The sequence below is a fragment of the Streptosporangium lutulentum genome, assembly GCF_030811455.1.
Classification (GTDB): Bacteria; Actinomycetota; Actinomycetes; order Streptosporangiales; family Streptosporangiaceae; genus Streptosporangium; species Streptosporangium lutulentum.
Window position 1 is genome coordinate 115,343 of sequence record NZ_JAUSQU010000001.1, and the last position, 57,671, is coordinate 173,013.

The 57,671-nt window shown below is 69.8% G+C and carries 47 protein-coding genes and 1 pseudogene (2 of these 48 running past the window's edge); 23 read left to right on the forward strand and 25 right to left on the reverse strand.

Annotation, left to right across the window (positions count from 1 at the left end; genetic code table 11):
* A protein-coding gene (sthA, locus tag J2853_RS00455; RefSeq protein ID WP_307553736.1) for a Si-specific NAD(P)(+) transhydrogenase crosses the window boundary here: on the forward strand, window positions 1–414 show its 3' portion. The gene continues 990 nt to the left of window position 1, outside the view; only the last 414 of its 1,404 coding nucleotides appear in the window; its start codon lies beyond the left edge, outside the window; it ends in the stop codon at window positions 412–414.
* Window positions 415–616: 202 nt separating this feature from the next.
* Window positions 617–1,108, forward strand: a complete 492-nt coding sequence (locus tag J2853_RS00460; RefSeq protein ID WP_307553737.1) for a hypothetical protein — start codon at window positions 617–619, stop codon at window positions 1,106–1,108.
* Between the two features lie 120 nt (window positions 1,109–1,228).
* Here J2853_RS00460 and J2853_RS00465 read toward each other — a convergent pair whose 3' ends face one another.
* The 6 genes from J2853_RS00465 to J2853_RS00490 form a co-directional block, all read right to left on the reverse strand.
* Complete coding sequence (locus tag J2853_RS00465; protein WP_307553739.1) at window positions 1,229–1,378, reverse strand: hypothetical protein; 150 nt, start codon at window positions 1,376–1,378, stop codon at window positions 1,229–1,231.
* Window positions 1,379–1,704: 326 nt separating this feature from the next.
* Window positions 1,705–3,735, reverse strand: coding sequence for a tetratricopeptide repeat protein (locus J2853_RS00470; RefSeq protein WP_307568541.1), 2,031 nt, complete (start codon window positions 3,733–3,735; stop codon window positions 1,705–1,707).
* 771 nt (window positions 3,736–4,506) lie between these two features.
* Window positions 4,507–4,677, reverse strand: a complete 171-nt coding sequence (locus tag J2853_RS00475) for a hypothetical protein (RefSeq protein ID WP_307553741.1) — start codon at window positions 4,675–4,677, stop codon at window positions 4,507–4,509.
* A gap of 106 nt (window positions 4,678–4,783) precedes the next feature.
* A complete protein-coding gene (locus J2853_RS00480) occupies window positions 4,784–6,016 on the reverse strand; it encodes an FxsB family cyclophane-forming radical SAM/SPASM peptide maturase (protein WP_307553743.1) in 1,233 nt (410 codons plus the stop codon).
* Window positions 6,017–6,191: 175 nt separating this feature from the next.
* Complete coding sequence (locus tag J2853_RS00485) at window positions 6,192–7,340, reverse strand: low temperature requirement protein A (RefSeq protein ID WP_307553745.1); 1,149 nt, start codon at window positions 7,338–7,340, stop codon at window positions 6,192–6,194.
* Between the two features lie 143 nt (window positions 7,341–7,483).
* Window positions 7,484–8,257 (reverse strand): DoxX family protein, encoded by a 774-nt coding sequence (locus J2853_RS00490; RefSeq protein ID WP_307553747.1) that lies wholly within the window; start codon window positions 8,255–8,257, stop codon window positions 7,484–7,486.
* 389 nt (window positions 8,258–8,646) lie between these two features.
* Here J2853_RS00490 and J2853_RS00495 point away from each other — a divergent pair, with 389 nt between their 5' ends.
* From J2853_RS00495 to J2853_RS47730, 7 genes and pseudogenes are all read left to right on the forward strand, one after another.
* Window positions 8,647–10,503, forward strand: coding sequence for a hypothetical protein (locus J2853_RS00495; protein WP_307553749.1), 1,857 nt, complete (start codon window positions 8,647–8,649; stop codon window positions 10,501–10,503).
* Window positions 10,504–10,975: 472 nt separating this feature from the next.
* Window positions 10,976–13,342: an AAA family ATPase gene (locus J2853_RS00500; protein WP_307553751.1), complete on the forward strand. Its 2,367-nt coding sequence runs from the start codon at window positions 10,976–10,978 to the stop codon at window positions 13,340–13,342.
* A 186-nt stretch (window positions 13,343–13,528) separates the two neighbouring features.
* Window positions 13,529–14,512, forward strand: a complete 984-nt coding sequence (locus J2853_RS00505; RefSeq protein ID WP_307553753.1) for an ABC transporter permease — start codon at window positions 13,529–13,531, stop codon at window positions 14,510–14,512.
* Between the two features lie 7 nt (window positions 14,513–14,519).
* Window positions 14,520–15,437, forward strand: coding sequence for an ABC transporter permease (locus J2853_RS00510; RefSeq protein WP_307553755.1), 918 nt, complete (start codon window positions 14,520–14,522; stop codon window positions 15,435–15,437).
* A complete protein-coding gene (locus J2853_RS00515; RefSeq protein WP_307553758.1) occupies window positions 15,434–17,770 on the forward strand; it encodes a dipeptide ABC transporter ATP-binding protein in 2,337 nt (778 codons plus the stop codon). The genes J2853_RS00510 and J2853_RS00515 overlap by 4 nt, the downstream gene beginning before the upstream one ends.
* Before the next feature lie 13 nt (window positions 17,771–17,783).
* A complete protein-coding gene (locus tag J2853_RS00520) occupies window positions 17,784–19,487 on the forward strand; it encodes an ABC transporter family substrate-binding protein (protein WP_307553760.1) in 1,704 nt (567 codons plus the stop codon).
* 99 nt (window positions 19,488–19,586) lie between these two features.
* Window positions 19,587–19,841: pseudogene (locus J2853_RS47730) on the forward strand (winged helix DNA-binding domain-containing protein); the annotation flags it as partial.
* 43 nt (window positions 19,842–19,884) lie between these two features.
* On the opposite strand, the gene J2853_RS00530 reads toward J2853_RS47730, so the two are convergent.
* From J2853_RS00530 to J2853_RS00560, 7 genes are all read right to left on the reverse strand, one after another.
* A complete protein-coding gene (locus tag J2853_RS00530; protein ID WP_307553764.1) occupies window positions 19,885–20,982 on the reverse strand; it encodes an AAA family ATPase in 1,098 nt (365 codons plus the stop codon).
* Window positions 20,979–21,620 carry a nicotinamide riboside transporter PnuC gene (gene pnuC, locus J2853_RS00535; protein WP_307553767.1) on the reverse strand — a complete coding sequence of 214 codons (642 nt, stop codon included), beginning with the start codon at window positions 21,618–21,620 and terminating at the stop codon, window positions 20,979–20,981. Before pnuC ends, J2853_RS00530 begins: the two co-directional genes overlap by 4 nt.
* A 38-nt stretch (window positions 21,621–21,658) precedes the next feature.
* Window positions 21,659–22,528: a 5-oxoprolinase subunit C family protein gene (locus tag J2853_RS00540; protein ID WP_307553769.1), complete on the reverse strand. Its 870-nt coding sequence runs from the start codon at window positions 22,526–22,528 to the stop codon at window positions 21,659–21,661.
* On the reverse strand, window positions 22,525–23,328 hold the full coding sequence (locus J2853_RS00545; RefSeq protein WP_307553771.1) for a 5-oxoprolinase subunit B family protein: 804 nt from the start codon (window positions 23,326–23,328) through the stop codon (window positions 22,525–22,527). The genes J2853_RS00540 and J2853_RS00545 overlap by 4 nt, the downstream gene beginning before the upstream one ends.
* Before the next feature lie 10 nt (window positions 23,329–23,338).
* Entirely contained in the window at window positions 23,339–24,094 is a 756-nt protein-coding gene (locus tag J2853_RS00550) for a LamB/YcsF family protein (RefSeq protein WP_307553773.1), read from the reverse strand.
* 7 nt (window positions 24,095–24,101) lie between these two features.
* Window positions 24,102–25,613, reverse strand: a complete 1,512-nt coding sequence (locus tag J2853_RS00555) for a hypothetical protein (protein ID WP_307568543.1) — start codon at window positions 25,611–25,613, stop codon at window positions 24,102–24,104.
* A 203-nt stretch (window positions 25,614–25,816) separates the two neighbouring features.
* Window positions 25,817–26,059 carry a hypothetical protein gene (locus tag J2853_RS00560; protein ID WP_307553774.1) on the reverse strand — a complete coding sequence of 81 codons (243 nt, stop codon included), beginning with the start codon at window positions 26,057–26,059 and terminating at the stop codon, window positions 25,817–25,819.
* A gap of 745 nt (window positions 26,060–26,804) precedes the next feature.
* On the opposite strand from J2853_RS00560, the gene J2853_RS00565 reads away from it, so the two are divergent.
* The 3 genes from J2853_RS00565 to J2853_RS00575 all read left to right on the forward strand — a co-directional run bounded on the left by J2853_RS00565 (window position 26,805) and on the right by J2853_RS00575 (window position 31,843).
* Window positions 26,805–28,898 (forward strand): SpoIIE family protein phosphatase, encoded by a 2,094-nt coding sequence (locus tag J2853_RS00565; protein WP_307553776.1) that lies wholly within the window; start codon window positions 26,805–26,807, stop codon window positions 28,896–28,898.
* 242 nt (window positions 28,899–29,140) lie between these two features.
* A complete protein-coding gene (locus tag J2853_RS00570; protein ID WP_307553778.1) occupies window positions 29,141–30,766 on the forward strand; it encodes an RNA polymerase sigma factor in 1,626 nt (541 codons plus the stop codon).
* Window positions 30,767–30,877: 111 nt separating this feature from the next.
* Window positions 30,878–31,843 carry a hypothetical protein gene (locus tag J2853_RS00575; protein WP_307553780.1) on the forward strand — a complete coding sequence of 322 codons (966 nt, stop codon included), beginning with the start codon at window positions 30,878–30,880 and terminating at the stop codon, window positions 31,841–31,843.
* 89 nt (window positions 31,844–31,932) lie between these two features.
* Here the strand turns inward: J2853_RS00575 and yaaA are convergent, their stop codons facing one another.
* Complete coding sequence (gene yaaA, locus J2853_RS00580; RefSeq protein ID WP_307553782.1) at window positions 31,933–32,673, reverse strand: peroxide stress protein YaaA; 741 nt, start codon at window positions 32,671–32,673, stop codon at window positions 31,933–31,935.
* Window positions 32,674–33,325: 652 nt separating this feature from the next.
* On the reverse strand, window positions 33,326–33,556 hold the full coding sequence (locus tag J2853_RS00585) for a DUF7455 domain-containing protein (protein WP_307553784.1): 231 nt from the start codon (window positions 33,554–33,556) through the stop codon (window positions 33,326–33,328).
* Window positions 33,557–33,795: 239 nt separating this feature from the next.
* Between J2853_RS00585 and J2853_RS00590 the strand changes: the two genes are divergently transcribed.
* Window positions 33,796–35,868 carry a DNA gyrase/topoisomerase IV subunit B gene (locus tag J2853_RS00590; RefSeq protein WP_307553786.1) on the forward strand — a complete coding sequence of 691 codons (2,073 nt, stop codon included), beginning with the start codon at window positions 33,796–33,798 and terminating at the stop codon, window positions 35,866–35,868.
* Window positions 35,869–35,872: 4 nt separating this feature from the next.
* Here the strand turns inward: J2853_RS00590 and J2853_RS00595 are convergent, their stop codons facing one another.
* Window positions 35,873–36,412, reverse strand: a complete 540-nt coding sequence (locus J2853_RS00595; protein ID WP_307553788.1) for a beta-class carbonic anhydrase — start codon at window positions 36,410–36,412, stop codon at window positions 35,873–35,875.
* A 168-nt stretch (window positions 36,413–36,580) separates the two neighbouring features.
* Here J2853_RS00595 and J2853_RS00600 point away from each other — a divergent pair, with 168 nt between their 5' ends.
* Both J2853_RS00600 and J2853_RS00605 read left to right on the forward strand, forming a co-directional pair.
* Window positions 36,581–36,898, forward strand: coding sequence for a hypothetical protein (locus J2853_RS00600; protein WP_307553790.1), 318 nt, complete (start codon window positions 36,581–36,583; stop codon window positions 36,896–36,898).
* 156 nt (window positions 36,899–37,054) lie between these two features.
* Window positions 37,055–37,420 (forward strand): VOC family protein, encoded by a 366-nt coding sequence (locus tag J2853_RS00605; RefSeq protein WP_307553792.1) that lies wholly within the window; start codon window positions 37,055–37,057, stop codon window positions 37,418–37,420.
* A gap of 5 nt (window positions 37,421–37,425) precedes the next feature.
* Here the strand turns inward: J2853_RS00605 and J2853_RS00610 are convergent, their stop codons facing one another.
* Window positions 37,426–39,927: a DNA gyrase/topoisomerase IV subunit A gene (locus J2853_RS00610; RefSeq protein WP_307553794.1), complete on the reverse strand. Its 2,502-nt coding sequence runs from the start codon at window positions 39,925–39,927 to the stop codon at window positions 37,426–37,428.
* Between the two features lie 196 nt (window positions 39,928–40,123).
* Window positions 40,124–40,741, reverse strand: a complete 618-nt coding sequence (locus J2853_RS00615; RefSeq protein ID WP_307553796.1) for a GNAT family N-acetyltransferase — start codon at window positions 40,739–40,741, stop codon at window positions 40,124–40,126.
* Window positions 40,742–41,030: 289 nt separating this feature from the next.
* Here J2853_RS00615 and J2853_RS00620 point away from each other — a divergent pair, with 289 nt between their 5' ends.
* Window positions 41,031–43,100 (forward strand): RecQ family ATP-dependent DNA helicase, encoded by a 2,070-nt coding sequence (locus tag J2853_RS00620; RefSeq protein WP_307568545.1) that lies wholly within the window; start codon window positions 41,031–41,033, stop codon window positions 43,098–43,100.
* Window positions 43,101–43,370: 270 nt separating this feature from the next.
* On the opposite strand, the gene J2853_RS00625 is transcribed toward J2853_RS00620, so the two are convergent.
* The gene (locus J2853_RS00625; protein WP_307553798.1) at window positions 43,371–43,748 is read right to left on the reverse strand and encodes a hypothetical protein; all 378 of its coding nucleotides are present in this window, start codon (window positions 43,746–43,748) and stop codon (window positions 43,371–43,373) included.
* A gap of 153 nt (window positions 43,749–43,901) precedes the next feature.
* On the opposite strand from J2853_RS00625, the gene J2853_RS00630 reads away from it, so the two are divergent.
* The 3 genes from J2853_RS00630 (at window position 43,902) to J2853_RS00640 (ending at window position 45,621) form a co-directional block, all read left to right on the forward strand.
* Window positions 43,902–44,150 carry a cupin domain-containing protein gene (locus J2853_RS00630; protein WP_307553800.1) on the forward strand — a complete coding sequence of 83 codons (249 nt, stop codon included), beginning with the start codon at window positions 43,902–43,904 and terminating at the stop codon, window positions 44,148–44,150.
* Between the two features lie 186 nt (window positions 44,151–44,336).
* Entirely contained in the window at window positions 44,337–44,972 is a 636-nt protein-coding gene (locus tag J2853_RS00635) for a TetR/AcrR family transcriptional regulator (protein ID WP_307553802.1), read from the forward strand.
* 64 nt (window positions 44,973–45,036) lie between these two features.
* The gene (locus J2853_RS00640; protein ID WP_307553803.1) at window positions 45,037–45,621 is read left to right on the forward strand and encodes a DUF1707 SHOCT-like domain-containing protein; all 585 of its coding nucleotides are present in this window, start codon (window positions 45,037–45,039) and stop codon (window positions 45,619–45,621) included.
* A gap of 149 nt (window positions 45,622–45,770) precedes the next feature.
* Here the strand turns inward: J2853_RS00640 and J2853_RS00645 are convergent, their stop codons facing one another.
* Entirely contained in the window at window positions 45,771–46,664 is an 894-nt protein-coding gene (locus J2853_RS00645) for a carbohydrate kinase family protein (RefSeq protein WP_307553805.1), read from the reverse strand.
* Between the two features lie 148 nt (window positions 46,665–46,812).
* Between J2853_RS00645 and J2853_RS00650 the strand changes: the two genes are divergently transcribed.
* Window positions 46,813–49,458 (forward strand): bifunctional acetate--CoA ligase family protein/GNAT family N-acetyltransferase, encoded by a 2,646-nt coding sequence (locus tag J2853_RS00650; protein WP_307553808.1) that lies wholly within the window; start codon window positions 46,813–46,815, stop codon window positions 49,456–49,458.
* Here J2853_RS00650 and J2853_RS00655 read toward each other — a convergent pair.
* Window positions 49,455–50,849, reverse strand: a complete 1,395-nt coding sequence (locus J2853_RS00655) for an L-type lectin family protein (protein WP_307553810.1) — start codon at window positions 50,847–50,849, stop codon at window positions 49,455–49,457. The two genes, J2853_RS00650 and J2853_RS00655, sit on opposite strands and share 4 nt — an antisense overlap.
* A gap of 430 nt (window positions 50,850–51,279) precedes the next feature.
* Between J2853_RS00655 and J2853_RS00660 the strand changes: the two genes are divergently transcribed.
* From J2853_RS00660 to J2853_RS00670, 3 genes are read left to right on the forward strand one after another with little or no spacing between them, the layout of a single operon-like run.
* On the forward strand, window positions 51,280–51,870 hold the full coding sequence (locus tag J2853_RS00660) for a DUF5998 family protein (RefSeq protein WP_089207763.1): 591 nt from the start codon (window positions 51,280–51,282) through the stop codon (window positions 51,868–51,870).
* Window positions 51,867–52,982, forward strand: a complete 1,116-nt coding sequence (locus J2853_RS00665; RefSeq protein WP_307553812.1) for an alkaline phosphatase family protein — start codon at window positions 51,867–51,869, stop codon at window positions 52,980–52,982. The genes J2853_RS00660 and J2853_RS00665 overlap by 4 nt, the downstream gene beginning before the upstream one ends.
* Window positions 52,979–53,791, forward strand: coding sequence for a sulfurtransferase (locus tag J2853_RS00670; RefSeq protein ID WP_307553815.1), 813 nt, complete (start codon window positions 52,979–52,981; stop codon window positions 53,789–53,791). The genes J2853_RS00665 and J2853_RS00670 overlap by 4 nt, the downstream gene beginning before the upstream one ends.
* Here the strand turns inward: J2853_RS00670 and J2853_RS00675 are convergent.
* The 4 genes from J2853_RS00675 to J2853_RS00690 all read right to left on the reverse strand — a co-directional run.
* Complete coding sequence (locus J2853_RS00675) at window positions 53,731–56,196, reverse strand: CHAT domain-containing protein (RefSeq protein ID WP_307553817.1); 2,466 nt, start codon at window positions 56,194–56,196, stop codon at window positions 53,731–53,733. The two genes, J2853_RS00670 and J2853_RS00675, sit on opposite strands and share 61 nt — an antisense overlap.
* Before the next feature lie 11 nt (window positions 56,197–56,207).
* Window positions 56,208–56,672, reverse strand: coding sequence for a hypothetical protein (locus J2853_RS00680; protein ID WP_307553820.1), 465 nt, complete (start codon window positions 56,670–56,672; stop codon window positions 56,208–56,210).
* Window positions 56,669–57,241: an RNA polymerase sigma factor gene (locus J2853_RS00685; protein ID WP_307553822.1), complete on the reverse strand. Its 573-nt coding sequence runs from the start codon at window positions 57,239–57,241 to the stop codon at window positions 56,669–56,671. Before J2853_RS00685 ends, J2853_RS00680 begins: the two co-directional genes overlap by 4 nt.
* A 61-nt stretch (window positions 57,242–57,302) precedes the next feature.
* A protein-coding gene (locus J2853_RS00690; RefSeq protein WP_307553824.1) for a S8 family peptidase crosses the window boundary here: on the reverse strand, window positions 57,303–57,671 show its end. 684 nt of this gene lie beyond the right edge of the window; 369 of the gene's 1,053 nt are visible here — the last part of the coding sequence; the start codon falls outside the window, past its right edge — the gene reads right to left on this strand; it ends in the stop codon at window positions 57,303–57,305.

A 57,671-nucleotide genomic window follows, 5' to 3' on the forward strand; every position in this document is an offset into this window, starting at 1 on the left:
GCCTGCGGCGAACCCCTGCGCGGCATTCACCACCTGCAGCCGATCGGCATCTACACCATCCCCGAGATCAGCTTCATCGGCCGCACCGAGGACGAGCTCACCCAGTCCCACGTCCCCTTCGAGGTGGGCATCTCCCGCTACCGCGAACTCGCCCGCGGCCAGATCATCGGCGACACCTACGGGATGCTGAAACTCCTGGTCTCCCCCGAGAGCCGGGCCCTGCTCGGTGTGCACGTCTTCGGGACCGGCGCCACCGAGCTGCTGCACATCGGCCAGGCCGTCATGGGCTGTGGCGGCACCATCGACTACCTGGTCGACGCCGTCTTCAACTACCCCACCCTGGCCGAGTCCTACAAGGTCGCCGCTCTGGACGCCATGAACAAACTCCGCCGCGTCGCGCGCTTCGAGCTGTGACCGTTCCCGGCGCCCGCTCGGCCTCCGGCGCGTCTAACACGCTCGTCCTTCGCCGGCCGCCGAAGGATCCGGAACCTACGGTGTGGGAACCGCCCCGGGGGCCGGCCGCCGGCTTCCTTCCGGCATTCCGATGCCCGGTGGCCTGACCGGGATGGCCGCGCGGTGTTCTGAAATGTTCTGAGACGCTCTGAGACAGAGGCCGATGATGACCGATGAGTCCCCGATCACCGATGACCGCGACCCCGCACAGGTCGTGACCGCGATGGTCGATCACTTCCTCCGCCTGGCAGCCACCTGGACCGCCTGGGACGGCCGCCCGCTGCAGTCCGGGGATCGGATCTACACCCCGCACAAGGCGGTCCGGCGGGTGAGCGACCATCTCCTCGACCACCTTTCCGAGCTGGAGGCACGGCTGGCCGGACACGAGGCCATTCCCGATCACTGGCATGCTTCGATGATCACCACCCCCGCCGACCTCGCCCCTTTCACCGAGCACGACCTGGACGAGGCCCGCAGCCGCATCACCCGGCTCGCCCAGCTCTGGGTGGACCGGCTGAACGCGCTCACGCCCGAGCAGCTTGACCGTTCACCGGGCCAGGGCTGGACTTTCCGCCAGCTCGCCTTCCACATGTCCGGATCGTCCTACTACGCCGACGCCGTGGGTGATCTTCGCCCGGCGGCGACCGTCCGCTGAGCGCCGTCGGCGGAGATTACCCGGGGCCGGGAGTCCACGGGAACGACGCGCCCGGGGGTGATCATCGGTCCGGGGCCGCCCGTCCCGTCGCCGTACGGCTGTGAACGCCGGTCCGGGGCGTCACGCCGACTCCCGAAGGAGGCCCTCCGCCTGCTGCCGCAGGTGCGGCGGGAGTTCGGGGGCGGTCGCGTCGAGTGCCTGGGAGGCGAAACTCGCCGACTTGCCCGGCCGGCCCAGCAGGGCGTTGATGCGGGCGGCGCGGTGGAGCACCGGGCCGTTCCGGCCTCTCCCTCGGAGGCCGCGACCTCCCTGAAGATCTCGGTGGTCTCGGCCTGCACCCAGGCCTCCTCGAAACGCGACGCGCGCACCGCCTCCTCGGACGGTGCGCAGGTCGTTGGCCAGGAGTCCGGCGGCACCGGGCGTGAAGAACCTGTCCGTGTGATCGAGCGGAAGGTTCGCGGCCTCCGGCGCCGTCTCACGGGTGAGCGGCGAGGAGGGGTTTCCATGCTCTCATGGGCGACGACGAAATAGAGCAGTCGTTTGCCTCGCCTCGAACGTGGTGTATCGACCCAGCTCACGGGCCGTATGGCGGCCGGCTATTCCCCTTCCAGAGAAACAAGGCCTTCATGGACTTTCGCCGCTAGCGGATGCCCAGGCGGGAGATTGGCCCGCACTGCGGACTGCACTGTTCGCAACTCCCTTCGGGCGTCGTCCGGATGCCCCATCGAACGGAGCGCTTGCGACAGTAGGTAACGGCTCTCCAATATCGCCGGATGCCCCTTGCGTAGAATCGCGCTTCTCGCCTCAAGCACGGACGTTAACTCCGCTCGCGCCGTCTCAAAGTCTTCCAAATTCATCAGGGCCTGGGCTCGCAGGCTTCGGATGGACAGGGTCAGGAGACTGCGGTTGTGATCATGCTCAGCGTCTCCCGCATTGAGCAGCGCCTCACATATCTGAAAACATTGCTCCGCTTCCCCCTGTTTTAAAATTATTTTTGCCACCAACGCTCCGGTTTTCAGTGTGTCTATATGATTAACGCCGAGAATCGACTGGCGACTTTCCCATATTCGCTGCCCGAGTTGGAGGGCTTCGGACAGCGACCCCTGTTCTCCTAGGACTCGCACCAGCTCATAGCTCGTGGTTAAGGTCTCTGGGTGATTAAATTCAAAGAGCCGTTCCCTGGCGGCGGCAACTGACCGATACTCCTGTTCGGCTTTCCTTAGCTCGCCGTGGAAGGAAAGTATGGCGGCACGCTCATGATAGATCCACAGCATGCCGGCCTCTACGATGTCTGATCTTCCGGTCGCGATGCCCCTGATGGCGACGTTGACAACTTGCAGTCCCGCATCATAGTGGCCGGAATAAACCAGTGACGATGCTACGAATGAGGACGCACGCGCGAGACGTGCCGCATCCTCATCCGTAAGATGTGCACCGAGGTTGGCAAGGCACGACGTGATATGCGGCAGGATCTCCAGCCACCTGGACAGGTGTTCCGGATTTTCCGGATCAAGGACCTGTGTAGCCCGCACAATCAGGTCCACCGTGACGGAAACCACCGTCGCGGACTCCTCACCGTCTCCGAGGTAAAGGCGGTTGGCCTCTGCGACAAGTGGATGGATCGTGAGGGATATATCATCCGCCATCCCTGAGTCGATGATCTCGACGAGACCCACCTTCGCGAGCACGTCGAACCCTTCTGGCACGGCCTGCTCGTTATCGCCACAGACCTTCGCCAGAATATTTCCCTGAAGAAACCATTTCGGAATTGGGATTGCACCTGCGAAGCAGGAAAGGATTCGCAGTATCGGGCGCGCCTGCTTGACTCCCTGATCGCCGAGGATGTCCAGCGAGGATTCCCAGGTCGTCGCCAAGCCTCTCACTCTATTGTTTACAAGTGCGGTGGGGTCTTCACGCACGGCATTCAGATATCCGGAAAACCTTCGATGGGTAGACCACGGGGAAGCTAAGAACGCACCCGCATGGTGGAGAGCCAGTGGGAGAAATCCCAGGGTGTCGGCCAGGGCCTTCGCCTCGTCGTACGAGCCGGCCTGTGGCGCGATATGCTGCAGCAGCAGAGCGGAATTATGTGGATCTAGCGGTTCTACATGGTGGAGCTTGGAGAGCGAACCCCATTGAGTCGCATCACCAAGGCGGCTGGTTATCAGGATGGCACCCGACCGCGACGGGCGCAGCCATCCACTCCCGCTTCCAGCCTCCCTTCCCTCCACGGTCAAGGTTCTGATGTCGTCGACGTTATCCAGGATCAGCAGCCACTTCTTCTCACGTTCAAGATAACTCCAGAGCAGGTCGGCAGGGTTCAGCCCGCCGGCTAAGGACTGCCGAACCTGCTCTTCCGGCGCGCCCAATGATTTGGCGAGCTCAAGCATTGAGACGGTGACCTCGGATGCGGAAGACGCGGAGATCCACCAGACGCGGTTCCCGCGGTCCAGAGACTCTCGGGCGAATTTGAGAGAGATGGCGGTTTTTCCCACGCCACCGAGCCCCCACAGCACGTGCGTGTTCCCGTCAGGGCGGTTGACGGCTTTCCGCAGTTTCCGAATCAGATTATCTCTGTCCGTAAAGGACAGTGGAAGGTATCCTAAAGGGGGGCGTAGTATGCTCATCGCCGCGAAATTCGACGCACCCTCCCGTTCTGGCGGCCGGTCGTCTTTGCTCTTGGTTCGGTTACTTGGCCGAGCGGTGAATTGCAGCACCGCGACTACGACCGCAAGCACGCCAGCGAGTGATCCAACTATCGTCCAGATGAGTCCTGAATCCACAACCCCAGAGTAGAGATCGTAGTCATCTCCTCACAAGAAGATGATTTAGAATGGTGCTATTTACTCACCCCGACCTGAGCGATGCGGACCGATCGTCGCATCAGGCGCTGAGTCGCTCAAAGATGCCGTCGCGCTGCCGGTGGGCGAAGTAGCTCATAGGCCGTGGCCTGAGGTGGGTAGTCGAGGGGAAGGCGGCGCCGGGGAATGCTGGTGCGATCGGCGTACGGGATGGTGCGCAGGTCGTGCTCAGGTTGGCGGCCGCTGTCCAGGTTTTTCCTCGGCGTTCGGCGCGCCAGGCTCTCAGCACGGGTTCGGTGAACTTCCAGCGCACGTCGGACAGGTCGCCGGGCACGGTCGCGGCTCGGTTATATCCCCGACATATCGCGCGGTGCGCCGCCGCTCGACACCGTGAAGGCATCCGTTGCCGGTGGGTAAGGGCAGAGAGCCAGATCATGAATGAGACAGGATTTTCCGTTATGAGACCGGTGCTTGCTGACCGGGTAACTGAACACGACGGCTCAGATATCTACCGAAAGTCCTACGAAAGCGGCAGTCGTTCGAAGAAGCGAACTAGGTGATACTTCGCAGATAGGGGAAAATTTCCTCTAGGTTGGATTATAGAGATAACTGAAATTCCGCTGTGGGGTCGGAGTCCGCTTCCTCGACAAATCGTTGCAGTACGAGCACCAGGTGGGAGGGCTCACCGAGCTCGCCAATCTGACTCAGACTGAGCCCGGTCACGTCGACCAGACCGGTGCCGAACTCTCCGGTGGTTTCCCCATGCATGCGGACTCCTTGGACGTCCGTGATTTTGTCGGCCCCATTCCTTCATGCCGTTCAAGCAGATGGGATGGATCAAAACATGGGCTCAGTGTAATCTTTTGAGAACTCCTCAATCGATATATGTTTTAAGTATTTTGAAGTAGCCGAGGCCGGGCGGCAAAAATCTTCCTCGCTTGTTCATCGTCCTTTGAACGGCGGCCCTGATGTGCCCGATGAGACACAGCAGGTCGGCGCAGTAGACGGAGGGGTTGGCGAAGCCGCTTCCGGCCCTGTACCGATGAGCGTAGAGTCCGCCGCCGCAGATCCGTCCGACCGGGCACGACACGCACTCCGGTGCCAGGGCGAGCTCGCCGATCTGGCGGACGGCGGTCGACGGGAGCAGGAAGAGATCGTCGAAGGAGTCTCGCCCGACGTGCAGCCCGGTCGCGGGGGCACCCTCGAAGGCGGATTTCAGGAGGTCGGACTGCTCGATCTCCCCGTCCGTCTCGATGACCACCATGGCGGCCGGGGACAGGCCGATCTGCTCACTCGCCGAGCGCCCGCCGAGCAGCAGATGGATGATCTCGCCGAACAGCCGGACCTTCACCGGTTCGGCGGGCGTGCCGTACCAGCGGTCGAACACCGCGATCAGCCAGTCGGCGTACGGGGTGACCGTCTCGTCGGTCGTGCGTCCGGGCGGGGGCTCCGACCAGTTGCCGTGCGGAAGCAGGAAATCGATCGTCGGAGGGGCGAAGCCGAGCAGCGCCTCGTACGCGCCGACGGGATCGTTGCGCAGGTCGACGGTGCAGAGCAGACCTCGGAACAGGTGCCGGAACCGCGGCGCGGTCAGCCTGTCCAGGGCTTCCACGACGGCGCTGTGGCTGCCCTTGCCCGCGGCGTCGCGGCGGCTCCGGTCGTGCATCCGCTCGTCGCCGTCCAGGCTCACCCCGACCCCGACCCCGACCCCGACCCCGACCCCGACCCTGAGCTCGTCGAACAGCGTCAGATATGCGGAGGTCAGCAGGGTGGCGTTCGTCTGAAGGCTGACATCCACCCGGACGCCGGAACCGACGGCAGACCGGACCGCGGTGACGATCCGCCTGATCGACTCCGGGCCGGCCAGAAGGGGCTCGCCGCCGTGCAGGATGAGCTCGACCGAAGTCAGATCGTGCGCGTGCGCGTGCTCCGCGATCCTTGCCGCCGTGGCGGTCACGGTCTCCGGCGACATGTGCCTGGGGCGGGAACGCCAGCTCTGGTCCGCCATCTCGTACATGTAGCAGTAGGAGCACGCCAGATCGCAACGACTGTGGATCTTCAGAATGAACTGCCGGAACGGGGTCGGCTGCCAGCCACTCGCGATCAACGCCCCGACATCGAGCGCCGACGGCCACTCGGGCGCTGCTGATCAGCCTCCACGTTGAGGCCAGGAGAGGCGCCATCAACCAGCCTGTTCGAGCATAGGGAGGTCTGTGATCATACGCAGCAGGTTATGCCGAACGGCCGGGGGTGGTCGTGCGCAGGGGCTTCGAACGCGAATGTCAATGAAGGTTCAGGCGAGAGGCCGTGCGTTGTTCCCGCGCGATCACCAGGCCTATCAGGGCGACCAGCGCGGTGAGCTGCGCGAGGGCCGACCAGAGCCCGAGCGCGACCGTCAGGAGCGAGATCAGGGCGCCCACGTTCCGCACCTGGTTGCCCGTCATGCCGAGGACCCGGCGGAACCAGGCGTTGCCTGCCATGAACAGGGCGACCCCCACGGCCAGGACGACGGCGGCGCTGAGCTTCAGCGGATCGGTCGGATGCCCGATCGCCTTCTTGACGCCCGCGGCGACGGCGACGACGCCCAGCAGGATCGGGATGTGCGCGTAGAAGTAGGCCCCGAGGATCAGGCGGGTGCGCCGCACCGGCTCGGCCGCCGCCAGAGCGTGTTCGGCGCTCACCTCGTCGTCCCCGCCGAAGTAGAGCCACCACAGGCAGGCGGCCAGCGCGAGACCGAGCACCGCCGCCAGGCCGAGGGCGAAGTCGACGTGCAATCCGGCGGCGCCGATGCCGATCGCCACGACCGACTCGCCGAGCGCCACGATCACCAGCAGGCCGTGGCGCTCGACGATGTGCCCGGTCCTGAGGTTGAAGCCCTTCTGCCCGATGAAGTACGGGCTGCCCCAGAGCAGCGCCACCGCGGCGCCCCAGAGCAGGTAGTTGTACGGCTCGCCGGCGAAGCTCGCCAGGCCGACCAGCGCCACCCCGCCGAGGTTGAACGGGATCACCCGGGCGAAGGCCGAGGTGGCCTGGATGTACAGCCCGGCGTGGACGGTGATCAGCAGCAGGTACCCGATGGTGAACGCCATGCCGTCGCCGTCGAAGACCGCGGGGATCGACAGCGCCACGATCATGAACCCGGCCATGCCCAGCAGGATCAGTATCCGGCGGGCGGGCCGGACCGGGGGAACCGCGTTGGTCAGCCAGGCGTAGCCCGCGTACATCCACCAGATGACGCCGAACACCAGGAGCACGCGCAGTGCCCCCTCGAAGGATCGGCCGTCCTGCAATCCCTGCACCAGAAGGTTGGTGAGCTGGGTGACGGTGAAGACGAAGACCAGGTCGAAGAAGAGTTCGAGAGTGGAGACGCGGAGCTCGGTCTCCGCCGGGGCGGATTCCACCCGCTCCGCGAACCAGTCGGGTAAACGCATCTGATCATTGTGTGGCCGGGGAGGCCCGGTATGGATACCTCTGGAGAAGGATGGCGTCGTTTCCGCGGGTGAGTGCTTGTCCAGGTCGTCCGTTTAGCTTTCGGCGGACTTGTCCCTCCTCCCCGCCACAGGGGTTTCGCCGTTCAGCTCCTGGGCGATTCGTCCTTCTTACCCGCCACGAGGGTGTCGCCGGCCTTCTCCGGGGCGGGCGTGACGACCGGCGCGGGCGCGGTCGCGGGGGACGCGGCGCCGGCGGGGGGCCGGCGGGTGCGCGCGCGAGGGCGGGCGGCGGCGGGGAACTCCGCGGTGTCGGCGGTGTCGGCGGTGTCGTGCGGACCGTCCGGGGCGGAGGCCTCCGGCTTGTCCGTCTTCCGCTCGGAGGCGCGGTCGCCGTGGTCGGAGCCGTCGGCGACGGGCGGGGCGGGCGCGGCGGAGGTCTCCGGCTCGCGCAGCGAGGCGAGGACGTCGTCGGCCTCGGCGTCGGCGGCGAAATCCTCGGCGGCCTCGGCGTCGCGCCGTTTGATCACCACCATGTGGTCGACCGACAGGCGGCCCGCGCCGCCGACCGCCAGAAGGATGGAGGCCGCTCCGAGTGCCACGATCAGGTTGATGTCGCCCCCGGTCAGGGGCAGTCCCTGGTCACCGCTGGCCACCACGAACACGGCGACGGCCTCGGCGAACAGCAGCAGCCCGCAGGCGGGTACGGCGAGCCCGGCCACGAGCAGGGCGCCGCCGATGAGCTCGGTCAGCATCGTGGTGGCGGCCCATACCTCGGGGACGGGGGCGCCCAGGCTGCCGAACTGGTCGCCCGTGGCGATCAGACCCGCTTGCAGCTTGTGCCAGCCGTTGGCGAAGAAGATCCCGCCCACGCCCAGTCTGGCGGCCAGGGAGGCAAGATCGTGGAGGGTTCGTCGCACGGTTCCTCCTTCGGGGCGGATTCCCCATTCTTGCCCATGTCTTGACCAATACCTGACCGAAAGGGGACTCTCCAAACTCTCGTGCGTGGTCGTGCCGGTCGGGGAACCGGCGCGCTCCCGAATCGCCTGCCGGACGCTCTCCACCCGGCCGGGACGCCGAGCGCTTCCCCCGGCCCTGGCGGGGATCCGGCCGTGGCTCGACGGGCCGCGGCCGGCGGCGAACGGATGATCGATTCGCACTGATCAGGTGCCTCGCGTGACACATTCGCGACCTCTCTAGAGAGATACAGGCATATAGCCGCTATCTAGGCAAACGGCGATCTCGCACGGACCATGGTGATCATGGGGAGTCAGATCGTGGTCGGCCGGCGCGAGGCCCGTGAACCACCGTGGTGAGAGGTCCTGACGAACAGGACATCGAGCGGATCCCGCTCTCGCCGTCTCCGGGCGGCCCCCGGGAATGGTGCGCCGAGGCCGTCGACCTGCTCGGCCAGGATCAGCCGGAGGCCGCACTGGACGCCGCCCGCCGGGCGGTGGACCTCGATCCCGGGACCGACTGGGGCTACCGCCTCGCCAGCCTGTCGTTCGAACGCCTCGGCCGCGACGCCGAGGCCGTGGCCGCCGCGGAGGAGGCCGTACGGCTGGCGCCCGGGTCCTGGACCGCGCGCCTGCGCCTGGGCGCGGCCCTGCGCCGGGTGCCGGGACGCTGGCGTGAATCGTGGGCCCAGGCGGCCAGGGCCGTACGCTACGCGCCCGAGGAGCCCGACACGCACGTCCTCGTCGGCGATCTCGCGCTGGTGCGCGGCGAGTACCGGCGCGCGGAGACCGCCTACCGCAACGCGTTGCGCCGCCTGGACGACCACCCCGCCGCCAGGATCAACCTCGGCCTGACGCTTCTGCGCTGGGAACGCCCTCGGGGCCACCACGATCCCGCCTGGCCGATCGACCCCCGCGAGACCGGGCGGGCCAGGCGCGCCCTGGAGGTGTGGTCCCGGCAGACCCGCATCCTGCTCGCCCTGGCGTTCGTCGTGGTCGGCGTGGCGGCCTTCGGGTTCGGTCTGGTCACCGAGGCGAGGATCGCCGGTGGGGCGATGCCCGTCGTCGTCCTGGCGATCACCCTCAGGCAGGCGCACCGGGTCAGGCTCTGGCCCTACGTGCCCGGCATGCTCGCCCGCGACCTCTGGCTCAGCATGTCCGTCTCGATCACCTTGGTCGGGGTCGCCGCCTATGTCGCGGCGGTGGCCACCCTTCCCGCGGAGGTTCCCGCGCTCACCCTCGGCTCCGCGCCGGACATGGTGAGCGGTGTCTGGGCGGGTCTCGCGGGACTGGTCCTCTTCAACGGCGTGGCCGTGCTGGTCCTGCGCGTGCTGGTGGAGGCATGGCGCGGGCGGCCGGTCAGGGCGCTGGCCGAGTTCACCGCGGTCCACCAGGACCGTACGGCCCGGCGGAACATCGACGTGACCCTCTGGCTGGTGGTGGGCCGGGCGTGGTCGGCGCTGGCCGCGGTCGCGGGGCTCGCCCTGATCCTGGGCGAGCCGCGAGGGGCCTTCGCCGCGCCGGCCGTCCCGCTCGCGCTCGCCTGGGTGCGCGCCCGGGGCGGACTGTCCTCCTGCCTCGGCCGGGTGCTGTTCGTGGATCGCTGGCTCGTGGCCGCGCTGGCCCTGCTGGCGGTGGCGTCGCTCGCGCTCGCCGGGGTGGCGGTCTCGCATGTGCTCGGCCTGCCCCCGGACGTGGGCGGCCTCGCCGGGTGGGCGGGGGCGGGGGCGCTGGCCGTACTGGTGGCGGTGTTCGCCACGAGGTCGGTACAGGCGTGGTGGAGGGGCGCGCAGGGACCGTGGCGGGCATCTCTGATCATGTGTGAGAGCTACGGCCGGCGCGTGCCCGGCGACGTGGGGCCACCGGTGGGGCTCAGCGGGGAGGTGCGCGACGCCTTCGCCTACGCCCGCGGGGTGGTGCTCGCCTACGCCGACCCCAGCGGGCCGCGCGTGCTGGCCGTCGGGGCGGTCAGCTCGGTCGGCCCGAGCGGCGAGCTTCGCCTCATCGCCGCCTCCGACGCCTGGGAGGCGGCCGAGCGTGACCCGAGGGTGGCGGTGTTCGTCGCCGATCCGCTGGACCGCCGGTTCTGGGCCGAGGTGCGCGGCATCGCGATCGGCGACGGCGAGGCCGACGTGCTGAGGGTCACTCCCAAACAGGTCGTGGTCGGCGAGTACCCCGGCCGCCATCAGGGCCGCTCCCGCCCGGGCTGAGCGGAGTTCGTCCGGGCCGTTCCCGTCCAGGTTGAGGGGAGCTCGTCCGGGCCGTTCCCGCCCGGGCCGGGGGGAGTCCGTCCGGGCCGTTCCCGCCCGGGCCGAGGGGATCGTTCCGACCGGGAAACCGCCTGGCGGGGGCCTCACCCGATCGCCGTCGTCCGCGCCGCCCCGCCCGGATTCCCCACGCCCGTCCCCCGAGGGCGTGCGGAAGATTCCGCTGTGGGAAACAGCCGGTTCTGTCCGGACGGAACGCGGGATCCCGGTCGCCCGTGAGACGCCGGAAAGGAGGGCGAAAAGAGATACTTGCCCGCCCAGGAGCAGGGGGCCGGAACTTGGTGCCTGGATCGTAGAGTTAATCCGATCTCATCCGTATATCTGATCGTGTCCGTACGACGGCGTGGCGTGGCGCTCAGGCACGAGCAAACGCATCCTCGTTGCGGTATAACCGGGGGCGGACCGGGGAGGCGTGATGCGGGAATCCGGCAGGGCCCAGCCGGCGGGGCGCGCGGCGGCACGAGATCTGTTCGAGCAGGTGAGACTGGGCTACTTCCGGATCCCTGCTCCTCGGCGCAGACTCATCTACGCCGCCGTGCTGGTCGGGTCGGTCGGGGTGGCCGGCCTGGTGGCCGGTGTGGGCCTGCACCTGTTCAACACGTTGATGATCACAATGACCCTGCTCGGTTTCGCCGCGCTGACCCTGCGCTTCCCCCGAGCCGCCGCCACCCTGGTGGTGGTGCTCGGCTGGCTGATGACGCTGTTCTTCCTCCAGGGCCTGTACGTCTGGCCGGCGGGGGTGTCGACGGCTCTGGTGCTCCTCGGCGTCTCCGCGGCGGGAGTCGCCCACCTCATCCGCTGGGTTCCCCCGTGGGTGACCACACTCCTGGCGCTGGTGCCCGCCGGCGCGGTGGCCGCCGTGCTGGCCCTCGTGTTCGCCGGCTCGCCCGGCGTCGCCGTGTGGGCCGCGTACGGCGTGGCCGCCGCGGCGCTGGCCTACCGCTTCACCCAGGCCCGCCGGGCCAGGATCGCACTGACCGCCGGGGAAGAGCAGGTCAGGGCCCGAGGCCGCGACGGCGGACACGGCGGTCCCGTCTCCGCGTCCGGCGAGCCGTCCGCGCCGCCGCCGATATCGGTGGAGGAGGCGCTCGGTGAGCTGGAGAGCATGATCGGCCTGGCGCCGGTGAAGGAGCAGGTGCGCTCGATCGCCGCCTCGATCGAGGCGGCGAGGTTACGCAAGGAGGCCGGATACTCCACCGAGCCGCCGATGCGTCACTTCGTGTTCGTCGGACCGCCCGGCACCGGCAAGACCAGTGTGGCCAGGACCGTCGCGAAGATCTTCTATGCCTTCGGCCTGCTGGAGACGCCCTACGTCGTGGAGGCGCAGCGAGCCGACCTCGTGGGGGAGTTCCTCGGGGCCACCGCGATCAAGACGAACGAGCTGGTGGACCGGGCGCTCGGCGGGGTGCTGTTCATCGACGAGGCCTACAGCCTGGTCAACTCCGGTGAGGGCCAGCCCGACAGGTTCGGCGCGGAGGCCGTGCAGACGCTGCTCAAACGGGCCGAGGACGACCGCGACCGGCTGATCATCATTCTGGCCGGATACGAGAAGGAGACGACCGCCTTCCTGTCCTCCAACCCGGGTCTGTCCAGCCGGTTCTCCAGCCGGGTCCGCTTCCCCAGCTACGGCCCCGAGGAGCTGCTGCGGATCACCGAGCTGCTGCAGCTGCGGCGGGGCGACCGGATGGCCGAGGACGCCAAACCCGTACTGTTCGCCCGGTTCGAAGACGTTCACCGGCGGGCCTTGGTCGACGAGCTGGGCAACGCCCGGTTCGTCCGCAGCCTGGTGGAGGCCGCCGCCCAGGCCAGGGACGTGCGCGTGGTGGGCGGGGGCGGCTCACCCACCACCGAGGACCTGGTGACCACCGTCGAGCGCGATGTCACGAAGGCGTTCGACGAGCTCACCGCCCGCTACCGCGGCTACCAGGCCACGCCCACCCTGGAGGAGGCGCTCGCCGACCTGGACCGGATGGCCGGCCTGGAGCCCGTCAAACGGCAGGTGCACGCGATCACCGCGCAGCTCAGGGTGGCCAAGATGCGCCAGGAGCGGGGGCTGCCCACCCCGCCGCAGATGAGGCACTTCGTCTTCGCCGGACCGCCGGGCACGGGCAAGACCACCGTGGCCCGCATCCTGGGCCGCATCTTCGCCGCGCTGGGCCTGCTCGCCCAGCCCGACGTGGTCGAGGCCCAGCGGGCCGACCTGGTCGGCCAGCACCTCGGGGCCACCGCGATCAAGACGAATGAGCTGGTGGACCGGGCGCTCGGCGGGGTGCTGTTCATCGACGAGGCGTACGGCCTGGTCAACTCCGGCTACTCCGGGGGCGACGCCTTCGGCAACGAGGCCGTGCAGACGCTGCTCAAGCGGGCCGAGGACGACCGCGACCGGCTGGTGATCATCCTGGCCGGGTACGGCCGGGAGATGGACGCCTTCCTGTCCTCCAACCCGGGTCTGGCCAGCAGGTTCAACCAGCGCATCCGGTTCCCCTCCTACTCTCCGGACGAGCTCGCCGAGATCGCCGGCCTGCTCGCCGAGAAGTCGGGCGACAGGTTCGACGACGCCGCCCGCCAGGACCTGGCGGAGGTCTTCACCTGGGTCTGCGACGAGGGACTGATCGACGGCCTGGGCAACGGCCGGTTCGCGCGCTCGCTGTTCGAACGCGCCGCGATGCGCAGGGACGTCCGCCTGGCCGCCGTGGGCGGCGGGACCGCCAGCGCCGCCGACCTGACCACGATCACCAGCGCCGACCTGCGCGCCGCCGTGGACGAACTCGCCGGGCGCTGAACACCCGCGCCCGGACCCTCGCCGATCTCGCGCGGAGCCCGCCTCGGGCCCGCCCTCGCGAGACGGAGCGGCCAAACACCGCCGTTTGCTGAGATCGCGCCCCCGAATCAGTACTCTATGCATTCGGCCGGTCGCCCGATGTAGCAGGATGGCCGGCGGCGGCAAGAGGGCTCCGGAGGGGGGACGATGACGGGATTCCTCGTCCGCAGGCTGCTCAACTACCTGGTGCTGATCATCGTGGCCACGAGCCTGGCGTACATGCTGGCGGCCAGCGCGCTCAATCCCCGCTCGAACTACGAGGGACGCAACCCCCCGATCCCACCGGCGGTCATCGACGCCCGCCTCACCGAGCTGAACCTGAACGACGAGACCCCGCTGTTCCAGCGCTACCTGACCTGGGCGGGCGATCTCGTCCAGGGCGACTTCGGCAAGACGGTGACGGGCGACTCGGTCAACGAGGACCTGGCGAGACGGATCGGCGTCACCCTGCGCCTGATCACGACCGGGATGATCCTCGGCAGCATCACCGGCGTGCTCGTCGGCGCCTACGCGGCGGTCAAGCAGTACGGCGCGTTCGACCGGCTGGCGACCGGGATCTCCTTCGTCGTCCTCGCGGTCCCCACGGTCGTGCTGGCCAACATTCTGATCATCGCCGTGATCTGGCTCAACGACGCGGTCGGCACCCAGGTCTTCCTCGTCAGCGGCGAGGCGACCCCCGGGCTCCCGGGCGGGTTACTCACCCGGCTCCTCGACCGGCTCCAGCACCTGATCCTGCCCACGCTCTCGCTCTCGCTCGGTCTGATCGCCGTCTACAGCCGTTACCAGCGCAACATGATGCTCGACGTGCTCGGCGCCGACTTCATCCGCACGGCCATGGCCAAAGGGCTGCGCCGCCGCACCGCGCTGACCCGGCACGCACTGCGCACCGCGCTGATCCCGGCGGTCACCTACTTCGCCTTCACCTTCGGCTCGCTGCTGGTCGGCACCACGTTCACCGAGAAGATCTTCGGCTGGCACGGCATGGGCGAGCAGCTGGTCAACTCCATCTCCACCAACGACGTCAACACCGTCGCGGCCATCAGCTGTTTCGCCGCCCTGGCGGTGCTGCTGGCCGCGCTGGCCTCCGACGTGTTCCACGCCGTCCTCGACCCGCGGGTCAGGGTGGGGTGAGCGGGCGATGACCATCTCCGAGGAGGAGCTCGCCGAGCAGCGGTCGGCGATCGGCCGGATCCAGGCGCCCTCGCGGCTGCGGGTGGTCGCGGGCCGCTTCTTCGGCTCGCTCCAGGGCCGGATCGGATTCGCGCTGCTGGGGCTGATCTTCCTGCTGGCCTTCGCCGGGCCGTACGTCGGCAGGTGGACCTACACCGACCAGGACTTCTCGGCGTTCCTCCAGCCGCCCTCCGCCGAGCACTGGTGGGGAACCCTGCAGACGGGGGCCGACGTGTACGCGGTCACGTTGCGCGGCATGCAGAAGTCGCTGATCGTCGGCCTGCTCGCCGCGGTGCTCGGCACCACGCTGGCGGCCGTGGTGGGGGCCTTCGCCGGATACTTCACGGGCTGGACCGACCGATCACTGACCTGGGTGACCGATTTGATGCTGGTGCTCCCGGCCTTCCTGATCCTGGCGATCATGTCCCCGCTCTTCGAGGGCAGCGACTGGCTGCTGTTCGTGCTGGTACTGGCCGTTTTCCTCTGGATGGTCACCTCGAAGATCGTCCGAAGCATGACCATCTCGCTCAAGGAGCGGGAGTTCATCCAGGCGGCCAGATTCATGGGCGTGCCGCCGATAAAGATCATCTTTCGTCACATCATCCCGAACATGTCCTCGCTGCTGGTCGTGGACGCCACGCTGAACGTCAGCGCCGCGATCCTCACCGAGACCTCCCTGTCCTACTTCGGCTTCGGTATCCAGCCGCCCGACGTCTCGCTGGGCAGCCTCATCGCGGACGGGGCCAGGACCGCCATCTACGCCCCCTGGACGTTCTGGTTCTGCTCCGGACTGCTGATCGTCACCGTGCTCGCGGTGAACCTGGTGGGCGACTCCCTCCGTGACGCCTTCGACCCCACCGCACAGAGGGGTAGGCGGAACACATGAGCGAGTACGACGGGCGGCCGGGAGACGCGAGGTTCCAGGACGCGGGAAACGGAGGGCCCAGATGGGCCGGAGCGGGAGGCCCCGGAGCCGATCCGGTCCTTGAGGTGGCCGATCTCAACGTCACCTTCGGTTCCGGCCCCGGCGCGGTGCGCGCGGTCAGAGGCGTCGGCTACGCGGTCCGTCCCGGAGAGGTGCTCGGCATCGTCGGCGAGTCGGGCTCCGGCAAGTCGGTCACCTCGCTGGCCGTGATGGGCCTGCTGCCGTCGCACGCCCGTGTCACCGGATCGGTGCGGCTGCTGGGCAAGGAGATCCTGGGGGCGACGGAGAAGACGCTCACCGCGTTCCGCGGCAAGACGATCTCGATGGTCTTCCAGGACCCGCTCTCCGCGCTCACCCCGGTCTACCGGGTGGGCGCCCAGATCGCCGAGGCCGTACGGATCCATCAGAAGGTCACCGCGGAGCAGGCCGCCAAGCGCGCCGTGGAGCTGCTCGACCTGGTCGGCATCCCCAACGCCGCGCAGCGTGCCAGGGCGTTCCCGCACGAGTTCTCCGGCGGCATGCGCCAGCGCGCGATGATCGCGATGGCGATCGCCAACGATCCCGACGTGATCGTCTGCGACGAGCCGACCACCGCGCTCGACGTCACCATCCAGGCGCAGGTGCTGGAGGTGCTCAAGAAGGCGCAGCGGGAGACGGGCGCGGCGATCGTCATCATCACCCATGACCTGGGGGTGGTGGCCGGGTTCGTCGACCGGGTCCTCGTCATGTATGCCGGACGGGCCGTCGAGGTCGGGTCCGTGGACGACGTCTACTACCGCACGCGCATGCCGTACACCATGGGACTGCTCGGCTCGATCCCCCGCCTGGACCACGGCGGGGAGCAGCCGCTGGTCCCGATCGAGGGGAATCCGCCCTCACCGGCGGCGCTGCCGCCCGGCTGCCCGTTCGAGCCGCGCTGCCCGCTGGCCGTTCCCGAGTGCGCCGAGGCGGAGCCCGCGCTGGAGCCGGTGGGCTCGCCCGGTCACCTGGTCGCGTGCATCCGCTCGGAGGAGATCGAGGCGGCGGGCTGGTCGCCCGCGCAGGTCTACGGCGTGCGGGGCGAGGGCGGGCCCGCCACCGGCTTCGCCGCCGAGGGCGTCACCGGACCCGCCGACAGGCCCGCCGTCGAGGGCGTCACCGGACCCACCGGCAGGCCCACCCCCGAGGGCGTCACCGGACCCACCGGCAGGCCCACCCCCGAGGGTGTCACGGAGTCCGCCGGGAAGCCCGCCACCCAGCCCGTCACCCGGCCGGTCGCTCCGGGGCGGACGGTGCGACCGCCGCGCGAGGAGCGCGACGTGGTCCTGTCCGTGGACGACCTGATCAAGCATTACCCCCTGATGAAGGGCTCGCTCTTCAAACGGCGGGTCGGCACGGTCTACGCGGTGGACGGCATCAGCTTCGACATCCGCGAGGGGGAGACGCTCGGCCTGGTCGGCGAGTCCGGTTGCGGCAAGACGACCACGCTGATGGAGATCCTGGAGCTGGTCAAGCCGCAGCGGGGCAGGGTCGTGGTGCTGGGCCGTGACACCTCAGCCCTGGGCGCCCGCGATCGGATGGCGATCCGCAGGGACATGCAGGTCGTCTTCCAGGACCCGCTGGCCTCGCTGGACCCCAGGATGACCGTCTACGACATCCTCGCCGAGCCGTTGCGCACGCACGGGATCAGGGACCCCGGGCCGAGGATCCGGGAGTTGCTCGGCCTGGTCGGCCTGGAAGCCGCCCACGCGGCCCGCTACCCGCAGGACTTCTCCGGGGGCCAGCGCCAGCGCGTCGGCATCGCCCGCGCGCTGGCCCTTGAACCCAGGCTGATCGTGCTGGACGAGCCGGTCTCGGCGCTCGACGTGTCCATCCAGGCGGGTGTGATCAACCTGCTGGAGGAGCTGAAGGACCGTCTGAGGCTGTCGTACCTGTTCGTGGCGCACGACCTGGCCGTGGTCCGGCACATCGCCGACCGGGTCGCGGTCATGTATCTCGGGAAGATCTCCGAGATCGGACAGGTCGGCGAGGTCTACGACGCCCCGATGCACCCCTACACGCAGGCCCTGCTGTCGGCGGTGCCGCTGCCCGACCCCGAGAAGGAACGCTCCAGGAAACGGATCCTTCTCGAAGGCGACCTGCCCAGCCCGGCCGACCCGCCCTCCGGTTGCCGCTTCCGCACCCGCTGCCCCAAGTTCAAGACCCTCGGCGAGACCGACAGGGAGCGGTGTGTGAACGAGGAGCCACAGGTCCGGCCCCTCGGCGAGGACCACGGCGCCTCGTGCCATTTCGCCGAGAAGCTTGAAGTCGTGTAATCCGGGAGGAATCGTGACACCAATCCGGCGCGTGAGCGCGCTGGCCGCCGCGCTGGCCGTGGCCGGCTCGCTGGCGCTGGCCGGTTGCGGCGGCGGACGAAGCGGTCCGCGGCCCGGATCCCCCTCGGAGATCAAGGCCTACGACATCAACCCGGTCGCCAGGGAGCGGATCAGGGACGGAGGTGTTCTCCGCTGGGGGATCAACGAGTATCCCGCCAACTGGAACCTCAACCACGTCGACGGCAACCTCGCGACGGTCAAGAGGATCACGGACGGGCTCATGCCCTCGCCCTTCCGCTCAGACGAGAAGGGCAAGATCTCCGCGAACACCGACTACCTGCTGGCGGGCAGGCTCACGGAGAGCCGGCCCAGACAGGTCGTCACGCTGGCCCTCAACCCAGAGGCCAGGTGGTCCGACGGCACGCCGATCACCTGGGAGGACTACCGAGCCCAGTGGCAGGCGCTGAGCGGCAAGAACGGCGACTACCGCGTCGCCGGCACCACCGGCTACCAGGATATCGCGAGAGTGGAGAGGGGCAGGGACGACCACCAGGTCGTCATCACCTTCGCCAAGCCCTTCGGCGACTGGCAGTCGCTGTTCGCCCCGCTCTATCCGAAGGTCACCAACGCCACTCCCGAGGGGTTCAACGACGGCTGGCTGAACCGGATCCCGTTGACCGCCGGTCCGTTCAGGTTCGTCGCGTTCGACCCGACGGCCAAGACGATCACCATCGGCAGGGACGACCGCTGGTGGGGAGACCGGGCCAAGCTCGACCAGATCATCTACCGCTCGCTGGAGAGCGACGCGCTGATCGGCGCCTTCAGCAACGGCGAGCTGGACACCTTCGACATCGGCCCCTCCGCGCCCGACTACGCGCGGGCCAGGCTCACCCCGGACGCGACCGTACGGCAGGCCGCCGGGCCCGACTTCCGGCACATCACGATGAACGGCGAGAGCGCGATGCTCTCCGACGTCAAGGTCCGCCAGGCCATCACGATGGGCATCAACCGCCAGGCCATCGCCCAGTCGGACCTGCAGGGCCTGGACTGGCCGATCGTCCTGCTGAACAACCACTTCTTCATGAACACCCAGAAGGGATACCGCGACAACGCCGGCGAACTCGGCGTCTACAACCCCGGCAGGGCCGGGCAGATGCTGGACGCCGCAGGCTGGAAGCTGGAGGGCCGGACCCGCAGGAAGGACGGAAGGGAGCTCAACCTGCGGTTCGTCATGCCCTCCGGCTTGCAACTCGCCAAGGCCGAGGCCGAACTGACCCAGAACATGCTCGCCCGGATCGGGGTCAAGGTCACCCTCCAGACGGTACCCGGCGACGATTACTTCACCGCGTACGTCATTCCCGGCAACTACGACATCACCGCGTTCTCCTACGTGGGCACGCCTTTTCCCGTCTCCAGCGGGTACGGCCAGTACGCCAACGCCACGAAGGACGCCCAGGGCGTCAAGCGATGGAACGCCAACCTCGGCCGCATCGGCTCCCCCCAGATCGACGCCGCCATGAACAAGGCGACCGGCGACCTTGACAGCGCCCGGGCCATCGTCGGCACGAACGCCGCCGACAGGCTGATCTGGCAGGCGGTGAACGTGGTGACGCTCTACCAGCGTCCCCAGAACGTCGCCGTCAAGGAAACCATCGCCAACTTCGGCGCCCGTGGCTTCTACGACCTGAGATACCAGGACATCGGGTTCGTCGAATAGACCTGCCCGGCAGGCTGGTCCAGTCGCTGGGGTGGGGGCGCGACGCGGACGGCGGCGGTCTGATGCCGGTAAGTCAGTGGCACGGGTGACGACGCGACCACTGGGGCCCATCTGCTCCCTGTCTTCGACCAGGACATTCTTGCCGCCCTACGTGACCTCGAACCCCTTCTGCCCGGGGAGGCCAGGCCGAAGGTCAGCCGGGCCGCCGGATGGATCTCCCAGGTCGTGATCCATCCGGGCCGGGTGGTCGGGACCTGGGAGGCGAAGAACGGCGAGTCCGTCTTCGACCTGTTCGGGACCGTGCCCGCCGCCCCCGCCGGGGAAACCGGGCGAATGAGGAAACTCCAGGTCTGACGGCGGCCCGGCACGCGAGCCTCCACGTCGGGCCGCAGGCCGTTCAGAGTGGCGCGGCGAATGCCCAGCCTCGGGCGATCACGGTGTCGATCGCTTCCACGGCCTGCTCCAACCGCGCACGCGGTGGTCCGGACACCACGAGGTGCGGCAGCTTCCGCAGGGCCAGTTCCTCGCGGAAGCGGGCGTCCATCCGATGCCGGATCGCTTCGCCGTCCCGCCAGCCGTCCTGCTCGAACGGCACGCCCTCCACCGAGGTGTGGATCCACAGGTCATGCCGGGCGCGCGGATACACGGGGTAGGCCACTCCCAAGTAGCGCTCGTGCCAGAGCGAGGTGGCGAACGCGTCGGTGTCGCAGACCAGTAGTGGCGAGCCGGTGCGGGCGGCGGCGTCTTCCCAGAGGAGCTGGCGTTCGGCGATCGTCTCGAACTCTGAGGACTCCCATTCCAGATCGTCCAGCCATGGTTCGGGCAGACCGGAGGATTTGGCGCGGCGGCGGGCCAAGGCGAGCTTCTCTTCGCAGTACGTCCTGCCGTACTCGGGCACCCACCTGGTTGCCGCCCACGGACCACCTCGGGCGGAGTAATGGGCGGACAGATCCCTGGCCAGAGTGGTGGTCCCGCTGGACTCCGCGCCGACGACCACTACGCGACGGGCCAGATGGCCTCGGACCGGGGGAGAGAGCCACTGCCAGCACGAGGCTGGGTCGCGCCTGGCCATCGTGCCGCTTACCGGGAAGCGCTCGCGGCCGGGGTCGACGCCGATGTGGGCGGCGCCGAACCGGTGGGCCAGTTCCGGACCGTACTCCTCCGAGGAGAACACCGCGTCGATCTCCTGAGCTTCGCCGTGCGCGAGGGCGAGTGCGTGCCGGAACACCGTGACGTGCGCCGACCAGATTTCTGGATCGTCGTAGTCGATCTCAACGTCGTCGACCACCGGGGCGATCGTCACCTCGGCCTGCGGATGCGCCTCACGCAGCCAAGCCGCTCGCAGTGCCAACGGGATGCTCTCCGAGGTCGAGGCGGTGACCACCACGCTCACCCTGGCGCACCGCGCCGCCGCGGTGTTGATCAAGTGGTGATGACCCGCGTGTGGAGGGTAGAACTTGCCGACCACCAGGCCGTGGGCGAAAACCAGGCTCATGCCGTCACCGAGATTGGCCGAACCGTGAGATCCCTGCGCCAGGCCAGCAGGCCCGAGACGCAGAGCGCGAGGAAGATCACGTAGAGGGCGCCGGTGAGGTAGAGGCCTTTGTGGACGTAGAGCGGAATGTAGATCAGATCGGCCACGATCCACAGCCACCACGACTCCACCAGTTTGCGGGTTTGCCCGTAGGTGGCCATCAGCGAGAGCGCGGTGGTCAGGGCATCCCAGAAGGGCACGGTCGAGTTGGTCCAGGTGATGAGGGTGATGGTGAGCGCGATGGTGGCGGCGACACCGCCACCGATCAGCGCGGCCCATTCGGCGCGATCCGTCCTTCGGACCGTCAGCCTGGTCCGGCCTGCCCCGCCGTACAGCCACTGCCACCACCCGTACAGCCCGAGCGCCACGTAGAGGATTTGCAGGGCCGCGTCGGCGTAGAGCCCGACGGTCAGGAAGACCAGCCCGAGCAGGATCACGTTGGCGACGCTGATCGGCCAGTTCCAGAGGTGCTGGCGGGCTACCAGCCAGACCGTGAGGATCCCGGTGGCGAAGCCGAGGAGCTCGGCCCAGTTGGTCGGCGCCCCGGCGATGACGAAGACGGGTCGGAGGAGGGGGTCCAGGAGCTCCGCGAGCGTCATGCGATCTCCTTAATCGTCGTTATGGCGATAAACGATGATCACATGCGGAAGCGGATCCGGTCGCCGGGGCGGAGCTGGGCCGCTCTGGCGAGGGAGGCCGAGGTCAGAACGGCGATGACGGGATAGCCGCCCGTGGGCGGGTGGTCGGCCAGAAACACGATCGGCTGGCCGTTGGGCGGCACCTGGACGGCTCCGGCCACCATACCCTCACTGGGCAGCTCTCCCTCGCGGACCCGTTTCAGGCGGGTGCCGCGCAGCCGGATGCCCACCCGGTTGCCGTCCTGGCTGACCTCGTACGGCTCCGCGCACAGGTCGGCCGGCGCACCGGGGACGAACCAGTCGTCGCGGGGACCCGGCAGGACCCGCAGGACATCCGTCATGGCTCCGGGCGGCGCCGCCGCGTCCACGGTGAGCGGGGGCAGAGCGCCGGTCGGACCCACGGGCAGGACAGTCCCCGGGCCGAGCGGGGGAGGGCCCAGGCCGGAGAGCGAGTCGGTCGACCGGCTCCCCATGACGACGGGTGTGTCGAGGCCGCCTCTGATCGCGACGTAGGTGCGCAGACCCACCGGGGGGATCCCGACCCGGAGCTCGTCGCCCGGGGCGGCCCAGAACGGCGCGTACATCCCCAGGGGGACCCTCACGGGGGTCGTTCCCCGGGGTCGCGAGAGCTCCACGGGGCAGGGAGCCCCGGCGAGGGCGACCCAGGATCCGGTGGTGAAGCGCAATCGGGCGCCGCCGAAGGTCAGCTCCACGCCCGCCGCGCTCTCGGGGTTGCCGACCAGGCGGTTGGCCAGCCGCAGGCTCGGCGCGTCGGCGGCTCCGGAGTGAGGCACGCCGAAATGTCCGTATCCGGGCCGGCCAAGGTCCTGCACGGTGGCGTACGGCCCCGGCGCGATCACTTCGATCATGGGTTGGTGATCGCCTGGAAGCGCACCCGCGTGCCCGGGGTGAGGACGGCGGGCGGGTCGGCGTTCACGTCCCACACGGTCATGGGGGAGCGGCCGAGCAGCCGCCAGCCGCCCGGGGAGGCCGACGGATAGACCGCGGAGTAGGGTCCGGCGATCGCCACCGCCCCGGCGGGCACCGAGGTCCGCGGGGTGGACAGCCGAGCCACGTGCAGCGCCGGGTCCAGTCCGGTGAGATACGCGAATCCGGGGGCGAAGCCCAGCCAGCCCACCACCAGCTCCCGCCGGGAGTGCCGCTCGACCACCTCCTCCACGGAGAGCCCGCTCAGGGCGGCCACGTCGTCCAGGTCGGCGCCGTCGTAGACCACGGGGACCGTCACGGTCCTGGTGGGAAGGGAGGCGCCGGCGCCGGCGGCGCACGCCGTACCCAGCAGGCCGGAGAGCCGGTCCCGCAGCCGCGGCAGGTCGGCGCCCGGTGCGGCGACGAGGAGGGTGGTGGGGCCGGGCACGATCTCGGCCACCCCAGCGGGGCGGTCGGCCCGCAGGAGGGCGTCCAGCCGGTGGGAGACCTCCAGCGAGCCGGTCTCCACCAGCAGGGCGTACTCCCCGGCCCGCCGGATCGTCATGGTCTCCTCCGCCGCCCCGCCTCCACGAACCGCCTTCCGGTCCTTGGACGTTCCGCCTGCGCGGGTCGCCTCCCGGACCGGGGAGGTCCCGCTTCCGCGAACCGCCTGCCGGCTCTCCGCCGTCCCGTCTCCGCGGGTCGCCTCCCGGTCCGCCGACGGGGCGTCCTCGCGGGTCATCGGACCGGCCTCACGCGAACGCCCTCAACGTCACCCCGGCCTTGACCAGTTCGTCGCGGACGGTCTGCGCCAGGAGCACGGCGTCGGGGGTGTCGCCGTGCACGCAGATCGAGCGCGCGTTCACCGGGACCTGGGAGCCGTCCACCGCGGTGACCGTCCGGGCGGTCGCCATGCGCACGGCCCGGGCGGCGACCTCGGTGGGATCGTGGAGCACCGCGCCGGGGGAGCGGCGGGAGACCAGGGCGCCCTCGGGGGTGTAGGCGCGGTCGGCGAAGGCCTCGACGACGGTGGTGAGCCCCTCGCGGGCGGCGATCTCGTGGACGACGGAGCCGGGCAGGGTCAGCACCGGCAGGCCCTGGTCGTAGTCGGCGACCGCGGTCACGACCGCCTCGGCCTGCTCGGGATCGCGGCAGATCCGGTTGTAGAGCGCACCGTGCGGCTTGACGTAGGAGACCCGGCCGCCCATCGCCCTGGCGATCCCGTCGACCGCCGCCAGCTGGTACAGGACCTCGGAGCAGAGTTCCTCCGGATCCACCTCCATCTCGCGGCGCCCGAACCCGGCCAGATCCCGGTAGGACACCTGCGCCCCGATCATCACGCCCCGGTCCACCGCGGCCGCGCAGGTGCGGCGGATGGTCAGCGGATCACCCGCGTGGAACCCGCAGGCGATGTTCGCGCTGGTCACCACGTCGAGCAGGGCCATGTCGTCGCCCAGCCGCCAGATGCCGAAGCCCTCACCCAGGTCGGCGTTGAGATCGATCATCATGGCTCACCTAAATCGGAGGTTCGTCGGGTATATCCGCGATGTCGTCGAGGGCGATGGCGAGTTCCTCCGGGTCGTCTCCGATCCGTTCGGCGATCTCGATCAGGACGTGCAGCACGTCGTGCCGGTCGTGGCCGAGGTCCAGCAGCCGCTGGGCCGCCTCCCAGAGCTGCGGGGGGTCGCCCTCCCAGAGCCGGCCGGCGATCTCCTCGTGCCAGGCGAGATGCTCGTCGTAGTCGGGCCGGTTGAGCTCGCCGCCGTGGTCGATTCCCAGCAGGACCCGCCGGTCGGTCTCGTCGGCGGGGTTCAGCAGGCTGAGTTTGATCTCGCCGTGCGTGCCCTGGAGGAACGGGAACGCGAACACCCGCCTGGCCAGTGCGGACAGGTCGCCGTCCGGCAGCAGCCGCTCCAGGAGATTGTCGTCGAGCCCGAAGGTCGTCGGGTCGCGGTAGGCCTCGGCGAACTTGGCCGTCGCCTCCCAGATCCCGTCGAGCGTGGCGCGCAGGCCCTCGTCGGGCAGTCCGGTCCTGCGCGCGGCGAAGCGCGCCCAGGCCCCCAGCACGTGCGGCACCGCCTCCTGCTCGGCGGGGGTGAGCAGCACCTTGCGCGGCAGCCAGTCGAGGAGAAACGTCTCGCACTTGGTCGGGCTTACCCGCAGCGGGCGGCCGAAATCCTGGTCGCAGCCGTAGTCGATGATGTGGTCGGCGCACCGGGAGGCCGCGGAGGGGTCCGACAGGTGCTCGGCCGCGTTCGAGGACAGGAACTCCGCCGCCAGCATCGCCCGGCGGTCGCGGCTGTAGGGGGCCTCGCTGTGCAGCGGGGCCGGACGCTTTCGGCCGGGCGGCAGCGCCTTGATCCGGGACCGGGCGAAGGCGTGGTAGGCGCTGTAGCTGTCGCTGATCGGCGCGGCCGTCCTGCGGTCGCCGTACTCCACGGTGGCCTTCATGGCCGATTCGAGCAGCGCCCTGGCCTGCTGCGGCTCGATCTCCTGGAACCTGAGCATCGGGTTGCCCTCGGCCTCGGCCCGGGCCTGCTCCAGCAGCTTGTCCACGTGCGAGGAGACCCAGGCGTCGCGGGCGATGCCCCGCATGTTGTAGTCCACGATCACAACCAGCGCGTGGCGGTCCTCGCCGCTGTCGGCACCCCGGTAGCCGAAGGTGCAGATGACCGTGTCCTGGTCGCCGTAGGCGTCGCGGGAGACGAAGCAACCGGTCGGCTTGACCGCGCCCAGCCGGTTGGCCCAGCGCGGCCTGGCCACGTCGCGCTCCATGAGCGCCAGCGCCGCGCCCTCCGCCTTGGCGGCCTGACGGGCGGTGCCGAGGTAGGCGAGCGCGATCAGCAGGGTGAGCGCGGCGGGAGATCCGGCCTTGGCCGCGTAGTCGACCAGCCCCTCACCGAGGACCTGCTCGGCGTCTCCCCTTTTCAGCCGGCGCCCCCACCACGCTCCGATCATGTCCGAGACCATGAGCTCGGCGTCCAGCGGGCTGCGTACGGCGAGCAGCTCGCGAGCCGCCAGCAACATCTCGGAGAAAACCGCATCCGGAGACTGGCTCTCCCTGGGGTCTCGACGATGTCGCCGACTCAAGCAGCCTCCTCCGTCGGCCGCATGAGCCCATCGCCGCTGCCGCCGCGCTGATTGGCCCGTTCGCTTCGCTCGCTCACGCCCCAACCTTCTCGCATTCCCGGGCCAAACGGTGCGTAGAAGACGGCCGGGTGACCCCGATGTTACCGGGGACTTCGGGGCGGCGGCGCGGAGTTGACGAGGGCGAGCAAATGCTCGCGAGCCACACGTTCGATCACTTCGGGCGTCGCCCTGACTCCGAGGTGCTCGGCGCAGGCCCGGACCTCGGCCACGCACCGAGCCACGGTGGCGGGGGGAACGGTGAGAAACTCAGCGGCCAGATGGGCGCTCACCGGCTCGTGGAACGTCGTCGTGCCGCCGGTGTAGCGGATGGCGAGAGCAGGCATGAGTGTCGCATTCCTCCGGTTCTCCGGGGGGGTGTCCCCTCTGACGAACGGCCAGGACGTGCGTTCTCATTCCACAACTTATCCCGCAAGTGTCAACCCTCCGGGGGAGCGATATGGGAAGCTGACACCATGGCTTGACTCAATGTGTCGGCGGAAGGCAGGCCGGTCTCCTCAAAGGGGGAGCCAAACGGACAGGGAGTCAGTAGCCTGATCTTGCCGGGGATGCCGACGGAGACGAGGTCTGCAGTTGCCGGGACGGTCCGGCTCGATCCTGCTAGGGTCCTGGCCGCAAACGTTTTAAGGCGTCGGCGAGTGATTGCGCCGGCGGTCGCGAACATGATGGGAGCAAGGTCGGGTTCTGGGCGGCGCAGGCCGGCGAGGGCCTTGACATCTCCCACGCGAGAGGGTCCCGAACCGGGCTTCTCGCACTCAGGGCGTGAGATTGCCTCGGCCTCGGAAAGGGGGCGGATGCGGAGGGAGACGGCGTCACCATCCGGCTTCGGCGGAATGCCGGCCGGCGGATGCCCATGCCGGCGCCCCGGCGCGTTAGCGTGGAGCCCCCGGACCCCGGACCGGAGACGTTCGAGGGATGCGCCGACCTCATCATGGGCGGGGCTTCCGTCCGCACACACCCATCGCTGATGATGTACTGCAGGATCCGGTCCCCCGGAGCCGCGCTACGCCAATTCGCAAGTTTGGAGATGTGCCTCGTGGGAGACCCTGGCACGCGACGGAGGTGCCGACCATGAGCGCCGAAACCTCCGTGCCCCGTCCCCGGGAGTCGGGTGTGGACATCTCAGACTCCGGCCTGTTACAGGGCTTGCTGTCGCAGTCACCGTTCGCCTTCGCGTTCTTCGATCCCTCCGGCCGTTTCCAGCGGGTCGACGAGGTCTTCGCCGACGTGGTGGGGCTCTCCGCCGAGCGTCTGGTCGGAAAGGCTCCCGGCGAGCTGCTCTCCGCCGATCTCACGGCGCTCATCGAGGGTTCGGTCCGCGGCATCGCCGAGGGCGCCCAGGTCGAGGGCGACCAGCGGATCCGGGTGCGCACGACTGACGGGGAGACCCATCACTGGTCGCTGACGTTCTCGCCGGTCCACGACGAAAAGGGCGCGCTCTGTGCGATCTGCCTCATCGGCGTGGACATCACCGACAGCAGGCAGGTCGAAGAGGACCTGCGGCGCAGCGAGGAGCGCTACCGCTCGCTGGTCGAGGCCCAGTCCCAGCTCGTGTGGATCACCGCGCCGACCGGGGCCGTCCTGGAGGACGCGCCGCAGTGGCGCGCCATCACCGGCCAGGGCCTTGAGGAATATCTCGCTCACGGCTGGCTGGAGGCCGTTCACCCCGACGACCGCCCGCACACCGAGGAGGCCTGGCGCGACGCGCTGCGCGGCCGGACCATGTTCGAGTGGAGCTACCGGGTCCGCACCCGCTCCAGCGGCTACCGCCACTTCGAGGTGCACGCGGTCCCGATCATCCGGCACGGCCGGGTGGTCGAGTGGGTGGGCGCGAACACCGACGTCACCCCGCAGCGCGAGGCCGAGGAGATGCGCGGCCGGTTGACCGATCAGCTCGGAGCCGCGGCCCTGCGGACCGCACGGCTCCAGGGCGCCACGGCGATACTCGCCGAGGCGCTCACCGTCGAGCAGGTCGTCCAGGTCATCATCGACGTGGGCCGTACGGCGCTGGCGGCCGACCGGTCGGCCGTGGCGCTGCTCGACATCGATCGGGCCGCACTGAAGCTGGTGAACAGCGGAGGCATCCCGGATATGCCCGGCGCGCCGGGCGAGGAGATCCCGCTGTCGCACTCCAGTGTGATGACCATGGCGGTGAACAGCCGCCGCCCGGTCTTCGCCGAGTCGCCCGAGAGCCTGAGATCCCAGCTCGTGGACGCGGGAGGCGAGGAGGAGGCCATCACGAGCTTCCTCGCCCACAGCGACGAGCGGGCCTGGGTGGGCCTGCCGTTGCTGGCCGCGGGGCGCGCGCTCGGCGCGCTGCGCTTCTCCTTCACCAGACCTCAGAAGATCTCCCAGGAAGACGGCGTCTTCCTGGAGGCGCTCGCCGGGCAGTGCGCCCTGGCCGTGGAGCGGGCCACCCTGTTCGAGCGGGAGCATCGCACCGCCGAGACGCTCCAGCGCAGCCTGCTGCCCGATCGCCTCCCGGTGGTGCGCGGCCTGGTGCTGGCTCAGCGCTTCCGCTCAGGAAGCCGCCACGTGCAGGTCGGCGGCGACTGGTACGACGCGTTCGTGCTGCAGGACGGCAGGGTCGCGGCGGTGGTCGGCGACGTCATGGGCAAGGGCGTCAAGGCCGCGGCCGGGATGGGCAGGATCCGCAACGCCATGCGGGCCCTGGCGCTGACCAATCCGCCGCCGGCGGCGGTCCTCACCGGCCTGGACCGGGTTTTCGAGGCCACCGAGGAGGAGGAGCAGGTCACCACCCTCGCCTACATGGTGGTCGAGCCAGGCAGCGGAGAGGGCACGCTGGCGCTGGCCGGTCACCCGCCGCCCCTGCTGGTCTCACCTCAGGGTGTGCCGCTGCTGTGCGACGGCGAGCCGGGCACGCCGCTCGGCTGGCCCACGAGCCGCAGGCAGTTCCGGTTCTGCGTTCCGCCTGGCCACACGGCTGTCCTGTATTCGGATGGTCTGGTGGAGAACCGGAAGCGTGGGCTCGATGCCGGGCTGGCTGAACTTTGCTCTGTTGTGACCGAAGCGCCACCCGAAGTCGTCGGAAGCCCTCATATGTTGCTGGATTTCCTGGTTGACAGGATGCTGTCGGGATATGAGCAGGATGATGACGTCACGGTGCTTGCGATTCATGTTCCTCCAGCCACGAAGAGTGACTGAATGAATCAGTCATAACGGTTGCTTTCGGGTATCGGTGCCTCGCTTACGTACGCACTACTCTCTGGGTCGGCCTAGGGTGGAGGACAACCGCCAGGAGGCGGCCGTATGGACCACGGTGTCATGCCACAATGCTGGACAGGTGCGTCGCGGTTCGCGCGGCCTCGCTAATAACAACTAGAGCTAACTGCCCCTAGTTGGGCATCTGGGTCCATTCTCGTCACGCTTTCCTTCGAGAGGTGTTCGTGTCGCCTGCAAGTTCGACTCGCTCGAAGCCATCCGAGCTGAACGAGCCCGTCATTCAGCAGCTGATGGAGCGGGGGCGCTCGCAGGGGTTCCTCGAGTCCGAGGATGTCCGCAAGGCCGTCGAGGAAGCGGACATTCCGATGGCGCAGGTCGCTGGAATACTGCGCAGCCTCAGCAAAGAGGGCATCACGGTAAGACTGACCGCTGAGGACTCCGCGGCTCCCAAGAAGTCCCGGACTTCGACCAAGCGCCGTGCCCCCGCCGTTCCCGCCACAGTTAAGAAGACCAAGACCGCCGCGGCGGCCAAGGAGCAGCCGGAGACCGTCACCGCGGTCGTCAGCGGCTCCGAGCCCGTGCCCGCGGCCAAGAAGCCGGCGGCCCCGGCCAAGAAGATCGCCCCGGCCGCCAAGAAGCCGATCCCCGCCCCGCCGAAGAAGGCCGGGCCCGAGGCGGCTGCCCCGAAGCCCGACCCGAAGCCGAAGTCGGCCCTGGGTGAGGACGACGAAGATGTCGAGCTTGAGGATGTCGAGCTCGAAGACTTCGACCTTGAGGCCGTGACCGAGGTCGAGGTCGAGGTCGAAGTGGAGATCGAGGCCGAGGTCGAGGCCGAGGAGTCGCCCAAGGTCGTGGTCGTCGAGCAGAACGAGGACGAGGTCCTCATCCTCTCCGACGATGACGACGACGCTCCTGTGCCGCAGGTCGCCGCCGCCGGTGCCACGGCCGACCCGGTCAAGGACTACCTCAAGCAGATCGGCAAGGTTCCGCTGCTCAACGCCGAGCAGGAGGTCGAGCTCGCCAAGCGCATCGAGGCCGGCCTGTTCGCCGAGGAGCAGCTCGGCACCGACGGCGAGAAGCTTCCGGTCGACGTCCGCGCCGAGCTGGAGTGGATCGCCGAGGACGGCCGCCGGGCCAAGAACCACCTGCTGGAGGCCAACCTCCGCCTCGTGGTCTCGCTGGCCAAGCGCTACACCGGCCGTGGCATGCTCTTCCTGGACCTGATCCAGGAGGGCAACCTGGGCCTGATCCGTGCGGTCGAGAAGTTCGACTACACCAAGGGTTACAAGTTCTCCACCTACGCCACCTGGTGGATCCGGCAGGCGATCACCCGCGCCATGGCCGACCAGGCGCGGACCATCCGCATCCCGGTCCACATGGTCGAAGTGATCAACAAGCTGGCCCGGGTCCAGCGGCAGATGCTGCAGGACCTCGGTCGCGAGCCCACTCCCGAGGAGTTGGCCCGCGAGCTCGACATGACCCCCGAGAAGGTCGTCGAGGTCCAGAAGTACGGCCGTGAGCCGATCTCCCTGCACACCCCTCTGGGTGAGGAGGGCGACAGCGAGTTCGGTGACCTCATCGAAGACTCCGAGGCGATCGTCCCGGCCGACGCGGTCAGTTTCACACTCCTGCAGGAGCAGCTCCACTCCGTTCTGGACACGCTGTCCGAACGTGAGGCGGGTGTGGTCTCGATGCGCTTCGGTCTCACCGACGGTCAGCCCAAGACGCTCGACGAGATCGGCAAGGTCTACGGGGTGACGCGCGAGCGCATCCGGCAGATCGAGTCCAAGACCATGTCCAAGCTTCGCCACCCGTCCCGGTCCCAGGTTCTGCGCGACTACCTGGACTGAGAGGTAACGACGGCGGGGCCCACACCAACCGGTGTGGGCCCCGCTGCCGTTAACGCGGCTGTAACGATTCGGTAGCACGGAACGTGAGGCGGGCACCTAGGCTCGCGCCTCATGGGTGTGGCCGAAACGGACAGGATTCGCGCCCGGGGGCCGCGGGCGATCATCGATCGTCCGTGGGCGGACACGGTGCTCGACGACGCGGTCAGCGCGGTGCGCCGGAAGGTTTTCGAGGCCGGGACGGCCGTGCTCGGGGTGACACGTGGGTATCCGGAGAGCCGGGCGCTCAGGGTCGAGGCACTGGCCAAGGCGTCCGTGGGCTGGAGCCGGAGCATCGAGGCGCTGACAAGCCGTGACCGGTCCAATCCCGATCTCTGGCTGTGGCTGGGCCGTACCCGCATCGAGGAGGCCTGGGCGCTCAAACCGGATGTGAGGGCGCGAGCCGTGCAGGCACAGCGGCTGCGGGCCTTTCAACAGGCGATGGAGTCGGCCAGGCTGCCGCTTCTCACCGCGGTGGCGCTCGCACCGGCCGATCCGGTGCCCTGGGAATCGATGATGTGGCTCTTCCTCGGCCTCGACCGCCCGCGCCAGGAGAAGGACGCGGCCTGGTTTGAGGCCGTTCGCCGGTATCCGACGCTCTTTCCGGCCAATGTGGCCCGGCTGATGACGCTCTCTCCCGCCTGGGGAGGTAGCTCCCAGGAAATGCTGAAATTCGTCAGGGAAGCCGTCTCGCAGGCGCCGGACGGTGACCCGATGCCCGCTCTGCTGCCGCTGGCACACTTCGAGCACGTGGCGGCGGAGCGCTCGCCGATGTCGCGGAGCGGCTGGTTCTCGGACGAGGCGCTGCGTGAGGTCGTCTCACACGCGGGTCGCTGGCTGGGCGGGGACGGGCATCCGCGGGCGGTGGAGGCCCACAACCTGTTCGGAGCGGCCTTCTACCTGACTGACCTGCGGCGGCCCGCACGCGGACATCTCATGCGGACCGGGGGCAGGGTGAGCCGGCTGCCGTGGAGCTACCTCGGCGACCCGGCTCAGCAGTTTCTGCGGGCCTGTGGGCGGCTCAACGTCGTCCCGGGGTGAACGTACTCGGGAGGTCGTCCCATGCGGCGACACCGAGAAGACGTGATCACCACCGTACATTTCCATGGTTTTGATCAATGCGTTATATGTCACACTTTGACGCTGAGAATCCATGACTCTCCGGTACCCGGCGAGGTTTCGAGGGCGACGGCGTGGCCCAGATGGTCCAGGATCTTGACGAGTTCCTCGGGAGTCTGGGGGTCGGTGTCCGCCTCCAGCAGGGAGCGGGCGATCACGCCGCGAGTGGCCTTGGCCATGTGGCTGACGACCTTGCCGTCCCTGAGCACCCGCACCGCCACCGCCCGGCCGCGAGGTCGCCACGCCGCGGCGTAGGTGCTGGAGCGCAGGTCCACGACCAGGCCGGGCTCGGCGTCAAGGACCGGGGTGATCGACCGGCGCCAGTAGGCGCCCAGCCCGCCGAGCGGCGGCAGCCTCACGCCCATGGAGAGCCGGTACGGCGGCACCCGGTCGGTGATCCGCAGCAGACCCCAGAGCCCGGAGAAGATCAACAGGCTCTCCGCCGCACGTCCCGCCGCCTCGGGGGACAGGGAGGCCAGGGCGAGATTGTCGTAGAGCACGCCGGTGTAGAGATCGGCGGCCTTCAGCGTGGGGGCGGTCCGCAGAGCCTGGTTCTTGCCGATCTCGCCGAGTTGTCCCGGTGACAACCCGAGAACGAGGTGAGCCTCGGGGCCGTCGCACAACGTGTCGAGCGCGCCCAGAACGGCCTCACGCGACGCGTTCAGGGAAGGGAAACTCAGTCGGGGCAGGTCAAGGGCGGGGCCGTCGCCCAGCGCGGCCTTTCCCTCCGATGGAGGAAGAACAATCAGCACAGTCGCCGAGCGTAGTGCGGTGAGCGGAGACCGGGGCCCGGCGCGGTCGCCGAGCGCCGTGCGGCGGGCGGAGACCGGGATCCTCTCGGCATGGTCAACGAGATTTTGAACCGTTTTGTCGGTCGAGGATTGACCGATGGGCCCGTGGGAATGGGGCGTGAGGGCACGGAGGGGCGGGTCGTGCGCACGGCGCCGGTGTGACAGCGCCGTCGAGAGGCATTCGGGAGACGTCGCCGAAGGTGCCGAGTGCGCTGAGACGCCCTCGTGGACATGGATCGGCGCCCGCTGGAGGGCGTGGGCGGAAGACTCGCCGACGGCGGGAGGTTTGGCGACGACGGCCTGAGGGCGGCCGCACATCCCCACCGGCTGTGCCCGCCGTCCGCGCCTCACCCGGCCAGGAGGCCGTAGGGGGCGTGGGTCGGGGGTGGGCGGTCAGGGAGTCGTTCGATGGCCGTGGTGCCGCGCGCGCGACACCTGGCCATGGACGAAAAAATTATGTGCCCTGCTCTCGCAGGCGCGAGGGCAGGGTACGTGGCGGGCATATTCAGTCATGGTGGAGGCGAACACCGCGATCCGGTCGCTCTACGAGCAGGGGTTTCACGGTGTCGGGCCGGTATCGCTACCGGATCCGATGACTCCTGCACCTACCTATTCATCGTTCATCGTTGGTCGCCTTTGAGGGGGTGCTGCTGAGGCGCGCAGACTCGTCCTGGATGTTGGCGCCCTTGTCTCTCAGCACGGCTACGTGCTGCCGCCCGTGGTGGGCGCAGAACAGCAGCTCCCCACCTATGGGCAGGGTCGCGCGGATGTAGGCCTGGGCGCCGCACCGGTCGCAGCGGTCCGCGGCCGTCAGCTGCTTGGCGGGGGCGAGAGTTCCAGTCACGTATCGCCTTTCAGGTCATCCCCAAGTGGAGGATCGGGCGTCAGTCACTTGAGAGAACATCTAACCCGATACGAACGTTCCCAACCGACCCCCCACTACGCCCAGAGCGGAAAGCACCCGAAGGTAAGGGTGATCGCGCCGGATGTAACACTGTTGGCCACCTGATGGCAAGCTTGTACGCGCAGCGGCGGGAAGAACGGTAAGCTGCGCACACGTGTTCGAGCAGAGTGGGAGTGGCTGTGACCGCAGTTAGCGCGGAGGCGGGTTATACGGCTCGTCATCTGTCGGTGCTGGAGGGTCTCGAAGCCGTTCGCAAGCGCCCGGGCATGTACATCGGGTCCACCGACAGCCGTGGCCTCATGCACTGCCTCTGGGAGATCGTGGACAACGGGGTCGACGAGGCCCTGGCCGGCCACTGCGACCGCATCGAGGTCGAGCTCCACGCCGACGGTTCGATCGAGGTCCGCGACAACGGCCGCGGCATCCCGGTGGACATCGAGCCCAAGAGCGGCCTGGCGGGAGTCGAGCTCGTCTACACCAAGCTCCACGCCGGCGGAAAGTTCGGAGGCGGCTCCTACGGCGCCTCCGGCGGCCTGCACGGCGTCGGCGCCTCCGTGGTCAACGCCCTGTCCTCGCGGCTGGACGTCGAGGTCGACCGCGGCGGCCAGACCCACGAGATCAGCTTCCGCCGGGGTGTCCCCGGCGTCTTCGACGGCGACGGGTCCACGGCCAAGTTCAAGAAGAAGTCCGGACTGCGCGACGGCGGCAAGCTCGCCCGCAAGGTCACGGGCACCCGCGTCCGCTTCTGGGCGGACCGCCAGATCTTCCTGCCCGACGCCGAGGTGTCCCTCGACGAGATCCACGTCCGCCTCCGCCAGACGGCGTTCCTGGTCCCCGGCCTGACCCTGGCCGTGCGCGACAGCCGCGGCGAGGAGGCCGTCGAGGAGGAGTTCCACTTCGACGGCGGCATCTCGGAGTTCACCGAGTTCCTCGCCCGCGACGAGGCGGTCTGCGACGTGGTGCGCCTGCAGGGCTTCGGCCACTTCCACGAGACCGTGCCGGTCCTCGACGACCTCGGGCACATGACCGCCACAGAGGTCCAGCGCGAGCTCACCGTGGACGTCGCGCTGCGCTGGGGCAAGGGCTACGACAGCACCATCCGGTCCTTCGTCAACGTGATCGCCACTCCCAAGGGCGGCACTCACATCAACGGCTTCGAGCGGGCCCTCGTCCGCACCCTGAACGAGCAGTTGCGTGAGACCCGTCTGCTGAAGAACGGCGACGCCCCGGTCACCCGCGAGGACATCATGGAGGGCCTCACCGGAGTGGTGACCGTCCGAGTGCCCGAGCCGCAGTTCGAGGGGCAGACCAAGGAGGTCCTGGGCACCTCGGCGGCCTCCAGGATCGTCGCTCACGTCGTCTCGCGTGAGCTCAAGGAGCTGTTCACCAACATGCCGCGCGGCGCCAAGCAGCAGCTGCGCGCGGTCTTGGAGAAGATCGCCGCGGCGGCCAAGGCCCGCATCGCCGCTCGTGAGCACCGTGACAACCAGCGGCGCAAGACCGCCCTGGAGAACTCCGCGCTCCCGGCCAAGCTGGTCGACTGCCGCAGCGACGAGGTGGACCGCAGCGAGCTGTTCATCGTCGAGGGTGACTCGGCGCTGGGCACCGCCCGCGCGGCCCGCGACTCCGAGTTCCAGGCGCTGCTGCCGATCCGCGGCAAGATCCTGAACGTGCAGAAGGCGTCCGTCGCCGACATGCTCAAGAACACCGAGTGTGCCGCGATCATCCAGGTCATCGGCGCGGGTTCCGGCCGTTCCTTCGACATCGAGGCGGCCCGCTACGGCAAGGTCATCCTGATGGCCGACGCCGACGTCGACGGCGCCCACATCCGCTGTCTGCTGCTCACCCTGTTCCACCGCTACATGAGGCCGATGGTCGAGGCCGGTCGGGTCTTCGCCGCCGTCCCGCCGCTGCATCGGATCGAGATCACCAACCCCGGCCGAGGGCAGAGCAAATACGTCTACTGCTACTCCGACGCCGAGCTGCACCGGGTCCTGCGCGACCTGGAGCGCCGGGGCAAGCGCTGGAAGGACCCGGTCCAGCGCTACAAGGGCCTGGGCGAGATGGACGCCGACCAACTGGCCGAGACGACCATGGAGCCTCGGCACCGGACCCTCCGCCGGGTCCAGATCGAGGACATCCAGGAAGCCGAGCGGATCTTCGATCTCCTGATGGGCAGTGACGTGGCCCCGCGCAGGGAGTTCATCGTGGGCAGCGCGGCCGAGGTCGACCGCGACCACATCGACGCCTAGCGGGTCATACCCCCGGCTCGTCGAGCTCGGGGGCGTGCTCGTGCTCCGTCCACATCGTGATCGGCATCAGCTTTCCGGTGCGCACGTCGTAGATCGCGCCGCCCACGGGCAGGTCCGCGGGCAGGAACGGGCTGGTCCCGATGCGCCGGAGGTCGTGAAGCAGGGCGGCGTTCTGATCCGGGACGGTGTGAAACTCCAGGCTCCGGGTGTCGACGCCGTGCTGGGCGGCGAGCTCGTGCACGTCCTCGTCGGTGGCCTTCGACATGCCGCAGTCGGTGTGCGGCATGACCAGAACGCGTTTCACGCCCAGCAGGTAGACGGCCAGGACGAGCGTCCGCAGGACGTCGTCGGTCACCCGGGCTCCGGCGTTACGCAGGATCTTGGCGTCGCCGGCCTTCAGGCCGAACAGCCCCAGCGGATCGATCCGCGAATCCATGCAGGTCACCACCGCTAGGCCACGGGCTGCCTTCCCGGTCAGCTCCGCGTCGGTGAATGCGGCGGAGAAGTCGTCGTTGGCCGCCAGCAGGTCGTCGAAGACATTCACGTGGGCACCTCATCGGTCAGCGGGATTGGCGAGACCAATAATCCAGTATGCCCGTTTCATGAAAATCTCCGGGTCCTCTTTACGCAATGCCTCCGTGAAGCCTCCACTGCCGATGTTCGCCGTGAGTGATGATTCTGTGACGCGAGGTGCTGGAGTGTGAAGAGGGTCATGAGCAGGACCGAATCCCTGGCCGACTATCTGCGTGACCAGGGCAGACGAAAGCTGGACCGGGTGGAGGCCGGAGACGGGGGGCGCAACGCCCGTTTCGCGCTGGCCCTCTTCGACGCGGCGGTCTACGCCCGCTCGCTGGCCGAGGATGACCTGTTCGTGGTCGCCCTCGTGGAGGCGGGGTGTTTTGGGCCGCACGGCTGTGAGGAGTTCCAGCCGACCGAGCAGGTCGCCCGGCTCGTCCGCCTCTGGGGGTCCGGTGAGCCCTGGCAGTTGCTGATGACGATCCGGTCCGCGCTCCAGGGCGCACTGACGTGATCGGGTGAGGGCCGCACCCGCGACGCCGGGGCGGGTGTCTCCGTGCGCCCCCGAGCCAAGGCGTTCTGTGCTCTGAGCCGACCGGCGCGAAATGTGGTTGAGACTTCCGGTGACACCGTCATAAGCTTTTTGGTGGTGTCACAACGTGGAGGAATCATGGCAATCGCTCGCATGCGGTCGGTCGTTCTTGACTGCCCCGACCCCAAACTCCTGGCCGCCTTCTACGGCGCGCTTCTGGGCTGGGAGATCACCGTCGTCGAGGACGACTGGGTGGTGATCTCCGATGGGAGCTCGGGAAGGCTCTGCTTCCAGCTGGTTCCGGACCACCGGCCGCCCGTCTGGCCCGGCGCCGACCGGCCCCAGCAGTTTCACCTCGACCTCACCGTGGACGACCTCGATGAGGCCGAAGGGGCCACGGTGGCGCTGGGTGCGACCAAACACCCGTACCAGCCGGGCGAGAAGGACGGTTTCCGCGTCTTTCTCGACCCGGCCGGGCATCCGTTCTGCCTCTGCGTGGATTGACGGTCCTAAGCGATCTCAGGGCTTTGTGAGGCCTCGGGGCCCTGTGCGGGTTCGTCGAAGGCGCCGATGGCTCCGCCGATGGCCGCCACGGTGTGGGTGAGCCTGACTCCGGAGCCGTCACGCCGGCCCAGCTCCTCGGGGAGCGGCACGGGCTTGCCGACGGCCGAGACCGCGCGGGCCGGACCCGGCCCCACCCAGGCCAGCAGCAGCACGTCTTCGCCCTTGAGGAACCGCTGGACTCGCACGCCGCCTGTGCCCCGGCCCTTGGCCGGATATTCGGTGAAGTCGGAGATCTTGGCTCCGCCGATCTGGGTGCCGGGCAGTGCGGTGGAGGATCCGGCGATCGTCACGACCTGCGACTCGCGCGTGGGATCGACCGCGCCGAACCAGATCACGGTGGCGGCGCCGTCGAGCCGTATGCCCGCCATGCCGCCCGCCGGACGGCCCTGCGGACGGACGATGGAGGCGGGGTAGCGCAGGAGCTGGGCCTCGGAGGTGACGAAGACCAGGTCATGATCCTCGCTGGTCAGCTCCACCGCCCCCACCACCGTGTCGCCGTCCTTGAGCCCGATGACCTCGAAGTCGTCGCGGTTGGCCGGGTAGTCGGGGACGACCCGCTTGACCACACCCTGTGCCGTGCCCAGCGCCAGGCCGGGCCCGTCGGGATCGAGCGAGCCGATGCCCACGACCGTTTCGCCCGGGTTGAAAGTGACGTATTCGGACACGGGATGCCCGCCGGACAGCGACGGCGGGTTGACCGACCGGGGCAGCGTCGGCAGGTCCACCACCTGGACCCGGATCATCCGGCCCTGGTTGGTGACCACGCCCACCTCGCCCCTGACGGTGCTTCTCACCGCGGAGATCAGCACGTCGTGGGACGAGCGCTCACCGTCGCCGGCCAGCGAGGAGGCGTCGGAGGTGCGGGCCAGAAGGCCGGTCGAGGAGAACAGCACCAGGCACGGGTCGTCGGGCACCTCCAGCGGCGCCGTGGCGTTCCTGGTGACGCCGGAGGACTCCAGCAGCACCGTGCGGCGAGGTGTGCCGAAGGTCTTGGAGACCTGGGCGAGCTCGTCGGAGACGACCTTGCGCAGCTTGTCGTCCGACGACAGGATCGCGGTCAGGTCGGCGATCTCCTCCTGCAGGACGCGCTTCTCGTTGTCCAGCTCCAGCTTGTCGAAGCGGGTCAGGCGACGCAGCGGGGTGTCGAGGATGTAGCCGGCCTGGATCTCCGAGAGCTCGAAGACCTCCATCAGGCGCTCGCGGGCCTGGGCGGAGTTCTCCGAGGAACGGATGACCTGGATGACCTCGTCGATGTTGAGCAGGGCGATGACGAGGCCGTCGACCAGGTGCAGACGCTCCTCGCGCCTGCGGCGGCGGTAGGAGGAGCGGCGGCGGACCACGTTGATGCGGTGGTCCACGTAGACCTGGAGCAACTCGCGCAGGCCCAGCGTGCGCGGCTGGCCGTCGACCAGTGCCACGTTGTTGATGCCGAAGGTCTCCTCCATCGGCGTCAGCCGGTAGAGCTCCTCCAGCACGGCCTCGGGGATGAAGCCGTTCTTGATCTCGATGACCAGGCTGAGGCCCTTGTGCCGGTCGCTGAGGTCCTTGAGGTCGGAGATGCCCTGGAGCTTCTTGGCGGTGACCAGCTCCCTGATCTTGGTGACCACGCGCTCGGGGCCGACGTTGAACGGCAACTCGGTGACGATGATGCCCTTGCGTCGCGGGCTCACCTGCTCCACGGTGCACTTGGCGCGCATCCGGAAGGTGCCCCGCCCCTTGGTGTACGCGTCGCGGATGCCGTCCAGGCCGATGATCGTGCCACCGGTGGGCAGATCGGGCCCCGGCACGAACCGCATCAGGTCGTCGAGCGTCGCGTCAGGCTTCTTGATCAGGTGACGTGCGGCGGCGACGACCTCGACGAGGTTGTGCGGCGCCATGTTGGTCGCCATGCCGACCGCGATGCCGGTGGCCCCGTTGACCAGCAGGTTCGGGAAAGCCGACGGCATGACCGTGGGCTCGGTCTCCTGGCCGTCGTAGTTGGGCTTGAAGTCGACGGTGTCCTCGTCGATCGACTGCACCATCGCCATGGCCGCGGCGGCCAGACGGGCCTCGGTGTAGCGCATCGCGGCGGGCAGGTCGTCGGGGGAGCCGAAGTTGCCGTGCCCGTCGATCAGCGGAAGCCGCATCGAGAACGGCTGCGCCATGCGGACCAGCGCGTCGTAGATGGCGGTGTCGCCGTGCGGGTGCAGCTTGCCCATCACGTCGCCGACGACTCGCGAGGATTTGACGTGCCCCCGGTCGGGGCGCAGACCCATCTCGCTCATGGAGTAGAGGATGCGGCGCTGTACGGGTTTGAGGCCGTCCCTGGCATCGGGCAGCGCGCGCTGATAGATGACCGAGTATGCGTATTCGAGGAAGCTGGTGCGCATCTCGGTGGAAACGTCGATGTCGACGATCCGCTCCTCGAAGCCCTCGTCAGTCGGGGGTGTGGTCGTCCGTCGAGCCATCTGATTTCCTGCGCGGGCACCTCGGCCTTCAAGCCGGGGGGAAGCGCATCCTCCTTCTGTCTGCGTGGTGTAGCCGTAGCCGTCGGCTCTGGAGGAGCGTCAGGCCGGGAAGGAATGACCGAACATTATGCCGAGACTCGATACCATACCCAGGGCACCCGACACTTCGAGGCCGTCCGCGGGCGCATCGCCCGGGCTATCGGCGATCGGACGGGGCGTCGGACGCACGAGCCGGTCGCGGGCCGGCCCCGGGCCAGGGCCCGGGAGTCGCGCCCTCGTGCAGATCCCCGGGAACATTCATCTTACTGTCGTAGATCCGGAATCCACGTGCCTGGTAGTTGGCGAGCGCCACCGGGCCGTCGAGGGAGCAGGTGTGCAGCCACACCCGCCGGGTCGGCTCCCGGTCCGGCCGGTGCCCGGCGATGTCCCAGGCGCGGGCCGTGACGGACTCGAGCAGGTGCCCGCCCACGCCCTTGCCGATCGCCCATGGCAGGAGGCCGAAACAGGTGATCTCAACCGTCGCGTCGTCCTGAGCCATCAACTCGGCGTATCCGGCCGGGGTGCCGCGGTGGTAGGCCACCCAGGTCTCCACGCCGCGGTCCAGCCAGTCCGCCCACCTCTGCCAGGTCCACGGTAGCCGACTGGTCCAGTTCCATTCTCCGCCGACGGCCGTGTAGAGGAACCGGCTGAACTCGGGCGAGGGCACTTCGGAGAGCACGACGCCGATCTCGATCGAGGGTTGCTTGGCGGTGAGCAGGTCGGTGCGTGAGGTCTGTTCGAGGTACCAGGTGGTGACGTCCATAATGAGATGCATCAAACCACGGCGCGGAACTCGGCCGGTCCCTCCGTGCCCGCGAAGACTCGCGAAGGCCCGCGAAGGCCCGCGAAGGCCCGCGAAGGCCCGCGAAGGCCCGCGAAGGCCCGCGAAGGCCCGCGAAGGCCCGCGAAGGCCGGCGGAAGACAGGGGCGGCCGGCGGAAGACGCGGCTCCTCGCCCGGAACGGCCCGGATCACCCCATGCGATGCCGTCGCGTCCTCCGCATACCGTAGTCGTGGGAAATAGTCACCGGGACCTGGTACCAATGACCGGTGAGCGAAGAGCAGATGCTGCGAGAAGAGGCCGAAGAGCGACTGCGCGCGCTCGCCGGGGAGCACGCCCGGCTGCGTGAGGACCAGTGGGCGGCCATCAAGGCGCTGGTCATGGACCGGAGCAGGGTGCTCGTGGTGCAGCGCACGGGCTGGGGCAAGTCGGCCGTCTACTTCATCGCCACCGCGCTCCTGCGCGAGCTGGGCGAGGGGCCGACCGTCATCGTGTCGCCGCTGCTGGCCCTGATGCGCAACCAGATCGCCGCCGCCGAGCGGGCCGGGATCAACGCGGTGACGATCAACTCGGCCAATCCCGAAGACTGGGAGCAGATCTACAACCAGGTCGCCGAGGGCACGATCGACGTGCTGCTGGTCAGCCCCGAGCGGCTCAACAACCCCGACTTCCGCGACCAGGTGCTGCCCGAGCTGGCCGAGAGCGCGGGCCTGATCGTGGTGGACGAGGCGCACTGCATCTCCGACTGGGGTCACGACTTCCGCCCGGACTACCGGCGGCTGCGCACCCTGTTCGAGGAGCTCTCGGAGGGTGTGCCGATCCTGGCCACCACCGCCACGGCCAATGCCCGGGTCACCCGCGACGTCGCCGAGCAGATGGGCGAGGAGACGCTCGTCCTGCGCGGGGCGCTGGAGCGCGAGAGCCTCCACCTCGGGGTCGTGCGCCTGCGCGGCGCCGAGCAGCGCCTGGCCTGGCTCGCCCAGACGCTGCACGAGCTCCCCGGTTCGGGGATCATCTACACGCTCACCGTGGCCGCGGCCCAGGAGATCGCCGCCTACCTGCGCGAGCAGGGTCACGAGGTGGCCGCCTACTCCGGGCAGACCGAGCAGGCCGAGCGGCTCGCCGCCGAGCAGGCGCTGCTCGACAACAAGATCAAGGCGTTGGTCGCCACCTCGGCGCTGGGGATGGGATACGACAAGCCCGACCTCGGCTTTGTCATTCACATCGGCGCGCCGCCGTCCCCCGTGGCCTACTACCAGCAGGTCGGCCGGGCCGGTCGTGGGGTGGAACGGGCCGAGGTGATCCTGCTGCCCGGTGCGGAGGACCGCGAGATCTGGGCCTACTTCGCGTCGCTGGCCTTCCCGTCCGAGCCGGTCGTGCGATCCGTGCTCGCCGCCCTGGAGGAGGGGGGAGTGCTGTCCACGGCCGCCTTGGAGAACCGGGTGGACCTCAGCCGGAGCCGGCTGGAGACCATGCTCAAGGTCCTCGACGTGGACGGCGCGGTGCGCAGGGTCAAGGGCGGCTGGGAGGCGACCGGCGAGCCGTGGGACTACGACGCCGACCGCTACGCCCGGGTCGCCGCCGAGCGCGAGTCCGAGCAGAAGGCCATGCTCGACTACCTCGACACGACCGGGTGCCGCGAGGAGTTCCTCCGCCACCGCCTGGACGACGACGCCGCCAAACCGTGCGGGCGCTGCGACAACTGCACCGGGGCGCACCGCTCGCCGGAGGTCGAGGCGCGGGCCGTGGAGCGCGCGGCCGAGCGTCTGCAGCGGCCGGGAGTGGAGATCGAGGCGCGCAAGCAGTGGCCGACAGGGCTGACCGACCTCAAGGGCCGGATCAAGCCCGAGCTGGGGGCCGAGCCCGGCAGGGTCCTGGGCCGCCTCACCGACATCGGCTGGGGCAACCGCCTGAGAGGCCTTCTCGCCGACGGCGCCCCCGACGGCCCGATCCCCGACGACGTCTTCGCCGCTGTGATCAAGGTGTTGTCGTCCTGGGAGTGGTCACAGCGCCCGGTCGGCGTGGTCGCGGTGCCCTCGGGCAGCCGGCCCCAGCTGGTCCGCAGCCTGGCCGAACGGCTGGCCCAGGTCGGACGCCTGTCCTACCTGGGTGATCTGGGTTACCGGTCGGGCCGGCCGGGACGGCAGTTCAACAGCGCTCAGCGGGTCCAGGCCATCCGGTCCACCCTCGCCATGCCCGCCGCACTGGGGGCGGCCGTCGCCGCCGCGGGCGGTCCGGTCCTGCTGGTCGACGACCGGGTCGACACCGGCTGGACCATGACGCTGGGGGCGGCCATGCTGCGCCACGCCGGAGCCCCTGCCGTCCTGCCGCTCGCCCTCGCGGTCACCAGCTAGTCCCGCATTCCGCACGTGACCCCGATCGACCTGGGACGACTACCCGCGGCGATGCGGCGCGTGCGGAAAACGGAACCGGTGTCGTAGCGGCTTGAGGCTGCTCCGTCCTGTGGTGATACGCCGATCAAGGTCCGCGGTCCCGTACCGGCGACCCGGCCATGACGGAGCGTCGAGCGCGCTGCCCCTGCACCGCCATCGCCGCCGGTGCGGTGACCCGCCTCAGCGGGTCGTAACCGTTCCACGCGTGCGCGAGACGGCCTGCCGCTTCGGTCAGGTCGTCCGGCGGGGCGAGGAAGTGGATGCGCACGAAGTCCCGGCTTCCCCCGGAGGCGTCGAGGCCGTTCCCCGGCAGCACAGGGCGACGACCGTCTCGGACGCGCGGATCCAGCCGATCCGCAGGCCACTCCACACGCTCTTGCTGAGCGAGCCGACCGTGATGGCGTTCGCGTGAGCGGCCAGCGGGGGCGGTCGCTCCTCACCGGGGAACCCGAGGTCGGCGGCGAGGGCGCGATCGGTCGGCAGGGGCATGCCCGGCGGCAGGTCGCCGTCGTCGATCAGCCTGCGGAGTCGCGCCGCCGGCAGCACGTCCAGCGGGCCGCGCCCCGAGGACCACCTGCCCAGTCGCTCGCTCAGGCTGACTGGTTCCATAGCCGAACCAATTATGCCGCATTGGCTCTGGGAACGTCCTTCTCAAGACCGAAGGATGGACCACATGAGGACACAACACGAGACGGTTCCCGTCTCGATCGAAGAGATCATCCGGTCTTTCACGGGCCCTGGCAGCCCCGTGACGTGGCACGGGTGAACGATGCCGTGGTGCGGGTCGCCCGGCTCGAAGGCGAGTTCCCCTGGCACCACCACGACGAGGACGAACTCTTCCTCTGCTGGGACGGCACGTTCCGCCTCGACCTGGAAGGGCTGGAGCCGGTCACGCTCGGCCCCGGTGACATCTTCGTCGTGCCCCGAGGGCTCCGTCACCGCCCCGTGGCCGAGCGGGCCGCGCACACCATCATGGTCGAACGCCCCGAGACGAAGCAGTACGGCAACTAGCGCGTCTTATGAATCGTGTTCGCCGTGAGCGCCGTCCGGGTCCGTGCATCGCAAGGTGGAGGAGGGAGGCGGCCAGGTTCGGCGAGGTGCGTGCCTGAGCGTCGCGTAACAGAACGTGGACTGTAAGACATGTCCCCGGGCTCAACGACGGCGGCCTGTTGTTCAACGGACAATAGGCTGCCGTTCATGACACCCAGACGGCGCAGGCGCAGTCCCGAGGAATCGCGCGCGGAGCTGCTGGCGGCGGCGGCCCGGCTGGTCGGAGAACGAGGTCCGGACGATGTCAGCCTGAGACAGATCGCCGAGGCCGCCGGTGTCGCCCATGGGCTCGTGACCCACTACTTCGGCACCTATGCCGCCCTGGTCCGCGAGGTGTTGACGGCCGAGAACGATCGCATCGAGGAGCGGGTGCGCGAGCGGATCCGGGCCGAGCAGGGCGTCCCGACCGCGGCGGGGATCATGGGAGTGCTGTTCGACACCCTGGCGGACGAGCGCTACCTGCGTCTGTTCGTCTGGGCCCAGATGCACGCCGACTACCGGGGAGCCGCACGGCCGGAGCTGGTGGAGCTGATCGACGCGATCGAGGCCGGGATCCGCGCCGCACTGGCGGGACGGCCCGTTCCGAGCCGGTCCCGCATCGAGGCGGTGGCGCTGGTCGGGCTGTCGGCGGCGTACGGGTTCGCCATCGGCGGGCAGTCGTGGCTGGCGGGTATGGGACATGATCCCGGCGATCCGGCGCACGAGGCGGAGTTCCGTGTCCAACTGGCCACGATGTTGGGGGTCTACATGGTGGAGGAATCCGGGCTGGAACCCGCCGGATGACCTATTCTCCACTTGGAGAATAGGATGTCGTCGGTCACGCTGATCGAACAGACAGGACTGACGCATGGTTGAGCATTCCGGCCCCTCGGCAGACCAGCAGGTTCGAGCCTCCGACAAGGACCGTGACCATGCGGCCGAACGGCTGCAGGTGGCCGCCGCCGAGGGACGGATCGAGCTGGGCGAGCTGGACCAGCGGCTCGCCGAGGTCTACGGGGCCAAGACCCGGGGCGAGCTGGAGCGCGCGGGCCGCGATCTTCCCGAGCCCGGCCGCACGGACACGCTGGTGGTGACAGACGAGCCCAGCTCCCGCTTCGCGATGAGTGTGTTCGGCTGGTTCACCCGTACGGGTCAGTGGGTCGCCCCGCGCGAGTTCACGTCGTTGTCGATGTTCGGCGGCGGCGAGATCGACCTGCGTGACGCCCGCTTCACCGGCCACGAGATCCGGGTCCGTGCCTTCGCCCTCTGGGGTTACACGGAGGTCGTCGTTCCCGACGACGTCGAAGTCGAGGTCAGGGGCTTCGGCCTGTTCGGGGTGTTCGACAGGAGCGCCGCCCGCAGGAGGCGGGGGGCACCGCGGATCGTCATCAGCGGCCTTGCCCTGTTCGGCGGCGTCGGCACGAAGGCCAAGACGGCACGGAAAGTGTCCTGACCATGAACCGGGCACCGGTGTTCCGCTGTCGTCGCGCCGGCGGACACAGCCGGTGACGAGGGCGCCCCGCTCGGCGTTGCCGACAGAGAGGACGGCCGGGTCGCCCGGCCCGGAACCCGCGCGGAAACCCGGGCCCGGAGCGTCGGTGATCAGAGGCGGGGGCGGGCACCCAGGTGGGAGATGGCCCTGGAGGCCAGGTGACAGCCGTTGGCGAGGGCTTCCGCCGGGGGCTTGCCGCCGAGCCACGGGGGAAGGAAGCCCGCGGTGAAGGCGTCGCCGGCGCCGGTGCCGTCGACCACACGCTCAACGGTCTTGGCGGGAACCGTGATCGGCTCGGGACGGTTGTTGGTGTACCACAGCGCGCCCTCGTCGTTGAGCTTGATGACGACCTGAGGGAACCAGGCGGTGAGGACCTTCGCCGCGGCGGACGGATCGTCGCGGCCGGTCAGGACCTTGGCCTGGTCGACGTTGGCGAACAGCAGCTTGGCGCTCTGGGTCCATTCGAGGAACGGCTCGGCCCCGGTGCGCTCCAGGGGAGCGGAGGAGGAGCAGTCGACCGAGACGGACATCCCGGCGCGGCGGGCCATGTCCAGGGCGGCGAGACCCGCGTCGCGAGAGCCCTCGTTGATCAGGGTGTAGCCCGACAGGTGCAGGTGACCGGCCTGGGAGAACAGGTCGCGGGGCAGGTCCTCGGGGGACAGCGCCGCGTTCGCGCCCGGGTCGGACAGCATGGTGCGCTCGCCCTTGTGGGTGACGAGCACCACGCAGGTGCCGGTCGGCCGCTCGGGATCCATGACGAGGCGGGCGTCGACGCCGTAGCCCATCAGCTCCATGTCGCGGTTACGCCCGGTGATATCGGCGCCGCGACGTCCGATGAAAGCCACTTCGGTGCCCTCGACGGCAAGCCAGGAGGCGATGTTGGCCCCCGAACCACCGCCGTGCATGGTGACGATCGCCGGTGTGTCGCTGGCTCTGGCCAGCGGGTAGCGAGCCCGCGCGACCGCGTCGGTCATGAGATCGCCCACCACGACCACCCGCGTCATGATGTCACCACCTTGCTGCCTTCGATGCTGACGTGCCTCTAGCCGCGAAAAACTTAACAGCTTCGGGCAAGCGTATGGGGTCAGGATCGGACACCGGGCCATAGTCGATGCACAAGCGTTGCGTGAACCTGCACGGCTGATCAGTCATATGGGATTCGCGTCTACTCTCGGGTCTGTGGAGGCTACTCAGTATCCCGCTCACTGGGAGGCGGACGTCGTCCTATCGGACGGCGGTACCGCTCATGTACGCCCGATTCGGCCCGCCGACGCCGACCGGTTGCGTTCCTTCTACTCCCGGCTGTCCGACGAGTCGATCTACTTCCGTTTCTTCGGGCCGAGACCTCGGCTCTCGGATCGGGAGATCACCTGGTTCACCAACGTCGACTACGTGGACCGGGTCGCGCTCATCGCGACGATCGGCACGGAGATGGTGGCGGTGATCCGCTACGACCGGATCGAGCCGGGAGAGGCGGAGGTGGCCTTTCTCGTCGAGGACGCGCACCAGGGCCGGGGGGTCGCCTCGGTTCTGCTGGAACATCTGGCCGCGACCGCCAGGGAACGGGGGATCTCCCGGTTCGTCGCCGACGTGCTGCCCGCGAACCAGAAGATGATGGCCGTCCTCAAACAGGTCGGCTACACCGCGCAGAGCCGTTTCGCCGACGGAGTGGTCCGGATGACCCTCGACCTCGCCCCGACCGACACCGCACAGGAGGTGACCACCTCCCGCGAGCACCGGGCCGAGTCCCGCTCGATCGAGCGACTGCTCTCCCCGGGGTCGGTGGCGGTCGTCGGAGCGGGCCGGGAGCCGGGCGGCGTCGGCCAGACCGTGCTGCGCAACCTGCTCGGCGCCGACTTCACCGGTCCCGTCTACCCCGTGCACCGCGAGGCCCGGGCCGTCGCGGGGGTGCGGGCCTACCCGAGCGTGACGGCCATCGACGGCGAGGTGGACCTCGCCGTGCTCGCCGTACCCGCCGACGGGGTGATCGACGTGGTGAAGGAGTGCGCGGAGAAGGGGGTGCGCGGGCTGATCGTGGTCTCCTCGGGGTTCGGCGAGACGGGCCCCGAGGGGCGGGACAGGCAGGACGAGCTGGTCCGCATCGCCCGTGCGTACGGCCTGCGCGTCGTCGGCCCGAACTGCCTGGGCATCGCCAACACCGACCCGGCGGTGCGGCTGAACGCCACGCTCGCCGCGACCGTCCCCGGGCGCGGGCGGGTGGGCTTCTTCAGCCAGTCCGGCGCGCTGGGCACCGCGCTGCTGCAGCGGGTGGCCCAGCGCGGGATGGGCATCTCCTCGTTCGTGTCGGCGGGCAACCGGGCCGACGTCTCGGGCAACGACCTGCTCCAGTACTGGGAGGAGGATCCGCAGACCGACGTGATCCTGCTCTACCTGGAGTCGCTGGGAAACCCCCGCAAGTTCGCCCGCCTCGCGCGGCGGATCTCACGGCGCAAGCCGATCGTGGTCGTCAAGAGCGGCGGCACCACCCAGGGGGTGCCCATCGGCCACGCCGCACCCGTGCTGCGCCTGCCGGACAGCGTGCTCAGCTCGTTGTTCGAGCAGGCCGGGGTGATCAGGGTCGACGACCTGATCCAGCAGTTCGACGTGGCCCAGCTCCTGGCCTACCAGCCGCTGCCCGCCGGGCCCAGGGTCGGTTTGGTGAGCAACTCCGACGCGCTGGCGCTGCTCGCGGTGGACGCCTGCGTGAGCGTGGGGCTGGAGCCCGAGCCGCCGGTCAACCTCGGCGCGCGGGCGGGAGCCGCGGAGTTCGGCACGGCCCTGGCCTCGCTGATCCCGGACGTCGACGCGGTGATCGCGATCTACATGCCGCCCATCCCCGGCGGGGCCGCCGAGGTCGCCGCCGAGTTGCTGAGGGTCTCCCAAGACTGCGGCAAGCCGGTGCTGGCCACCTTCGAGGGGCAGATCGGCATGCCGCGGGAGCTGCGGGTCGGCGCCGCCCCCGAGAAGGGGTCGATCCCCTCCTACGCGGCGCCGGAGGAGGCGGTCCGGGCGCTGGCCCACGTCGTACGGCACGCCCGCTGGCTGGAGCGGCCCGCGGGAGCGCGAGAGCAGATCGAGGGCGTCGACACCGCCGCGGCACGGCGGCTGGTGGCGGCGAGGCTGGACGAGGTCCCCGCCGAGATCGACGCCTCCGAGCTGCTCGCCTGTTACGGGCTGACGGTGTGGCCCGCCGAGGTGGTGGACTCGCCCGAGGAGGCCGTCGCGGCGGCTGAACGGCTGGGCCGGCCGGTGGTGCTGAAGGCCGCCGATCCCGAGGCGGCCAAGCGGGCGGGGACCGTGCGCCTGGGGCTCTCCGGCGCGGACGGGGTGCGTGGCGCCTTCGCCGATCTGACGCGGCAGCTCGGGCCCGGCGCGGCGCTCGCGGTGCAGCGGATGGTCCCGCAGCCCGCGGTGCCGACCGTGATCAGGGTTCTGGAGGATCCCGGGTTCGGCGCGGTGGTGTCCTTCGGGCTGGGCGAGGTCACCGCGCGGCTGCTGCGCGACGAGGCCTACCGCCTCGCCCCGCTGACCAGGCAGGACGCCGCGGCGCTGGTGAGGTCGCCGCGTGCCGCGCCGCTGCTCTTCGGCGAGTACGGTTACCCGCCGGTCGCGGTCGAGGCGCTGGAGGATCTGCTGATCCGCCTCGGGCAGCTGGCGGAGGACCTGCCCGAGGTGGTGAGGATCGACCTCGACCCGGTGCTGGTGGGGAAGTCCGAGGTGATCGTGCTGGGGGCGCGTGCCGTACTGAGCAGCCCTCGGAGGCCACGACCCGACGGCGGCCCGCGCCGCCTCGGCTAGAGGGTGGGACAGCCTTCTCCCAGGCAGGCGACCGGGCCGGTGGCCGTGCCGGTGGCCGGGCCGGCGGGCGCGACTGTGACCGTGCCGGCGACGGTGTTGTTCAGGGGGTCGATCTCGGCGTCGGGATCCGCCGTGACCTGAACGGCCCTGCCCGAGGCGGTCAGCGTGCCCGAGGCGTCCGCCGCCACGTTCATGAGCACGGTGATTCGCGGCAGCGAGGTGCCGGGGGCGGCCTCTTCGGAGGTGTCACAGGTGACCCACTGGCCCGAGGTGTCACACGTCCAGCCGTCGCCCGAGGCCGTCGTGGGGGTCAGGCCCGAGGGGAGGTGGTAGGTGACCTCGGTCGGCTGGTCGATCCAGCCGTAGCCGGGAGCGGCGTCGGCGTCGAGGAAGGACGTGCCGGTGCCGCCCGCCGTGAGCGGGCCGCCGTATCCGGTCCGGAGGACCAGGTCGGCGTCACGGGTGCGGATCTCCACGTTGGAGATCTCGTGGACGGAGGTCGCGTAGCCGGTGGAGGAGGCGAACCCGATCCTGACGTTGTCCGGCAGCGCGCTCTGGCCCGGCAGCCTTCTGAGGTCGAGTTTCGAGATCACGGTCTCGTACGGCCCGTCGTTGTGATGACGGATGAGGACGTCCATGCGGCTGTCGGCGCCGATGCCGACCAGGACGTGCCGCCTGGCGTATTTGCGGGTGCCCGCCTCCGGCGTGTCCAGCGGGTGGTTGAGCCGGCTGCCGGCCGCGTAGGCGTAGCCCGCGGACTCCGAACCTCGGACCACGACGCTGTTGGGCCTGGCGCAGACGTTGCCCCCCGTCGCCGGGCAGCCCGCCGGGCCGCCGGCGCCCGCCCAGCGCGGGTTGGAGAAGTTGCCGAACTGGTCGAAGCCGACGCCGGCGAACGCGCCGGTCAGGCCCCTGTAACCGAGCGCGCCGCCGGGCTCGCCGGCCGTGGCCTGCTTGCGTGCGGCGTCCACGACGTAGAACGAGATGCCGTCACCGGCCCGGGAGCCGTTGCCGTCGGTGTACTTCCTCCCGCCCCACATGTACATGTCGAACTCGACCGTCAGACCGCGGCCGGTCGGGATCTTCCTGGCGAGCAGGAGCGAGGCGGTCTCAGGTCCGGTGCCGTCGGTGAGCCGGAGGGCGCCCCTGCCCGCGCGGTCGTACGGACCCTCGGCGCAGGCCGGGAGAGAGCCGGGAGGCGCCGGCGAGACGGCGGCGGTGAGGCACGGTGCGCGGCCGCTTTCCGGACTGCTCGACTTCCAGAGTCCGGCCGGTGTCGACGCGCCGTGGAACCCCTCCGCGTAAAGCTCCGAATAGAGCTCCGCCGCGGAGGCCGGCGGGGTCGGGGCCACGAGGGCGATGCCCGCGACGGTCGCCGTGAGGGTCGCCATGACAAGCGTGAAGCCGATGCGTCGTACCCTCCTGGGCCGTCTGTGCGAACGCAGACGTCCATGAGTCATAATTACTCATCCCCCGTTTTCGCTATTTTTTTCACCATTTCTATTTCCGGAGTGGCGGAGAGCGTCCCCGTCCATGCGGGACATCCGCCGAATCCACGCGGGAGCGCGGCACTCGCCGGCCGTTACAGGTGCGCCGGACGTGCCGCCGCCACTACTGTCGGTAGCCCCAAAAAGGCCGAGGCAAACTGGTCCGAATCAAAAGGCGCGGCGTCGAGCGGGTATGTAATTAAGCGTCGGCCGCCTGAGTAACCGCTTATCGGGAGCAATAGTCACTACCGGGACCGGGTCACGATTTGCCCCGGTAGCGAAACCTCACGCGCTCCAGGCGAAAGCGCTGCTCCAGACAGGGCAGGATGGACCCATGAGGGAAACCCGACTCTCGGCCGCCGGCCTGCGTGACGCCATCGACCGCAGTGGCTACTATCCGGACCTGGTCGCCGACGCCGTCGAATCCGCGTTGGGCAAGGAGCAAGTGGGCGCCTACGTGGTGCACCACGAGGCCACCTTCGACCCGGCCATGGAAGTGCGCAGACACGTCACCGTGCTGGTGCTCTCGCCCACTCGGCTGCTCGTCTGCCACACCGACGAGCATCCGCCCGTGGAGGGGGTCTCGGCGTCCCACGCGTCCACGACCACCGAGGCCGTGCGCCTCAGCCGGATCCAGTCGGTCGCGGTCACCCGCGTCGTCCCCGATCCGGCCTCCTACGTGCCGGGCGTGCCGCCCACGGAGGTCACGCTCACCATCGGCTGGGGAGCCATCTCCCACGTCGATCTGGAACCGGCGACCTGCGGCGACGAGAACTGCGAGGCCGACCACGGATACACCGGCGCCATCACGGCCGACGACCTCTCCCTGCGGGTGAGCGAGGCGGCCGACGGACCAGAGGCCGTCTCCCACGTGCTGGCCTTCGCCAAGGCGCTGTCGGAGGCCACCGCCCGCGCCGCGTCGTGAAGCCCCTGATCCCCGCGTACGGCGCGGCCTCGCTCGCGGACCTGTCCTCCTCGTTGCTCGCCGCGGTCGGGGTGAGAGGGGAGAACCCCCTGGATCTCGCCCCGGCCGAGCGGGTCGTGCTGTTCCTCGTCGACGGCATGGGCGCCGAACTGCTCCGCGCCCACCCGCAGACGGCGCCGTTCCTGTCCGCGCAGCAGGGCGGGGTGCTCACCGCGGGCTTCCCGGCCACCACCGTGACCAGCCTGGGCTCGCTCGGCACCGGCGTGCCCCCCGGCGAGCACGGCATGCTCGGCTACCAGCTCGCGGTGCCCGGCGCCGGGCACCTGCTCAACTGCCTGCGCTGGACCACCCCGGGCCCGCCGGTCGATCCCGACGTGTGGCAGCCCACCCCGACCGTCTACGAGCGCGCCGCGGCGGCCGGAGTCCCCATCAGCTACGTCGGCCCCGCCAAGTTCGAGACCAGCGGATTCAACCGGGCCGTCTACCGCGGCGTGAAGTTCGTCGGCGCCGACACGATCGACGAGCGGGTCGAGGGAGTCCGCCGGGCGCTGGCCGAGCCCCGCGCCCACGTGTCGGTCTACTACGGCGATCTCGACTCCACGGGCCACGTGACCGGCTGGGGCACCGAGGCGTGGCTCGCCCAGCTCGCCACGGTCGACCTCATGGCCGAGCGACTGGCCGCCACACTCCCGCCCGGCGCGGCGATGTACGTCACCGCCGACCACGGCATGGTCAACGTCACCGAGCGGGTCGACGTCGACGCCATCCTCGCGCTGCGCGAGGGTGTCGCGCTGCTCGGCGGTGACACCAGGGCCCGGCACGTCTACGCCGCTCCCGGCGCCGCCGGTGCCGTCCTCGACATCTGGCGCGACATCCTGGCCGGAACGGCGTGGGTGGTCTCCCGGCAGGAGGCGGTCGAGTCCGGCTGGTTCGGGCCGCGGGTCCGTCCCGAATGGCTGCCCAGGATCGGCGACGTCCTCGCCGTGCCGTACACCGACTGCGCCATCGTCGCCTCGGTCGCCGAACCGATCGAGGCGACGTTCATCGGCTGTCACGGCTCGCTGACCCCCGCCGAGCAGTACGTTCCCTTGCTGGAGGTAAGCACCAGATGAGCCCGCTGATCACCCCTTCCGAACTGGCCGGCCTGCCCGAGGCGACGATCCTTGACGTGCGGTGGAAGCTCGGCGGGCCGCCCGGGATCGACGCCTACCGCGAGGAGCACATCCCCGGCGCGGTCTTCTGCGATCTCGAGGCCGACCTCGCCGCCCCGCCGGGACCTCGGGGCCGCCACCCCCTGCCCTCCGCCGAGTCCTTCCAGGAGGCGGCGCGCCGCCTCGGGGTGTCCGGCTCCCGGACCGTCGTCGTCTACGACGGAGCCGACTCCAGCGCCGCCGCCCGTGCCTGGTGGACCCTGCGTTACTTCGGCCACCCCGACGTCCGGGTCCTCGACGGCGGGCTGCGCGCATGGATCTCGCAGGGCCTGCCGCTCTCCAAGGGCGAGGAGGACGCGGCGCCCGGTGACTTCGTCGCGCGACCGGGTGGGATGCCGGTGCTCGACGCGGCGCGGGCCATGAAGCTCGCCGCCGACGGGGTGCTGCTGGACGCCCGCGCCGCCGAGCGTTACCGGGGCGAGGTCGAGCCGATCGACCCCGTCGCCGGTCACATCCCCGGCGCGGTGAGCGCCCCCACCGGCGACAACGTCGATCCGTCCGGGCGCTTTCATCTGCCCGACTTCCTCCGCGAACGGTTCAACACCCTCGGCGCGGTTCGCGGCGTGGAGGTCGGCGCCTACTGCGGCTCCGGGGTGACGGCCGCCCACGAGGTGCTGGCTCTGGAGGTGGCCGGCATTCCGGCCGCCCTCTACGTCGGATCCTGGTCCAACTGGGTGGCCGACCCCTCGCGGCCGGTCGCCATCGGCTGACCTCCGTACCCGAAGCAGACGAAACCGGCCGTCCTGGTCTTCGCGCTCGCCATGGTCAGGGCCTGGGCGGGAGGGTGCCCGGCGGCCAGCAGCCCGTGGAAGACCGTCATCAGGGCCAGGGTCTCCTCATCACGCACCGGCACCAGGCTGGCCACCACGCACTGCGACCCGAGCGACAGGAACGTGCCCGCCAGCCCCAGCGGGGCCCCGTCCGCGGGGGCGTGCGCCATCCCCGCGTCGCACGCGGACAGCACCACCAGCCGGGGCGGCGTGCGCAGCCGCAGCAGGTCATAGGCCATCAGCGGGCCGTCGTCGAGGTGGATGCTGGACAGCAGCGGGCTGCGAGGGGAGAACACCCCGTGGGTGGCCAGGTGCGCGATCTCGGCTCGGTCGAGCGCCTCGGTCACCTCCGCGCGCCGCGCCACCACCCGTTCCGTCCCCGGGTGGCACACGCCGACCATGCGCGCCTCGGCCTCGGCGTATCGCAGCTCGGGACCCGCCACCGCCACGATCCTCCCGTTCGGCACGGCCCGCGTCCGGGATCCGGCCAGCCAGGTCGCGGCGCTGGCGGCCACGGTCACCGGACGGTCGGCGTTCATCGGCAGGAGGGGCCAGGGCAGGGTGTGCAGCGTTCCCGTCGGCACGATCACCAGTGGCCGGTCGCCCAGCGGGTCGCCACGGCCGGCGGAACGGCTCCGCCGCTCGCGCAGCGGGCCGAAGAGCAACCGCTCCAGCTCCGCCGCCTCTCCGGCCGGTTCGGACGCCCTCCCGTCGAGCAGGTGCGTCCTGCGCAGGCCGTACCGGAGGCGGACCGTGGCCTCGGCGACGGCCGTGAAAGGACCCAGACGGCGGAGCACGACGCGATCGGGGGTGACCGCCACCGCGACCAGCTCGTCGCCGTGACGGACGAACTCCACCAGGACCCGGTCCCCGAGCGCGGCCCGAAGCTCGTCCAGGTCGGGTGCGACCGGCTGCCCGGTGCCTCCGACGACCGCCCGCCACCGCTCGGTCCAGGCCAGGAGCGTACGGCCCCGCCCGGTCTCCAGGGCGAGGGCCAGCCCCAGTTCGGCCAGCGGCTCGCCTTCCCTGACGGCGTGCGCGCGCACCATCGGGTTCTCGAACGCCTTCGCCGCGGCGCCCACCTCCGCGAGCCCGGACCGCACCGCCGCGAACGCCCCGCGCCGGTCTCCCGCCAGCGCCCGCCGCAGCGCCGTCGCCTGACGGGTCACCACGCCCCGGCCGCGGCAGGCGAGACGGCCGAGCTGGTCGTCCGCGGCGGCGAGGTCGCCCAGCTGGAGGGAGACCTCGGCGGAGGTGAACCTGAGCGCCGCCGACGCGTTCGAATGGCCCGCGGCGGCGAGGGCGTCCACGCACGCGAGCATCTCGGCGAGCAGCTCCCCGGACGGCGGTTCCAGCATGAGCCGGGCCCGCAGCAGGATCTCGACGGCGAGCGGAGTCAGGGTCGTCCGGCCCTGGGCGGCCAGTCCGGCCGCGGCCAGCGCCGCGCTCTCCCGGGCGCGGCGCGGGTCGCCGGTGCGCAGCTCGACCCGGGCACGCAGGAGACGGGCCTCCGACAGGGCCACCTCCGCGCCCGCCGCGATCAGCTCGGGCACCGCGAGGTCGAGCAGCACCCGCGCCTCACCGGGCAGGTGAGCGGCGATCAGCGCCTCGGCCAGGTCGCAGCGCATCGTGGCCAGCCGTTCCGGATAGCCGAACAGGCTGCTCTCCGCGCGCCGGTAGGCGGTGAACGCGGTGAGCAGGTCGCCGCGCCGCGCCGCCAGAAACGGCAGGTTGCCCTCGGCGAGCGTGAGCACGTGGTCCAGGCCCGCCGCCCTCGCCAGCTCCGCGCATCGGGTGAGGTCCGTCTCGGCGGCCTCGAACTCCCCGAGGAAGGCCCGGGCGAGCCCCCGGTTCAGCATCGCTCCGGCCAGGAACCGGGCGTCCTCGCCGAGGAGGTCCACGGCGCGGTCACAGTGCTCGGCGGCCTCGCGGTGGCGGCCGAGCCTGCCCAGGGCCACCGCCCGGTGAACGTCGAGCTTGGCCACCTCGACGGGGGTGAGATGGGGTTCGGCGTCCGCGGCGAGGGCCAGGGCCTGCTCGGGGTGGCCGAGCTCGGTGCGGACGTGGACCAGCGACAGCCGTGCCTGGGCGGCGCGGTGGGGCAGGTTCGCGGAGACCGCGACGCTCACGGCCCGGTGCAGGTGCTCCTCGGCCAGCGGCAGGTCGCCCAGCTCGCGGGCGGCCACCGCCAGGGCCCGGTGCGCCACCGCCGCGGCCTCACGGTGAGGGCCGGTCGAGGGCACGGAGTCGAGCACGCCGCGGGCGAGTGCCCGGGCCCGCGCCGGATCGCTGCCGGAGAGGTCCATCGCGTGCTCGGCGGCCGCGATCGCGTCGTCGGGAGCCACTCGGAAGCCGCCTACGGGCGAATCCTGGTCCAGCTGGTGGCCACCGGGGCGTGCTCGGGCCGGTGACACACCACGCTGAACCAGCCGGGAGGCAGCCCGGTGACGGCGAACTGGCCCGTGGGGGAGAGCTCACGCGACTGGGTGAGGTGCAGGGTGCGGATCTCGACCAGCGTGCCCGCCTCGGGGCAGGGGGACACCTGGCCGGCCAGGTCGACCAGGCCGTCCAGGGAGGTGACCTCGAGCTCCACCGTCAGCTCGGCGGCGGCGAACCTGAGCAGCCGGGTCTCCTCGGAGGATCGGACGCCGCTCGGGGCGGGTGTGGCCACCGGCCGGGCCGTGGCGGCGCCGGGCAACCGGAGGCCGAAGACCGCGCGGGCGGCGTCCGAGACGTGGGCGGGAACCGGGTCGTGCCCGGCCGCCAGGCGCAGTGCGGCTATCAGGGACTCGTCGTCGATCGTCGGGGGATGTCGGGTCACGGTGTCGCCTCCCGGGCGGTGAGCATGGTGCGTAATCGATTCAGGCAGCGGCCCCGGGTGGGGCCGTAGCTGCCGCTGGGCATGTCCAGGCGCCCGGCCAGCTGATGGACGCCCGCGTCGGGGGCCGTGGCCATCAGCCGGAACAGCGACCGGCACGGCTCGTGCATCTCCTCGACGGCCTGCCACAGGCGGCGGCCCTCGTCGGCGGTCAGCACGGTGAGCGCCGGATCGGAGTGGACATGCCCGGCGTCGGCAGGGTCGAAGCGAGCATGCTCGGCGTCGCCGGGGTCGGCGATCAACCGCTCGCCCCGGTTCCGCCTGCTCAGGAGGAGCGCCTCGCGCTTGGCCGTGGTGAACAGCCAGGGACCGATCCGGTCCGGGTCACGGATGGTGTGCAGGCTCTCGACCAGCCGCAGCCAGGTTCCCTGCACCGCGTCGGCGGAGTCCGCCGGGCTCAGGCCGTAGGCGCGGACCGCCGACCACAGCAGACCCGTGAACCGGGCGACCAGCACGTCCCAGGCCGCCTGATCGCCTGTCAGCGCGGCGTCGACCGTGTGCTGGTCACTCACCGGCACCTCCGAGACCACATAGAACACGTTGCGTGTTCGGGCGAAGACTTTGGGTGAGACTTTAGCTCGGCGTGGGCACCACGACCCCCAAATCGGGGATTTGGCGGGCTCTCAGGGGGTCGAGGACGTGTTTCGCCGCGTCCGCGGGCGACCGGGTCCTGGCCGCCGCCGCGATGGCCCCGCTGACCAGAGCCGTCGCGAAGGAGGTCCCGCTCCAGCGCGCGTAGCCCCTGAACGCTCCGTGCCTCAGGAAGGTGCTCGTCAGCCACTCGCCCCGCGCGCACGCGTCGACCCAGTGGCCGTGTGCGGAGAACGGCGCCCTGGCCTCCTCCGCCGCGTCCAGCGCCCCGACGGCGACGACCCTGGGTGAGGCCGCCGGCCAGAACGGCCGGTCGGAGGCCGTGTTGCCCGCGCAGGCCACCACGACGGT

Bases quoted from the DNA above. Each gene is read 5' to 3' on its own strand.
- J2853_RS00625 (WP_307553798.1), bottom strand. From the start codon at position 43,748: ATGGAACCAGTCAGCCTGAGCGAGCGACTGGGCAGGTGGTCCTCGGGG.
- J2853_RS00530 (WP_307553764.1), bottom strand. From the start codon at position 20,982: ATGAGCCTGGTTTTCGCCCACGGCCTGGTGGTCGGCAAGTTCTACCCT.
- J2853_RS00475 (WP_307553741.1), bottom strand. From the start codon at position 4,677: ATGCATGGGGAAACCACCGGAGAGTTCGGCACCGGTCTGGTCGACGTG.
- J2853_RS00575 (WP_307553780.1), top strand. From the start codon at position 30,878: ATGGGTGTGGCCGAAACGGACAGGATTCGCGCCCGGGGGCCGCGGGCG.
- J2853_RS00660 (WP_089207763.1), top strand. From the start codon at position 51,280: ATGAGGGAAACCCGACTCTCGGCCGCCGGCCTGCGTGACGCCATCGAC.
- J2853_RS00540 (WP_307553769.1), bottom strand. From the start codon at position 22,528: ATGATCGAAGTGATCGCGCCGGGGCCGTACGCCACCGTGCAGGACCTT.
- J2853_RS00670 (WP_307553815.1), top strand. From the start codon at position 52,979: ATGAGCCCGCTGATCACCCCTTCCGAACTGGCCGGCCTGCCCGAGGCG.
- J2853_RS00610 (WP_307553794.1), bottom strand. From the start codon at position 39,927: ATGGCTCGACGGACGACCACACCCCCGACTGACGAGGGCTTCGAGGAG.
- J2853_RS00460 (WP_307553737.1), top strand. From the start codon at position 617: ATGATGACCGATGAGTCCCCGATCACCGATGACCGCGACCCCGCACAG.
- J2853_RS00645 (WP_307553805.1), bottom strand. From the start codon at position 46,664: ATGACGCGGGTGGTCGTGGTGGGCGATCTCATGACCGACGCGGTCGCG.
- J2853_RS00655 (WP_307553810.1), bottom strand. From the start codon at position 50,849: ATGGCGACCCTCACGGCGACCGTCGCGGGCATCGCCCTCGTGGCCCCG.
- J2853_RS00640 (WP_307553803.1), top strand. From the start codon at position 45,037: ATGGTTGAGCATTCCGGCCCCTCGGCAGACCAGCAGGTTCGAGCCTCC.
- J2853_RS00545 (WP_307553771.1), bottom strand. From the start codon at position 23,328: ATGACCCGCGAGGACGCCCCGTCGGCGGACCGGGAGGCGACCCGCGGA.
- J2853_RS00485 (WP_307553745.1), bottom strand. From the start codon at position 7,340: ATGCGTTTACCCGACTGGTTCGCGGAGCGGGTGGAATCCGCCCCGGCG.
- J2853_RS00615 (WP_307553796.1), bottom strand. From the start codon at position 40,741: ATGCATCTCATTATGGACGTCACCACCTGGTACCTCGAACAGACCTCA.
- J2853_RS00600 (WP_307553790.1), top strand. From the start codon at position 36,581: ATGAGCAGGACCGAATCCCTGGCCGACTATCTGCGTGACCAGGGCAGA.
- J2853_RS00515 (WP_307553758.1), top strand. From the start codon at position 15,434: ATGAGCGAGTACGACGGGCGGCCGGGAGACGCGAGGTTCCAGGACGCG.
- J2853_RS00560 (WP_307553774.1), bottom strand. From the start codon at position 26,059: ATGCCTGCTCTCGCCATCCGCTACACCGGCGGCACGACGACGTTCCAC.
- J2853_RS00505 (WP_307553753.1), top strand. From the start codon at position 13,529: ATGACGGGATTCCTCGTCCGCAGGCTGCTCAACTACCTGGTGCTGATC.
- J2853_RS00565 (WP_307553776.1), top strand. From the start codon at position 26,805: ATGAGCGCCGAAACCTCCGTGCCCCGTCCCCGGGAGTCGGGTGTGGAC.
- J2853_RS00510 (WP_307553755.1), top strand. From the start codon at position 14,520: ATGACCATCTCCGAGGAGGAGCTCGCCGAGCAGCGGTCGGCGATCGGC.
- J2853_RS00550 (WP_307553773.1), bottom strand. From the start codon at position 24,094: ATGATGATCGATCTCAACGCCGACCTGGGTGAGGGCTTCGGCATCTGG.
- pnuC (WP_307553767.1), bottom strand. From the start codon at position 21,620: ATGACGCTCGCGGAGCTCCTGGACCCCCTCCTCCGACCCGTCTTCGTC.
- J2853_RS00650 (WP_307553808.1), top strand. From the start codon at position 46,813: ATGGGATTCGCGTCTACTCTCGGGTCTGTGGAGGCTACTCAGTATCCC.
- J2853_RS00605 (WP_307553792.1), top strand. From the start codon at position 37,055: ATGGCAATCGCTCGCATGCGGTCGGTCGTTCTTGACTGCCCCGACCCC.
- J2853_RS00470 (WP_307568541.1), bottom strand. From the start codon at position 3,735: ATGAGCATACTACGCCCCCCTTTAGGATACCTTCCACTGTCCTTTACG.
- J2853_RS00620 (WP_307568545.1), top strand. From the start codon at position 41,031: ATGCTGCGAGAAGAGGCCGAAGAGCGACTGCGCGCGCTCGCCGGGGAG.
- J2853_RS00555 (WP_307568543.1), bottom strand. From the start codon at position 25,613: ATGTTGCTGGCGGCTCGCGAGCTGCTCGCCGTACGCAGCCCGCTGGAC.
- J2853_RS00635 (WP_307553802.1), top strand. From the start codon at position 44,337: ATGACACCCAGACGGCGCAGGCGCAGTCCCGAGGAATCGCGCGCGGAG.
- J2853_RS00500 (WP_307553751.1), top strand. From the start codon at position 10,976: ATGCGGGAATCCGGCAGGGCCCAGCCGGCGGGGCGCGCGGCGGCACGA.